The 46391-nt window shown below is 71.4% G+C and carries 44 protein-coding genes; 15 read left to right on the plus strand and 29 right to left on the minus strand.

The window, feature by feature from the left end:
• The coding region (locus tag VGR06_RS04300) for an Lrp/AsnC family transcriptional regulator (protein ID WP_327557625.1) at positions 1 to 294 on the minus strand (294 nt) is incomplete at its 3' end.
• Complete coding sequence (locus VGR06_RS04305; protein ID WP_327557626.1) at positions 291 to 1400, minus strand: Xaa-Pro peptidase family protein; 1110 nt, start codon at positions 1398 to 1400, stop codon at positions 291 to 293. The genes VGR06_RS04300 and VGR06_RS04305, both read right to left, overlap by 4 nt.
• Positions 1401 to 1449: 49 nt before the next feature.
• Here VGR06_RS04305 and VGR06_RS04310 point away from each other — a divergent pair, with 49 nt between their 5' ends.
• Positions 1450 to 2370 carry a 5'-3' exonuclease gene (locus VGR06_RS04310; protein WP_327557627.1) on the plus strand — a complete coding sequence of 307 codons (921 nt, stop codon included), beginning with the start codon at positions 1450 to 1452 and terminating at the stop codon, positions 2368 to 2370.
• 292 nt (positions 2371 to 2662) lie between these two features.
• On the opposite strand, the gene VGR06_RS04315 is transcribed toward VGR06_RS04310, so the two are convergent.
• From VGR06_RS04315 to VGR06_RS04335, 5 genes are all read right to left on the minus strand, one after another.
• Positions 2663 to 3874 carry a GNAT family N-acetyltransferase gene (locus tag VGR06_RS04315; protein ID WP_327557628.1) on the minus strand — a complete coding sequence of 404 codons (1212 nt, stop codon included), beginning with the start codon at positions 3872 to 3874 and terminating at the stop codon, positions 2663 to 2665.
• A 138-nt stretch (positions 3875 to 4012) separates the two neighbouring features.
• Positions 4013 to 4678 (minus strand): DUF4333 domain-containing protein, encoded by a 666-nt coding sequence (locus tag VGR06_RS04320; protein ID WP_327557629.1) that lies wholly within the window; start codon positions 4676 to 4678, stop codon positions 4013 to 4015.
• A gap of 121 nt (positions 4679 to 4799) precedes the next feature.
• Positions 4800 to 7553, minus strand: a complete 2754-nt coding sequence (locus VGR06_RS04325; protein WP_327557630.1) for a DEAD/DEAH box helicase — start codon at positions 7551 to 7553, stop codon at positions 4800 to 4802.
• A gap of 258 nt (positions 7554 to 7811) precedes the next feature.
• Complete coding sequence (locus VGR06_RS04330; protein WP_327557631.1) at positions 7812 to 8720, minus strand: LLM class flavin-dependent oxidoreductase; 909 nt, start codon at positions 8718 to 8720, stop codon at positions 7812 to 7814.
• A gap of 84 nt (positions 8721 to 8804) precedes the next feature.
• A complete protein-coding gene (locus VGR06_RS04335) occupies positions 8805 to 9686 on the minus strand; it encodes a helix-turn-helix domain-containing protein (RefSeq protein WP_327557632.1) in 882 nt (293 codons plus the stop codon).
• Between the two features lie 110 nt (positions 9687 to 9796).
• On the opposite strand from VGR06_RS04335, the gene VGR06_RS04340 reads away from it, so the two are divergent.
• The gene (locus VGR06_RS04340; protein WP_327557633.1) at positions 9797 to 10597 is read left to right on the plus strand and encodes a class I SAM-dependent methyltransferase; all 801 of its coding nucleotides are present in this window, start codon (positions 9797 to 9799) and stop codon (positions 10595 to 10597) included.
• Positions 10598 to 10624: 27 nt separating this feature from the next.
• Here VGR06_RS04340 and VGR06_RS04345 read toward each other — a convergent pair whose 3' ends face one another.
• Genes VGR06_RS04345 through VGR06_RS04365 form a run of 6 tightly spaced genes read right to left on the minus strand, consistent with a single transcriptional unit; the run spans position 10625 to position 15106 of the window.
• Positions 10625 to 11497, minus strand: coding sequence for a diacylglycerol/lipid kinase family protein (locus VGR06_RS04345; protein WP_327557634.1), 873 nt, complete (start codon positions 11495 to 11497; stop codon positions 10625 to 10627).
• Between the two features lie 2 nt (positions 11498 to 11499).
• Positions 11500 to 12498 carry a twin-arginine translocase subunit TatC gene (gene tatC, locus VGR06_RS04350; protein ID WP_414637146.1) on the minus strand — a complete coding sequence of 333 codons (999 nt, stop codon included), beginning with the start codon at positions 12496 to 12498 and terminating at the stop codon, positions 11500 to 11502.
• Between the two features lie 17 nt (positions 12499 to 12515).
• A complete protein-coding gene (gene tatA / locus VGR06_RS04355; RefSeq protein WP_327557635.1) occupies positions 12516 to 12854 on the minus strand; it encodes a Sec-independent protein translocase subunit TatA in 339 nt (112 codons plus the stop codon).
• Positions 12824 to 13117, minus strand: a complete 294-nt coding sequence (locus VGR06_RS43790) for a bacteriophage holin (RefSeq protein WP_414637147.1) — start codon at positions 13115 to 13117, stop codon at positions 12824 to 12826. The genes tatA and VGR06_RS43790 overlap by 31 nt, the downstream gene beginning before the upstream one ends.
• 52 nt (positions 13118 to 13169) lie before the next feature.
• Positions 13170 to 14138 (minus strand): helix-turn-helix transcriptional regulator, encoded by a 969-nt coding sequence (locus tag VGR06_RS04360; protein WP_327557636.1) that lies wholly within the window; start codon positions 14136 to 14138, stop codon positions 13170 to 13172.
• Entirely contained in the window at positions 14135 to 15106 is a 972-nt protein-coding gene (locus tag VGR06_RS04365; protein ID WP_327557637.1) for a helix-turn-helix transcriptional regulator, read from the minus strand. The genes VGR06_RS04360 and VGR06_RS04365 overlap by 4 nt, the downstream gene beginning before the upstream one ends.
• Before the next feature lie 126 nt (positions 15107 to 15232).
• Between VGR06_RS04365 and VGR06_RS04370 the strand changes: the two genes are divergently transcribed.
• Positions 15233 to 15952: a FadR/GntR family transcriptional regulator gene (locus tag VGR06_RS04370; protein WP_327557638.1), complete on the plus strand. Its 720-nt coding sequence runs from the start codon at positions 15233 to 15235 to the stop codon at positions 15950 to 15952.
• A gap of 46 nt (positions 15953 to 15998) precedes the next feature.
• The gene (locus VGR06_RS04375; protein WP_327557639.1) at positions 15999 to 16832 is read left to right on the plus strand and encodes a sterol desaturase family protein; all 834 of its coding nucleotides are present in this window, start codon (positions 15999 to 16001) and stop codon (positions 16830 to 16832) included.
• 363 nt (positions 16833 to 17195) lie between these two features.
• Here VGR06_RS04375 and VGR06_RS04380 read toward each other — a convergent pair whose 3' ends face one another.
• Positions 17196 to 17828 carry a TetR/AcrR family transcriptional regulator C-terminal domain-containing protein gene (locus VGR06_RS04380; RefSeq protein ID WP_327557640.1) on the minus strand — a complete coding sequence of 211 codons (633 nt, stop codon included), beginning with the start codon at positions 17826 to 17828 and terminating at the stop codon, positions 17196 to 17198.
• Positions 17829 to 17894: 66 nt separating this feature from the next.
• Here VGR06_RS04380 and VGR06_RS04385 point away from each other — a divergent pair, with 66 nt between their 5' ends.
• Positions 17895 to 19262 carry an FAD-dependent monooxygenase gene (locus VGR06_RS04385; RefSeq protein ID WP_327557641.1) on the plus strand — a complete coding sequence of 456 codons (1368 nt, stop codon included), beginning with the start codon at positions 17895 to 17897 and terminating at the stop codon, positions 19260 to 19262.
• Here VGR06_RS04385 and VGR06_RS04390 read toward each other — a convergent pair.
• Positions 19259 to 19918, minus strand: coding sequence for a TetR/AcrR family transcriptional regulator (locus tag VGR06_RS04390; RefSeq protein ID WP_327557642.1), 660 nt, complete (start codon positions 19916 to 19918; stop codon positions 19259 to 19261). The two genes, VGR06_RS04385 and VGR06_RS04390, sit on opposite strands and share 4 nt — an antisense overlap.
• Positions 19919 to 20076: 158 nt before the next feature.
• Between VGR06_RS04390 and VGR06_RS04395 the strand changes: the two genes are divergently transcribed.
• A complete protein-coding gene (locus tag VGR06_RS04395; RefSeq protein WP_327557643.1) occupies positions 20077 to 22257 on the plus strand; it encodes an MMPL family transporter in 2181 nt (726 codons plus the stop codon).
• A gap of 65 nt (positions 22258 to 22322) precedes the next feature.
• Here the strand turns inward: VGR06_RS04395 and pafA are convergent, their stop codons facing one another.
• The 6 genes from pafA to arc all read right to left on the minus strand — a co-directional run bounded on the left by pafA (position 22323) and on the right by arc (position 30037).
• Positions 22323 to 23681 carry a Pup--protein ligase gene (pafA, locus tag VGR06_RS04400; protein ID WP_327557644.1) on the minus strand — a complete coding sequence of 453 codons (1359 nt, stop codon included), beginning with the start codon at positions 23679 to 23681 and terminating at the stop codon, positions 22323 to 22325.
• A 668-nt stretch (positions 23682 to 24349) separates the two neighbouring features.
• Positions 24350 to 25144, minus strand: coding sequence for a proteasome subunit alpha (gene prcA / locus VGR06_RS04405; RefSeq protein WP_327557645.1), 795 nt, complete (start codon positions 25142 to 25144; stop codon positions 24350 to 24352).
• A 34-nt stretch (positions 25145 to 25178) separates the two neighbouring features.
• Positions 25179 to 26036 carry a proteasome subunit beta gene (prcB, locus tag VGR06_RS04410; protein WP_327557646.1) on the minus strand — a complete coding sequence of 286 codons (858 nt, stop codon included), beginning with the start codon at positions 26034 to 26036 and terminating at the stop codon, positions 25179 to 25181.
• Positions 26037 to 26187: 151 nt separating this feature from the next.
• A complete protein-coding gene (locus VGR06_RS04415; RefSeq protein ID WP_327557647.1) occupies positions 26188 to 26382 on the minus strand; it encodes a ubiquitin-like protein Pup in 195 nt (64 codons plus the stop codon).
• A gap of 72 nt (positions 26383 to 26454) precedes the next feature.
• Positions 26455 to 27963, minus strand: coding sequence for a depupylase/deamidase Dop (gene dop, locus VGR06_RS04420; RefSeq protein WP_327557648.1), 1509 nt, complete (start codon positions 27961 to 27963; stop codon positions 26455 to 26457).
• A gap of 256 nt (positions 27964 to 28219) precedes the next feature.
• A complete protein-coding gene (gene arc / locus VGR06_RS04425) occupies positions 28220 to 30037 on the minus strand; it encodes a proteasome ATPase (protein WP_327557649.1) in 1818 nt (605 codons plus the stop codon).
• A 247-nt stretch (positions 30038 to 30284) separates the two neighbouring features.
• Between arc and VGR06_RS04430 the strand changes: the two genes are divergently transcribed.
• From VGR06_RS04430 to VGR06_RS04445, 4 genes are all read left to right on the plus strand, one after another.
• Positions 30285 to 30938, plus strand: a complete 654-nt coding sequence (locus VGR06_RS04430) for a hypothetical protein (protein WP_327557650.1) — start codon at positions 30285 to 30287, stop codon at positions 30936 to 30938.
• A 135-nt stretch (positions 30939 to 31073) separates the two neighbouring features.
• Entirely contained in the window at positions 31074 to 31808 is a 735-nt protein-coding gene (locus VGR06_RS04435; RefSeq protein WP_327557651.1) for a hypothetical protein, read from the plus strand.
• Positions 31809 to 31865: 57 nt separating this feature from the next.
• Positions 31866 to 32588 carry a hypothetical protein gene (locus VGR06_RS04440; protein ID WP_327557652.1) on the plus strand — a complete coding sequence of 241 codons (723 nt, stop codon included), beginning with the start codon at positions 31866 to 31868 and terminating at the stop codon, positions 32586 to 32588.
• Positions 32585 to 33115: a hypothetical protein gene (locus VGR06_RS04445; RefSeq protein ID WP_327557653.1), complete on the plus strand. Its 531-nt coding sequence runs from the start codon at positions 32585 to 32587 to the stop codon at positions 33113 to 33115. Before VGR06_RS04440 ends, VGR06_RS04445 begins: the two co-directional genes overlap by 4 nt.
• 151 nt (positions 33116 to 33266) lie before the next feature.
• Here the strand turns inward: VGR06_RS04445 and VGR06_RS04450 are convergent, their stop codons facing one another.
• Complete coding sequence (locus VGR06_RS04450) at positions 33267 to 34109, minus strand: tRNA (adenine-N1)-methyltransferase (protein ID WP_327557654.1); 843 nt, start codon at positions 34107 to 34109, stop codon at positions 33267 to 33269.
• A 63-nt stretch (positions 34110 to 34172) separates the two neighbouring features.
• On the opposite strand from VGR06_RS04450, the gene VGR06_RS04455 reads away from it, so the two are divergent.
• Positions 34173 to 34847: a hypothetical protein gene (locus tag VGR06_RS04455; RefSeq protein WP_327557655.1), complete on the plus strand. Its 675-nt coding sequence runs from the start codon at positions 34173 to 34175 to the stop codon at positions 34845 to 34847.
• Positions 34848 to 34943: 96 nt separating this feature from the next.
• Here VGR06_RS04455 and VGR06_RS04460 read toward each other — a convergent pair whose 3' ends face one another.
• A complete protein-coding gene (locus tag VGR06_RS04460) occupies positions 34944 to 36077 on the minus strand; it encodes a site-2 protease family protein (RefSeq protein ID WP_327557656.1) in 1134 nt (377 codons plus the stop codon).
• Between the two features lie 99 nt (positions 36078 to 36176).
• Between VGR06_RS04460 and VGR06_RS04465 the strand changes: the two genes are divergently transcribed.
• Both VGR06_RS04465 and VGR06_RS04470 read left to right on the plus strand, forming a co-directional pair.
• Positions 36177 to 37073 carry a RecB family exonuclease gene (locus VGR06_RS04465; RefSeq protein WP_327557657.1) on the plus strand — a complete coding sequence of 299 codons (897 nt, stop codon included), beginning with the start codon at positions 36177 to 36179 and terminating at the stop codon, positions 37071 to 37073.
• A 129-nt stretch (positions 37074 to 37202) separates the two neighbouring features.
• Positions 37203 to 37979 carry a thioesterase family protein gene (locus VGR06_RS04470; RefSeq protein WP_327557658.1) on the plus strand — a complete coding sequence of 259 codons (777 nt, stop codon included), beginning with the start codon at positions 37203 to 37205 and terminating at the stop codon, positions 37977 to 37979.
• Position 37980: 1 nt separating this feature from the next.
• On the opposite strand, the gene VGR06_RS04475 is transcribed toward VGR06_RS04470, so the two are convergent.
• Genes VGR06_RS04475 through metH form a run of 6 tightly spaced genes read right to left on the minus strand, consistent with a single transcriptional unit; the run spans position 37981 to position 43827 of the window.
• Entirely contained in the window at positions 37981 to 38103 is a 123-nt protein-coding gene (locus tag VGR06_RS04475) for a hypothetical protein (protein WP_327557659.1), read from the minus strand.
• Positions 38100 to 38402, minus strand: a complete 303-nt coding sequence (locus tag VGR06_RS04480; protein WP_327557660.1) for a hypothetical protein — start codon at positions 38400 to 38402, stop codon at positions 38100 to 38102. The genes VGR06_RS04475 and VGR06_RS04480 overlap by 4 nt, the downstream gene beginning before the upstream one ends.
• A 59-nt stretch (positions 38403 to 38461) precedes the next feature.
• Positions 38462 to 39310, minus strand: a complete 849-nt coding sequence (gene hisG / locus VGR06_RS04485; protein WP_327557667.1) for an ATP phosphoribosyltransferase — start codon at positions 39308 to 39310, stop codon at positions 38462 to 38464.
• A gap of 22 nt (positions 39311 to 39332) precedes the next feature.
• Positions 39333 to 39596, minus strand: a complete 264-nt coding sequence (locus VGR06_RS04490) for a phosphoribosyl-ATP diphosphatase (protein WP_327557661.1) — start codon at positions 39594 to 39596, stop codon at positions 39333 to 39335.
• 17 nt (positions 39597 to 39613) lie between these two features.
• Entirely contained in the window at positions 39614 to 40273 is a 660-nt protein-coding gene (locus VGR06_RS04495; RefSeq protein ID WP_327557662.1) for an HAD family phosphatase, read from the minus strand.
• On the minus strand, positions 40270 to 43827 hold the full coding sequence (metH, locus tag VGR06_RS04500; protein ID WP_327557663.1) for a methionine synthase: 3558 nt from the start codon (positions 43825 to 43827) through the stop codon (positions 40270 to 40272). The genes VGR06_RS04495 and metH overlap by 4 nt, the downstream gene beginning before the upstream one ends.
• A 51-nt stretch (positions 43828 to 43878) precedes the next feature.
• Here metH and VGR06_RS04505 point away from each other — a divergent pair, with 51 nt between their 5' ends.
• Both VGR06_RS04505 and VGR06_RS04510 read left to right on the plus strand, forming a co-directional pair.
• A complete protein-coding gene (locus VGR06_RS04505) occupies positions 43879 to 44796 on the plus strand; it encodes a PAC2 family protein (RefSeq protein ID WP_414637148.1) in 918 nt (305 codons plus the stop codon).
• Positions 44793 to 45962, plus strand: a complete 1170-nt coding sequence (locus VGR06_RS04510) for an MFS transporter (RefSeq protein ID WP_327557665.1) — start codon at positions 44793 to 44795, stop codon at positions 45960 to 45962. The genes VGR06_RS04505 and VGR06_RS04510 overlap by 4 nt, the downstream gene beginning before the upstream one ends.
• The last annotated feature ends 429 nt before the right edge of the window (positions 45963 to 46391 follow it).

Genomic DNA, 46391 nt, shown 5'->3' on the forward strand with positions numbered 1-46391 from the left:
TTCGATTTCGCGGATGGATTCGAGGCGTTGGGGGTAGTCGTCCGGGGCCCCGGGGTCGGTGGGGGTGAGCGAGATGAACGCGGTCAGGGGGAGGCCGACGGCGTCGACATTCAGCCGGGCCGAGTAGCCGCGGATCACGCCACGGTGCTCCAGGCGGCGAACTCGTTGGTGCACGGCGGAAACGCTCAGGCCGACGCGCTCGGCGAGGTCGGTGAAGCTGCACCGCCCGTCGGCCGAGAGCTCGCGCGCGATGGCCCGGTCGATCGGCTCCAGATCGCTCGCAAGCTCGCTCACCCCGGCAGCTCCACGAGTTCGTGCGGGCGGTTGTTCAGCGGTTCGACGCCGCCGGCGGTCACCACCACGATGTCCTCGATCCGCGCGCCCCAGCGGCCGGGTTGGTAGATGCCCGGCTCGATGCTGAACGCCATGCCGGGCTCGAGCGGGCGGGCGTTGCCGCTGACGATGTAGGGGTCCTCGTGCACGTCGAGGCCGATGCCGTGGCCGGTGCGGTGGATGAAGTAGTCCCCGAAGCCGGCGTCCGAGATGATCTTCCGGGCGGTCGCGTCCACGTCCTCGGCCCGGACCCCGGGGCGCACCGCCGACACCGCGGCGGCCTGCGCCGCCTGCAGCACCGCGTAGGTGGCGGCCACGTCGGCGTCGCGCGGTGTGCCCACGGAGTAGGTGCGGGTGGAGTCGGAGTTGTAGCCGTCCGCCTCGGGGCCGCCGATGTCGATCACCACCACGTCGCCGGGCTTGATCACCCGATCGGACACGCGGTGGTGCGGCGACGCCCCGTTCGGGCCGGAACCGACGATGACGAACTCCGCACGGACGTGCCCCTCCTCGACGATGGCCGCAGCGATGTCGGCACCCACCGCCGCCTCGGTGCGCCCGGCCCGCAGCCATTCACCCATCCGCGCGTGCACCCGGTCGATCGCCGCCCCGGCCCGGCGCAGCGCCTCGATCTCGGCCGCGTCCTTGCGCATCCGCAGCTCGCCCAGCAGCGGCCCGGCCAGCGCCTGCTCCGCGCCCGGCATCGCCGACCGCAACCCCAGCACGTGCAGCGCCGGCATCATGTCGCCGACCGCGACCCGCCCGGGCCGCCCCAGCCGCCGCGCCACCACCGCGTACGGATCCTCACCATCCACCCAGGTGGCGACGTCCACCCCCAGCGCGTCGAACGCCACCGCGGCGTACCCGGGCGCCTCCAGCTTCGGCACCACCAGCACCGGCGAGCCGCCGGCCGGAAGCACGAGGCAGGTCAACCGCTCGAACGAGGTGCCCGAACCGCCCAGCAGGTACCGCAGCTCCGAGCCGGGCGGGACGAGCAGGGCGTCCACCCCGGCGTCCGAGGCGGCCGAACGGGCCCGGCCAAGCCGTGCGCGCAACATGGAGGACATGTTTGAGAGCTTAGAGCGCACCGGAAATTCCGGTCGCTAGGCTCGTCGGGTGCTTGCTCTCCTGGATTCGGCCAGCCTGTACTTTCGGGCGTTCTACGCCCTGCCCGACTCGATGACGGCGCCGGACGGCCAACAGGTCAACGCCGTGCGCGGGTTCGCCGACGCGATCGCCCGGGTGCTCACCGAGCGGCGCCCGACCCGCCTGGTGGCCTGCCTGGACGCGGACTGGCGGCCGGCGTTCCGGGTGCGCGCGCTGCCCACGTACAAGACCCACCGGGTGGCCGACATGGCGCACAACATCGAGGAGGTGCCGGACACCCTCACCCCGCAGATCCCGATCATCCTCGACCTGCTGGACGCCTTCGGTCTGGCCACCGCCGAGGCCGACGGCTACGAGGCGGACGACGTGATCGGCGCGCTCGCCGCCCGGGAGACGGCCGACCCGGTCGAGGTGGTGACCGGCGACCGCGACCTGTTCCAGCTGGTGCGCGCGGAGCCCACCCCGGTCAGCGTGGTCTACGTCGGCGCCGGCTGGGCGAAGGTGGCCACGATGGGCCCGGCCGAGATCGCCGCGAAATACGGCCTGCCGGTCGCCAACGCCGGCCCGGCGTACGCGGACATGGCCGCACTGCGCGGAGATCCGTCCGACGGCCTGCCCGGGGTGGCCGGCATCGGGGAGAAGACCGCGGCCAAGCTGATCACCCGGTTCGGCTCGCTGGAGGGCCTGGTCGCGGCCGCGGCGCAGGACAACTCCCCGGTCCCGCAGCGCTGGCGCGAGGCGCTGGCCGCCGAGGCGAAGTACGTCGCCGCCGCCCCGCTGGTGGTGCGGGTCGCCACGGACGCCGAGGTGACCGTCGACCGCGACGACCGGGTGCCGGCCAAGCCCCGCGACCTCGACCGGGTGCGCGACCTGCAGGAACGATGGAACCTCAGTGTCTCGGTGGACCGCCTGCTCGACGCGCTCGGCTAAACCGAAGTTCCGAATGATCAACTGTTTGCACATCGGGCCTGATCTGGGCAGGCGATCTCCTGCGGCGGTCGGGATTCTGGCTGCCTGACCACGAGTCGCCGGCCGAGAGGCTGCGACGAAAGCGTCCTTGGTCACCCTAGGCGTGAGGAAGGACGCGTTCGCCACGCTCGGCCCACAGCCGACGAACAGGCGCGTCCTGTAGCAGAGTCACTTCGGGCTAAAACCGCACCCTGGGAAGCAATGTGACCTTGCTTTTCTTCTATCGCGGCAATGTCACATTGCTTCCCCCGGATCAGAACATCGTGCCGCAGCAAGCGGCGACATCGGTGGCGAACAGCCGGTCGGCCCGGGCCAGGGCGGCCGGCTCGGTGACGTCGACCCGCCCGACCTCGGCCAGTGCCGAGAGCCGCGTGCCGCCGAGGTACGCCATGGCCAGCACGTCCACGTCCATGGCCAGGTCCGCCGGCTCCCCGGTCCGCTCCGTCCCTTGTGGACTGATCAGATACCGGCCGGAGTTGGCCGGCAGCAACGGATCCCGCACCTCCAGCACCACCGGCTCGGCATCTCCGTAGCTGCGGGCGGCGAGCGCGGCGGGCACGTCGACCAGCCGCAGCCAGATCTCGTCCTCGACCTCGGCCTTCAGGACGCGCTGGTCGATCAGCATCGCCTCGACCGGCTCGTCCATCGGACGCAGGAACGCGGCCACCTCCCGGACCAGGTCGACGCCCAGCACGAAGCGCCACAAGTCGTTGCGCGCCAGAGGGTTCGCCGCGTGCAGGTCGAGCACGGCGAGCGTGGCGTCGAGGTCCCAGCCGCTCTGGTCGTCCACGGTGGGCGTGTACAGCATGAACCCGTCCGCACCGTCCGGACCGGTGTGCACGGCGACCAGCATCTGGTCCTCGCACCGCAGCCGCCGCTCGTAGGCTATCGACCACCAGCCGGGCGGCCGGCCCATCATCCCGGGCCGGCCGCCGAGCATCCGCTCGTACAGCCCGGGCAGCAGGGACAGCGCCTCGTCGGCGTCGACCAGCCGGACCTCGCCGCCGCGCGGCACCTCCGGGCGCACCTCGGCCCGCCGCGTCTGGATCCTCAGCTGGCGCGAGGTGGTGGCGGCGCCGTAGCCGTACCGCCCGTAGATGACGCCCTCGCTGGCGTGCAGCCCGGCGAACACGTCCCCCGCCGCCGCGGCCGACGCGAGCTGCGCCCGCATCAGCTCGGTCAGCACCCCGCGCCGCGTGTGATCCGCCCGCACCCCGACGCTGGTGACCGCCGCGAACGGCTCGACCCGCCCGCCGGGCAGCGCCAGGCTGGACGCGAACGTCACCACGACACCGACCGGCCGACCGTCCACGTACGCCCCGAACACCCGCCCCGGCTCGTGGATCCGCTGGGAGTACTGCCATTTCTCGTCCGACGCCGGCTTGCGGTGCAGCGACGCGGCGAACACGTCGTAAGCCGGCCGGAACTCGCCGTCCTCCACCAGGCGGATGACAAAATCGCTCATATCCATCACCTCGCAAGCTCGGTGATGGCGACCCCGTCGCCTCGCACGCTCGGCGACAGGGCAGTGCTCAATGGTTCGCTCGCAAGCTCGCTCACCCGCAGATGATGCCGACCCGACCCGTTCGAACGCGACCGGGTTTCACTTGTCCCGCGGGGCGCCCACCTCGTACTCGCCGCCGTCGTTGCGCACGGTGATGTCGACGACCAGGTCCTTGGGGTTGTCGCCGCCGAGCTTCACGGTGCACTGGAACTTGTTGCCCTGCTTGACTTCCTGGTCGGCCGGGCAGCTGACGCTCTGGATGGTGTCCTTCTGCACGCCGTAGCTTCCGATGAGGACCTTCTTGACGCCGTTGTCCCCCTCGAGGGCGCCCTGGTCGAACACCTTCTTGGTGAAGAACCCGGGCTGCACGAAGCCGAGGATGGCCACCGCGCCGGCGGCGAGCACGATCACCGCGACCACGATCCAGATCCAGGCGCCGCCCTTCTTCTTCGGCTGAGACACGCCGGGGTAGCCGCCGGGTTGCTGGCCGTAGGGCGAGTACTGCTGGGTGGGTTGCTGACCGTAGCCGCCGTAGGGCTGCTGCTGCTGGCCGTACCCGCCGTAGGGCGCCTGGTCGGGCTGGCCGTACGACTGCTGCTGACCGTAGCCCGGCTGCGCGGGGAAGCCGCCGGACGGCGGGCCCTGGGCGGGAAAACCACCGGACGGGGTGCCAGGATGAGGAGGACCACCGTAGGGCTGCTGAGGCTGCTGCCCCCACCCTTGTTGCGGGTCCTGCCCGCCGCCTGGCCCGTAGGGGCTGGTCATCGTCTGCCTCCGCACTCACGTCACGTGACGGAACCGCATCTCCCGCTGCTGCGCGATCAAACCACAGCCGCGGGGCGTTTCCCTACCCGACCCGACAAGCGTTTCCAAACTATTGGAAACCCTAGACCGTGCCGAGGGCCACGACGCCGCGCCGGATCGCCTTGACCGCCTTGACCGCCGTCGCGCCCACCGGGTCTTCGGAACCGACCACGTCCCGGATCTGATCAAGCAGGTCGATCACCTGCCGGCACCAGCGCACGAAGTCCCCGGCGGAGAACTCGCTGCCGGCCGACTCGGCCGCGGCGATCACCTTCTCCAGCGACTCGCCGCGGGCCCAGCGGTACACCGTCCAGGCGAAACCGGCGTCCGGCTCCCGCGTCCGCTCCACCCGGTGCCGCCGCTCGTCCTCCTCCAGCTCGGCCCACAGCCGCGCGGTCATGGCCAGCGCGTCGGCGACCGCACCGCCCGGCACCCGCGCCTCCCCCGGGCCGTCCCGCCGCGACTCGTACACCAGCTCGGACACCACCGCGGCCAGCTCAGCCGGGCCGAGCCCGGACCACCCGCCGTGCCGCAGGCACTCCGCGGTCAGCAGGTCCGACTCGCTGTACAGCCGGGCCAGCATCCGCCCGTGCCCGGTGACCTCGGACTCCTTACCTCCGGCCAGGTAGCCCCGTTCGGTCAGCAGCGCGCGAATCCGGTCGAACGCCCGGGCCAGCGAGTGGGTCGTGGCCGCGACCCGCTGCTCGAGCTGCTCGGTTTCGGCCAGCAGCCGGTAGTACCGCTCCGCCCAGCGGGCGTGTGCCTCCCGGTCGTCACAGCCGTGGCACGGGTGCGACCGCAGCGCCCGGCGCAGCGCCGCCAGCTCCGCGTCGTCCCCGGCCCCGGACCGGTGCCGGGACCGGTCCGGCGCGACGATGCCGGTGTTGCGCAGCGTGGAGGCCAGGTCCCGGCGGGACTTCGGCGAGCGCAGGTCCACCTGCTTGGGTAGCTTGACCCGGCCCAGCGGCTCCACCGGCGCCGGGAAGTCGGCCACGGACAAGCGTCCCGACCACCGGTCCTCGGTGACGACGAGCGGCCGTGGCTCGCCGATCGGGTCCAGCCCCGGATCCACCACGATCGCCAGACCCGAACGCCGGCCGGCCGGGATCGCGATCACGTCACCCTTGCGCAGCCGCTCCAGCGAGCGCGCCGCCTCGGCCCGCCGGGCCACGCTGTTCTGCCGGGACAGCGCCTTCTCCCGGTCGGCGATCTGCTTGCGCAGCGCGGCGTACTCGGCGAAGTCGCCCAGGTGGCAGGTCATCGGCTCGCGGTAGCCCTCGAGCGCCTCGTGGTTGCGCTCGATCCGCCGGGAGAGCCCCACCACCGAGCGGTCCGCCTGGAACTGCGCGAAGGACTGCTCCAGCAGCTCCCGGGCGGCCTCCGCGCCGACCCGCTCGACCAGGTTGACCGCCATGTTGTAGCCGGGCCGGAACGACGAGCGCAGCGGGTAGGTCCGGGTCGAGGCGAGCCCGGCGACCTGCTTGGGGTCCACGCCGGGCTGCCAGATCACCACCGCGTGGCCCTCGACGTCGATGCCGCGCCGCCCGGCCCGCCCGGTGAGCTGGGTGTACTCGCCGGGGGTCAGCTCGACGTGCGCCTCGCCGTTGTACTTGACCAGCCGCTCCAGCACCACCGTCCGGGCCGGCATGTTGATCCCCAGGGCCAGCGTCTCGGTGGCGAACACGACCTTGACCAGGCCGCGCACGAACAGCTCCTCGACGGTCTCCTTGAACGCCGGCAGCAGGCCCGCGTGGTGGCTGGCGAACCCGCGCTCCAGCGCCTCGCGCCACTCCCAGTACCCCAGGACACCGAGGTCGGCGTCGGGCAGCTCCCGGGTCCGGGCGTCCACGATCCGCCGGATCTCCTCGACCTCGGCCTCGGTGTTGAGCCGCAGCCCGGACCGCGTGCACTGGCCGACCGCGGCGTCGCAGCCGACCCGGCTGAACACGAACACGATCGCCGGCAGCAGCCCGGCCGAGTCCAGCCGCTGCACCACGTCCACCCGGGACGGCGGGCGGAACCGGGAGCCGCGCGGCGGCGGCCGGCGACCGCGCTGCCGGGGCCCGCCCCAGGTCAGCTGCTGGCGGCCGACGTCGTCGGTGCGCCGCAGCAGGTCGGGGTTGATCTTGACGCTGCCCTCGGCGTCCTCCCCGGCGAACAGGTCCAGCATCCGGCCGCCCACCAGCATGTGCTGCCAGAGCGGCACCGGGCGGTGCTCGTCCACCACGACGGTGGTGTCGCCGCGCACCTCGACCAGCCACTCGCCGAACTCCTCGGCGTTGCTGACCGTGGCGGAGAGGCTGACCAGCCGCACCCACTCCGGCAGGTGCAGGATCACCTCCTCCCACACCGCGCCACGGAACCGGTCGGCCAGGTAGTGCACCTCGTCCATCACCACGTAGCCCAGACCGTCCAAAGTGGACGAACCGGCGTAGAGCATGTTGCGCAGCACCTCGGTGGTCATCACCACGATCGGCGCGCTGCCGTTGACGCTCGTGTCGCCGGTGAGCAGGCCGACCGTCCCGGCGCCGTAGCGGGCCACCAGGTCGGCGTACTTCTGGTTGGACAGCGCCTTGATCGGCGTGGTGTAGAAGCACTTGCGGCCCTCGGCCAGGGCCAGGTGCACGGCGAACTCGCCGACCACGGTCTTGCCGGCACCGGTCGGGGCGCAGACGAGCACGCCGTGCCCGTCCTCCAGCGCGCCACACGCCTGCTCCTGGAACGGGTCGAGCTCGAAGGAGAGTTCCCCGGCGAACTCGGTGAGCCTCGGCTTGGCCGCGCGGCGGCGCGCCGCCGTGTAGGCCTCGGCCGGGGATGGTGAAGGGCTTGCGGCCACCTCAACAGGCTTTCACATCCGGCCGCGGCCCGTCTGCCTAGGCTGTGTTCATAGCTCGGGCAAGGCCGCCGATCGCCTTCGGCGACGGCCTCGGGTCGGGTTGGCGGGGTGGTTGCGGGCCGGGGTGGGTGGTCGGGTGTCGTAGGTGGTCGGCCAACGATGCCTGCGGGCAGGGCTCGTTCCTCACCCTGCCCTGGTCATCGTGAGGCGGCCGCCCTCGCCGAAGATTCGCCGACCTCAGCGCACTTTCGAAACGCGCTAGGCCACCAGAGCCCCTCTGGCCTCGGCCACGAGGTCGTACTGCCCGCGCACGTCCCCGCCGATGGTCGCCACCACGATCCGGCTCACGCCGGCTTCCCCGTACTCGTCGAGCCGCCCGGCCAGCCGGGCCGGCGTCCCGGCCACGACGATCCGCGCCGCCTGCTCCGGCGGCAGCCCGTAGGTCTTCGTGAGGTACGCGGCAAAACCGTCGGCGCTCGCCGTGTCCTGCTTCGAGAGCGCGGCGAACACGATCATTCCGAGCTCGGGCCCGGCGACCCCGGCCGCCGCCGCCAACTCGGCCAACTTCCCGGCAGGGCCCGCCAGCTGGTCCGGGGCGAGCATCGAGCCCAGCCAGCCCTGCCCGAACCGCACCGCCCGGCGCAGCGCCGCCTCCGACATCCCGCCGGCCCACACCGGCGGCATGGGCACGCCCGGCGCCAGCGTGACCTCCGGCTCGCCGGGCTCGGTGGTCAACCGCGCCGGCTCACCGGCCAGCAGCCCGGGTAACGCCGCCAGGATCGCGTCGGTGCGCCGCCCGCGCCCGGCCAGCTCGACGCCCCCGGCCGCCCACTCCCCCGGCCACTGCCCGCCGACGCCCACACCCAGCACCAACCGGTTCCCCGAGACCAGCTGCAGCGAGGCGATCTGCTTGGCCGCCCACGCCGGCTGCCGCAGCGCCAGCAGCATGACCGCGAACCCGAGCCGCACCCGCTCGGTCACCGCCGCCGCCACGCTCAGCGCCACCGTGCTCTCGATCAGCGGCGCGTCCGTGGCCAGGTGATCACCGCACCACACCGCGTCCAGCCCGACCTGCTCCGCGTGCCGCGCCACCGCGGCCAGATCCGGCACGGCCCCACCCGTCCGAGCCAGAAACACCGGCAGCGACACCCCAACCTCAACAGTCATCGCGCCAGCCTAGAACCGCGAGTCCGACGCTCGGGCACACCGGCGAACGGCACGAGCCCAGCGCGATCCTCCCGCTGGGCCGTGTTACTTCCGGGTGGGGCGCGTCTCGGTCCCGGCGCGCAGCACGGGCGCGAACGACGCCGAGTGATCGTGCCCGCACGCGCAGTTCTGTTGCGTCTCGGCGACGAACACCCGCGACGGGACGCCGGTGAGCCGGACGCATTCGCGCGTGAGGTGGGACTGGTCCGCGTAGCCGGCGCGCAGGGCGAGCAGCGCGAGCCCGTCGTCGGTCGGCGCACGGCCCTGGGCGATCGCCCGCTGGACGAGCGCGAGGAAGCCCTGGAAGCGCAGCATCCGGTGCAGCGCCTTGGGCGCGAGCCCGACGGCCGTCCGGCAGCGGCGCCGCAGCTGCGTCTCGGAGATGTAGAGAGACGCGCTCAGCGACGTCACGTCGGCCGTGCGCCACGGCATGAGACCGCGCACCGTCTGGGACACGAGCGGGTCCGCGGGCACGCCGGCGCCGGCGCGCTCGTGCACGTGGAGCTGCACGGCGGCGAGCGCCTCCTGGGGCGGGGCCGCGGTGCCGACCGCCTCGCCGAGCGCGGCGGCCGAGCGGCCCCACAGTTGCTCGGCGTCGAGCGCGAGTCCGACCACCTCCGACGCGGGCCGCCCCGCGATCGCCGGGAAAGCGCCCGGCACGAAGCGCATACCGACCACGGTGGTGCCCGGCTCGAGCACCTCGACCACCGGCTCGGTGCGCGGCCCGATCACCTGCGGCGCCGAGCCGACCCGGCAGACGAGCTCGACGGCACCGTTGGGGATGCGCCGGTGGACGTACGGCACGGCGTCGCGGCCGACCTGCTGGACCCGGACCAAGGAGGCGAGCTCGCGCCGCGCCGGGACGGGCGAGCGCTCGACGTAGCTCTGTCCGCCGGCGGCGGGCGCGGAGAACGCTTGGCCGGACACGTGACCCAGTGTGCCGGGCCCCGGTGGTCCGCCGCGAGAAGGACGCCCGGTTTGTTCAAGAGCGCGCGGCGGGTCCGGCCATACGGTTCTGCCATGTTCGGAAGTTCCCGATGAGTGCGACCGTCCAGGGCGAGCTCTGGAGCAGCGATCCGCGGGGCTGGGCGGAGGCCGCGGAGGGCCGCATCCGGCCGCTGTACGAGCGGGTGCTCGAGCGCCTTCACCTTCTCCCCGGGACGCGGCTCCTCGACGCCGGCTGCGGATCGGGCCTGTTCGCCGAGCTGGCCGCCCAGGGCGGCGCGGACGTCATCGGGCTGGACGCGGCCCCGGGACTCGTCGAGTACGCGCGCCGCCGGCGCCCGGCGGCGCGCTACGTCGTCGAGGACGTCGAGCGCATGCCGTTCGGCGACGGCGCCTTCGACGTCGTCACCGCGTTCAACTCCGTGCTCTACGCCGCCGACCCGCGGCGCGCGCTCGCCGAGATCGCGCGCGTGACCACCCCCTCGGGCCGGGCGGTCGTGACCGTGGGCGCCGGTCCCGAGCAGGCCGAGAGCGCGGCGCTGATCAATCCGCTCGCCCGCCACGACGAGGTGCCCGACCGCAGCACGCTCGACCTCGCCGGCGCGGACGCGGCGCGCGGCGCGCTGCTCGATGCCGGGTTCGCATCCGTGGCGATGGCCGACATCGCGTTCGACGTCGCCTTCGACAGCGAGGACGACGCGGTCGCCGCCCAGCTGCCGGCCGGCCCGGTCGCCGCGGCGGTCCGGCACTCCGGCCGCGCGGTCGTCGAAGCGGCGCTGCGGTCCTTCTTCGCGCCGCGAACACGGGCCGACGGGACCGTGCGCATGGGCGTCGTCTTCCGCTGCTATTTCGCGGAGCGAGCGCGATTGACGTCGCGGCTGAACGCAACGTGACGTTGCTTTCCTCCGACCCAGCCGGGGTCAGGCCACGACCGTGAGCGCGCCCGGCACGCACCGCACCTCGACCGGCAGCGGGCCGAGCCGCTCCCCGTCCGCGTAGGCGAGCCAGCCGTTGTCCCCGCCCAACCGCACCGTGTCCGCCCGCAGCGTGGTCACCATCGGGTGCTCGGTGTGCCCGCCGTCCCGCATGCCGGGCACCATCTTCAGCAGCTCCAGCCGGCTCAGCCGGCCGACCACCGTCACGTCCAGCATCCCGTCGGACGGGTCGGCGTCCGGGCAGGCCGGGATGCCGCCACCGTAAAAGGCCGTGTTGCCGACCTGCACCATGAGCGCCTCGAGCTCGAGCCGCTCCTCCCCCGCCTCCACCACCAGCGGCCCGGGGCGCAGCCGGCTCAGCTCGATCATGGTGGCCAGGTCGTACCGGCGCGGGCCGCGCGGCCAGCGCATCCGGTTGGCCCGCTCGTTCACCGCGGAGTCGAAGCCGGCGGAGAGCACCGCGGCGTACCACTCGCCGCCGTCCACCCGGCCGAGGTCGATCTTCCGCCGAGTACCGGCGGCCAGCGCCGCGGCCATGGCGTCGGCCGCCGCCAGCGTCTCCATCGGCTGGCCGAGCGCCCGCACCAGGTCGTTGCCGGTGCCGGCGGGGACCACGCCCAGCGCGACGTCGGTCCCGGCGCAGAACTGCACGCCGTGGTGCGCCGAGCCGTCCCCGCCGAGCACCACCAGCACGTCCAACCCGCCGGTCCGGGCCCGTTCCATCAACGCCCGGGCTCCCTCGACGGTGTCCGCCTCGACCAGGGTCAGATGATCGACCGCGGTCCGCAGCCGGTCCGCGACCGCCGTGGCATGCCGGGCGGCCGGACCGTGGAAGGCAAGCGCCGCACGGATGCCCACGGTCAGGTCACGTCGTCCCAGCCCGGCCGGGACTCGGAGCCGGGTCGGGACTCCGGGCCCGGGCCCGGCGACACGGGCTCGGGCTCCACCTGCTCCGGCTCGTACACCGGGCTCGCCTCGTTGTCGTCCAACCCGCCGAGCTCGCTGAGCGCCTCTCGCTTCGCCTTGCGCCGGTCATGTATCCGGGCGATCTGCACGGCCAGCTCGAACAGCACGGCCATGGCGAAGCCCAGCGCCACCATGGAGACCGGGTCGGTGCCGGGCGTGGCGAACGCGGCGAACACGAACAGCGCGAACAGGATCCCACGCCGCCACTTCTTGAGGTTGGCGTACGGCAGCATGCCGATCTTGTTCAGCATGACGATCAGCAGCGGCAGCTCGAAGCTCACCCCGAAGATCAGCAGCAGCACGAGCACGAACGAGATGTACTTGTCCGCGGCGAGCGCCGTGATGAACGCGTCACCGCCGAAACTGACCAGCACCCGCAGCCCTTGCGGGACGACGAAGTAGGCCAGCACCGCACCGGCCGCGAACAGCAGCGACGCGAAGAGCACGAAGTTCAGCGCGAACTTCTTCTCCCGCGCGTACAGGCCGGGCGTGATGAACGCCCAGACCTGGTAGAGCCACAGCGGCGCGGTGAGCACCATGCCGGCCGCGACACCCACCTTGAACTGGGTCAGGAACGCCTCGAACGGCTGGGTCTGCAGCAGCTTGCAGCCGTTCCCGTCGAACTCGATCCGTACTCCGCCCTTGCCCGCGGGCAGCGCGCAGTAGGGATCCATGAGCAGCTGGCTCAGCGACGGCACCGGGCCGAACCTGGTCTGGAACCAGAAGAAACCGAACGCGCCGCCGATCAGGATGAAGAGCAGCGCCAGCCCGAGCCGGTGCCGCAGTTCGTAGATGTGGTCCCGCAGGGTCATGGTGCCGTCGGGGTTGTGCCGACGGCTGCGCAGCCGCCTCCGCTCGCGGCGGCCGGCTCGGTCTTCCTGGTCGCGTGCCACCGCCTCGACCGATCCTCTCAGCGGGCGTTCTTGTTCGCCTGGGTCTGCTCGATCGGCGGCGCGACCTTGGGCACCTGCGTCTGCAGCTCGGCGGCCGTCGCCCGGTCCTCGGCGTCGGCCAGCTGCGCCCGCAGCTTCGCCACCTCGTCGTCCTTGCCGGACACGGTCGGCGCCGCCGCGGCGTCAATGGCCGGCGATTCCTTGGACTCGTCCTCGCGCATGCCCTTGGTCTCGGCCTTGAGGATCCGCGCCGAACGGCCCAGAGACCGGGCCATCTCCGGCATCTTCCGGGCACCGAAGAGCAAGATGATCACTCCGGCAATGATCAGAATTTCCCACGGTCCGAGATTGCCCACGGCCGTCCTCCCGTCTGTGCTGGCTCCCCCGATGGTACGCGGGCGAGGTCGCTCTCTATTCGTACGCGGCGCCGCTGTCGGATGGCTATTCCCAACGCGGCGGACCTTGCCCGGAGCAGACCGGACGCATCGGACACTCGGTATTGAGATGCTCGCGCGGCGCCGGTGAGCCCTCGGACCGCCCGCCGCACCCGCAGGAGCACGGCGACGAGCACCACCAGCCCGAGGACCGGCAGCGCGATGCTCACCACGGACAACACCACGGCTCATACCGTACTGGGCCAGGGTGAGCGGAACGTACAGCCACGTCCATGGTCAGGTGGCCATCAGGTGACTGGCCCGGCGCAGCGCCAGCCGCGCCCGCTCGCGCAGGTCCTCGGCCAGCACGGCCGGGCGCTCGACCGTCACGTCCCCGCCCAGGCTGAGCAGCAGCCGCAGCATCCAGGCGGCGTCGGCGTAGCGCATCCGGATCCGGAGTCGTCCCACGTCGAGCTCCTCGAGGAACTCCACCGGGTAGTACTCCGACACCCAGCGCGCGTCCGGCTCCAGGACCAGCTGCGCCACCTCCTGGTCGGGCTGCGGCCGGAACAGCCCCGCCGACACGTCCACCTGGGACGCGTCCGGCGGCGGCGCCGCGGCCTCGTCGAGCACGGTCACGTCGTCCACCCGGTCCAGCCGGAACAGCCGCACCGCCTCGGCCCGCCGGCACCACGCCTCCAGGTACCCGCGGCCGTCCACGATCAGCAGCCGCATCGGGTCCACCGTGCGCTCGGTGATCTCGTCCTTGGACGCGGTGTAGTACGTCATTCGCAGCGCCCGCCCGTCCCGCAGGGCCTCCTGCACGACCTTGCGGACGGTGGCCGTGTTCCCGCCCTCACGCACCCCGAGCCCGACCGCGACGCCCGCCGGCTGCGCCTGCCCGGCCGCGGACTCGATCTTGGCCACGGCCCGCCGCACCGCGTCCGCGTCGACCATCCCCGGCGTGTCCAGCAACGCCCGCAGCGCCACCAGGAGCGCCGTCGCCTCGGCACCGGTGAGCCGCAGCGGGCGGCGCATCCCGGCGTCGTAGGTGACCGTGACGGTGTCCTCGTCCATCGACAGGTCGATCAGGTCGCCCGGCCCGTACCCGGGCAGGCCGCACATCCACAGCAGCTCGAGGTCCTTGCGCAGTTGCCGGGCCGTCACACCGAGATCCGCGGCCGCCTCCTCGATCGCGATACCCGGCCGGGCGATCAGGTACGGCACCAGCGCGAGCAGCCTCGGCAGTCGTTCCTGCGAGGTCACCTGGCCACCGCCAGATGGTGCTCCAGCACGGACTTGCGCAGCACCTCCGGCTCGAGCACGACGACGTCCGGGCCGAAGCCGGCGATCCAGCTGGCGGCCGAGTCCGGGTGGAAGAGCTCCAGCTCCACCACGTCACCGGGCTCGCCGCCGAGGGTCTGCTCGCCGACCACGGTGGCCCGCCGGCGCAGGCCCGCCGCCCGGTCGCGGGCCAGCCACAGCCGGACGGTCGTGGTGTGCGGCGTCGACGGGTCGCCTCCCCGGTTGGCCACGAACCGCATCAGGTCAACGTTCTCCGGCCGGCGGAACGCCCCCGGCTTCCCGATCGTGTGGACCTCGCCGGCGATCCGGGACATCCGGAAGCAGCGCGGCGCGTCCCGGTCCCGGTCGTGACCGACGACGTACCAGCGGCCGCGCCAGGACACCACGCCCCAGGGCTCGACGGTCCGGGTGCGCAGCTCGGTCGGCATCAGCCGGCGGTAGTCGAACCGCACCACCTGGGCCGCCTGCACCGCGGCCAGCAGCGACCCGAACGCCGGCTCGGTGGTCCGCACCTTCGGCTCCACCACGGCCGGCGTCGCCTCGTCCACGTCCACCCCGGCGGCCCGCAGCTTGAGCAGCGCGCCGTGCGCCGCGCCGGTCAGCTCCGGGGAGTCCCACAGCCGCACGGCCAGCGCCACCGCGGCCGCCTCGTCCGGCTCCAGGTCGATGTCCCCCAGCTCGTAGTCCCGCCGCGCGATGCGGTACCCGTCGACGGTGTCGAACACCGAGTTCCGGCCGACCTCCAGCGGAATCCCCAGCTCGCGCAGCTCCGTCTTGTCCCGCTCGAACATCCGGAAGAACGCGTCGTCGCTGGGCGCGTCGGCATAGCCGGGGACGATGCCCCGGATCCGCTCCGCGGTGAGGTGCTGGCGGGTGGACAGCAGGCACAGCACCAGGTTGACCAGACGTTCGGCGCGTGCGACGGACACACCCGCACCCTAACGCTCCTAATGGGCCATTCGTCAGCCAACACGTCGATCAGATGTACGAAGAACCCGGAAGTGATCTGGTCTGACCACTTGACCTCTGACCACCTGCCAGCCATGCTCGGCGGCATGCCGCTGCAACCCGTGGCCCGCCGGTCGGTGCCGGACGAGGTGTTCGAACAGATCGTCGCCGACGTGGTGCGCGGCGAGCTGGCCCCCGGCGCGACGCTGCCCAGCGAGCGGCGGCTGGCCGAGGTGCTGCGGGTGTCCCGCCCGGCGATACGCGAGGCCCTGCAGCGGATGGCCCAGGCCGGGCTGGTCGAGGTGCGCCAGGGCGACGCCACCACGGTGCGCGACTTCCGCCGGCACGCCGGGCTGGACCTGCTGCCCCGCCTCCTGCTCCCCCGCGGCGAGCTGGACCTCTCCGTGGCCCGCAGCGTCCTGGAGGCCCGCCTGCACGTCGGCCCCAAGGTGGCGGCGCTGGCGGCGGAACGGGCGGGTGCCGGGCTCGCCGGCGATCTGGACACCGCGATCTCCGCACTGGAGGCCGACGACGACCCGGTCACCCGCCAGCGGCACGCCCTCACCTTCTGGGACCACGTGGTGGACGGCGCCGACTCGATCGCGTTCCGCCTCATGTTCAACAGCCTGCGCGCCGCCTACGAACCCGCCCTCGAGGCCCTGGCCACCGTGATGGCCGCCGAGGTCAACCGCGTCCCCGCCTACCGCGCCCTGGCCACCGCCATCACCGCCGGCACCCCCGACGCCGCCCACACCGCTGCCGAGCACCTCCTCAAACCAGCGACTGACGCTTTCCTCACCGCGATCCACCAACTGGAGCAGGCATGACTACCCGACTTGTCACGGGTTCTTCCCACGACAAGACCGACGTGTCGTGGGCACTTCCCGCGACAAGTCGGCCGGAGAGCTGGAGGTGATCATGGGTACGTTGCGGGAACGGTTCGCGGCTCGGCGGGCAGCCGAGGCGGAGGTGGAGGGGCGGGCCCGGGCACGGGTGAAGGCGGACGAGGCGGCGATCACCGGCGCGGGTGGGCGGCGCCGGAGCCTGTCGCTGGGGGCGGCGTGGCTGGCGTTCTGGCGGCACCCGTCACCGTGGCTGATCGGCACGATGCTCCTCGCCGCGGTGACTGCGCGGATCATCGCCGGCGACTGGCGGTGGAGCGACGCCTGGCTGCCGGCCGTGATGATCGCGGCGTTCCCGTTCTTCGAGTGGGTCGTGCACGTCTGCATCCTGCACTGGCGGCCCCGCCGGCTCGGCCGGATGCGGCTGGATCCGTTGCTGGCGCGCAAACATCGCGCGCACCACGCCGACCCGCGGGACGTGCCGCTGGTGTTCATCCCGTGGCAGGCACTGATCTGGCTGATCGCCGGCTACACCTCGATCGGCCTGCTCGCCTTCCCCCGGCTCGGGCTCGGTCTGACCTTCCTCACCATGATCGGCCTGCTCGGCCTGGGCTACGAGTGGACGCACTACCTGATCCACAGCGACTACCGGCCGGTCTCCCGGATCTACCGCGCGGTGTGGCGCAACCACCGGCTGCACCACTACAAGAACGAGCACTACTGGTTCACCGTCACCACCGCGGGCACGGCCGACCGGGTGCTCGGCACCCACCCCGGCCCGGACGCCGTGGCGACCTCGCCCACGGTCAGGGATCTGCACGCCCGCGAAGCGGCGGCCGTGTCGAATTCGGCGCTCGGGCACTAGGCCGAAGTCACGAATGATCAACTGCTTGCACATCTGGTTTGAGCTGGGCAGACGATCTCGAGCGGCGGTGTCCTGATGCGACGAAAGCGTCCTTGGTCACCCTGGGCGTGACAAAGGACGCCTTCGCCACACTCGGTGTTCGACACGCCTTCGCAGGTGAACCACCGAGGTTCTACGCAGAGTCACAGCAACTTCGGATGAGGCGGGGTTCGCTCTCGCACAACGGTGGCCATGATCATCGTTTGGGGACGAAAGTGCTTGAAAACCAAGCACTTTCGTCCCCAACAGTGATCATGAACCCACTGCCACCCACACCCCGCCCCCGCCGACGCCACCCGATCCACCGGCCAGGCGTGTGTCCGCTCAGTCGTCGGTAGCCCTCGCCAGACCTCTGATGATCACCTGGAGTCCGTGCTCGAACCGCTCGTCGAAGTTCCCGACGACCTCGTCGCTGGTGTCCCGCACCAGCGGTAGGTCGGCGGCCCGCTCGGCCCGGTCCGACGCGTCGTACCGCTCGTCGCGCTCGTCCGGGCGCGGGTGGACGGCCTGCTCCTCGATGGTGAAGCCGATCGTGTAGCAGTAGATCGTGTTCAGCCCGCGGACGGCGTCCTGCGGCGAGAAGCCGGCGCCGGTGAGCACCCCGATGGCCCGCTCCATGGAGGCATAGACGGAGTCGTCGGTGAGGAACGTGCCGGCGAACATCTTGGCGCCGTCCCGGTGGCCGCGCAGCATGTCCCGCAGCCCGCGCCCGTAGCTCTCGGCGAGCTCCGTCCAGCTCGTGGATTCCGTTGGCACGCCGAACTTCGCCAGCGAGTCGACGAGGAGCGTGGTGGCCATGTCGTCGAGCAGGTCCCGCTTGTTCTTGAAATGCCAGTAGAGCGCTGGCGCCTGCACGTTCAGCTCGGCGGCGATCTTGCGCAGGGTCAGGCCGTCCAGCCCGACCTCGTCGAGCACCCGCAGCGCGGTGCGGATCACGGTCTCCCGGTCCAACGCCATGGTTGACACCTTAACACTGTTCAGCTACCTTAACGACGTTCAATTTAACGATGTTAAGGAGGAGGCATGGATACCCAGGTGCTGATCGTGGGGGCCGGACCGACCGGGCTGGTGCTGGCCTGCGACCTGGCCCGGCGCGGCGTCCCGTTCCGGATCATCGAGAAGGCGCCGGCCTTCTTCACCGGTTCGCGGGGCAAGGGCCTGCAGCCGCGCACCCTCGAGGTGCTCGACGACCTCGGGGTGATCGACACCGTGCTGGCCGAGGCGGCCGAGTACCCGCCGATTCGCCGCTACGCCGACGGTTCCGTCATCTGGGAGGGCCGCATGCACGAGCCCGAGGAGCCGACCCCGGAGGTGCCCTACCCCGACATCCTGATGCTCCCTCAGGCCCGCACCGAGCAGCTGCTCCGCGACCGGCTCGCCGAGCTGGGCGGCACGGTCGAGCTCGGCGTGGAGCTGACCGGCTTCGAGCAGGACGAGACCGGCGTGACGGCGATCCTCTCCACCGGGCCGGTCCGGGCCGCCTACCTGGTCGGCGCCGACGGCGGCCGCAGCACCGTGCGCAAGCGGCTCGGCGTCGGCTTCGAAGGCGAGACCTACGAGACCGAGCGGATGCTCGTCGGCGACGTCCGGGTGGACGGCCTCGATCGCGACCACTGGCACGCCTGGGCCAAGCCCGACGAGAGCTGGGTGGCCCTCTGCCCGCTGCCCGGCACCGACGCCTTCCAGTTCGTCGCGCCCGTCGACGCGGACACCGAGCCCGCGCTGACCCTCGCGACTGTCGAGTCCCTTGTGGACAAACCCGAGCTGCGGCTGCACGACCTCACCTGGTTGTCCCTGTACCGGCCCAACATCCGCATGGTCGACCGGTTCCGGGTCGGCCGGGTGTTCCTGGCCGGCGACGCCGCGCACGTGCACTCCCCGGCCGGCGGGCAGGGCCTCAACACCGGCATCCAGGACGCCTACAACCTCGGCTGGAAGCTCGCCCTCGGCGGGGATCCACTGCTCGACACCTACGAGGAGGAGCGTCTGCCAGTGGCCGCGGACGTGCTCGGCCTGAGCACCCGCCTGCACAACTCCCGGTCGCAGCGCCGCGGTTCGGAAACCCAGCAGCTCGGCATCACCTACCGCGGCGCGAGCCTCGCCGCCGAGCCCTGGGACGGCCCGCTCCAGCCCGGCGACCGTGCCCCGGACGGCCCGCTTCCCGGCGGCACCCGGCTGTTCGACGCCTTCCGCGGCCCGCACTCCACCCTGCTCGCCACCACCGATATCTCCTTGCCACACAACGACATGGTGCACGTCCACCGGGTCGGCGACGCCTACGGAGCGACGTTCGCCCTGGTCCGCCCGGACGGTTACCTGGCCGTGCTCAGCGAGGACTCCGAACGCATCACCCGATACCTCACCACTGTCCTCAGTGGACAGATGGCCTAGTTGCAGAGGCCCGCCCGCAGCTCCGGGGTCAGGTCGCCAAGCCCACTGAGCGAGATCAGCATGGTCCGCCGGATGGCCTCCTGCTTGATCTCGTCCGACACATCCCGCAGCGGCCCGTCCAGCATCAGCAGCGCCAAGCCGTGCACCGCCGACCAGGCTGCGACCTCGGCCATGGGCCGGCGGTCCGGCTTGAGGAAACCGGCCGCGACCAGCTCGTCGAGCAGGCCCACGAGCATGCCGAAGACCGCGTTCTCCCCGGGATCCTTGTCCAGGACCGCGCCGCCCTGGAAGAAGCAGGTGCGGAACTGGCCCGGCTCGGCCAGCGCGAACTTGACATAGGCGCGGCCGGCCGCGGCGAGGTTGCGCAATGCCGCCTGCACCCGGCTCCCGGTCGGGGGCAGAGCGACGAGCTCCTCCGCGATGGCCGCGCCGAGTTTGGCCAGACACTGGTCCTTGGCCTCCGCAACCAACTCTTCGTGACCGGTGTAGTGGCGGTAGGCGGCCGTCGGTGTGACGCCCACCAGCCGGGCGGCCGCGCGCACGGTGACCGAGTCCGGCCCACCCTCGCTGGCGAGCTGGACGGCGGCCTCACCCAGCGCGTTGCGGAGGTCGCCGTGGTGGTAGCCGCGTTTCACCATCCTCAGCCCCGCCCCCACCCGCTCATCGTGGCGCTCCGCGCCGCAGTACTTGTCAAAGCTGAGAGGTTCATGAGACCGATGTTGACGCCGACCAACATGCATGACAAGTTAACATCCGCCAAGTTTACTGCTGTGCACATTCAGTAGTGACATACGCACCGGAGGGGGAGTCCCACATGTTCGGTCGCATCGGACACTTCGTCACCCATCACGCGCGGGCGGTCCTGGTGATCACCGTGCTCGTCTTGATCGGCGCCGGCGCCTACGGGTTCACCGCGTTCGGCAAGCTGAAAACCCAGGGCTTCGCCGATCCCAACTCCGACTCCGCCCAGGCTCAGGCCCTGATCGAAGATCACTTCGGCGGCCGGACCAACCTGGTGTTCCTCGTCGAGGCGGCGGGCGGCAACGTCGACGAACCCGCAGCGAAGCAGGCCGGCACGGACCTCACCGGGCGGTTGTCCCGGGACAACCGGCTCTCCGAGGTAGCGTCGTACTTCACGACGAACGCGCCGACCATGCGCTCCGCCGACGGCCGCTACGCCATCGCGGTCGCGCACGTCGAGGACGACTCGTCGGAGAGCGTCGAGGAGCTCCGGTCGCGCTACGCCGGAGACGCCGGGCCGGTGTCCGTCACGCTCGGCGGTGCGGCCGCGTTCGGCCGGGACGCCAGCGCGCAGATCGGCCAGGACCTGGCGCTGGCCGAGTCGATCGCGGTGCCGCTGATCCTGATCCTGCTGGTGTTCGCGTTCGGCAGCGTGGTCGCCGCGCTGCTCCCGCTCGCCCTCGGCCTGATCGCCATCCTCGGCACGTTCGCCGAGCTGGCGCTGTTCGGCTCCGTCACCGACGTCTCGGTGTATGCGATCAACCTGACCACCGCGCTCGGGCTGGGCCTGGCGATCGACTACGCGCTGCTGATGGTCAGCCGGTTCCGCGAGGAGCTGGCCGCGGGCGTGCCCACCGCCGAGGCCGTGGTCCGCACCGTGCAGACGGCGGGGCGCACCATCGTCTTCGGCGCCACCACGGTCGCCGCCGCGCTCGCCGTGCTCCTGCTGTTCCCGCTGTACTTCCTGCAGTCGTTCGCCATCGCCGGCATCGGCGTGATCGTCATCGCGGCGCTGTCCGCCCTGTTCGTGCTGCCCGCGCTGCTGACGGTGCTCGGCCCCCGGGTGAACGCCGGCCGGCTGCCGTGGGCCCGCAACCGCACCCCCAGCTCGGTCTCCGCGTTCTGGGGCCGGCTGGCGTCCACCGCGATGCGCCGCCCGGTGCTGGCCGCCGCTCCGGTGCTGGTGCTGCTGGTCCTCGCCGCGCTTCCGTTGCTGCGCGCCCAGTTCGGCGTGCCGGACGACCGGGTGCTCACCCCGTCCTCGGCGACCCGGACGGTGGGCGACACACTGCGCGGCCAGTTCCACGGCGACGAGAGCCGAGCCATCCAGATCGTGACCACCGAACCCGTCGACTCCGCCGCCCTCACCGGCTACGCGCGCTCGCTGTCCGCGCTGCCCGGCGTCGCGCAGGTGGCCTCCAGCGCCGGCCGGTTCGCCGACGGGCGGCCGGCCGGCGCCAACCCCGCCGACGCCGCGCTCGCCAGCACCGCCGGTCAGCGGCTGACCGTGATCACCTCGGCCGAAGCGGTGTCCGGTGAGGCTCAGGACCTGGTCCGGACCGTGCGCGGGATCGCCGGCCCGGACGGTGCCCCGGTCAAGGTAGGTGGCGCCGCGGCGTCCCTGGTGGACAGCAAGGAGGCCATCGGCAGCCGGCTCCCGCTCGCCGCCGCGCTGATCGCGATCAGCACCTTCCTGCTGCTCTTCCTGTTCAGCGGCAGCGTCCTGCAACCCTTGCGCGCCATCGTGTTCAACATGATCGGCCTGGGCGCCACGCTCGGCGTGACGACCCTGATCTTCCAGGACGGGTGGCTGTCCGGAGTCCTCGGCTTCACCCCGCTCCCGCTCAACATCAACATGCTGGTGCTGCTGTTCTGCATCGCCTTCGGCCTGTCCATCGACTACGAGGTCTTCGTCCTCAGCCGGATCAAGGAAACCCACGACACCGGCGCGGATCTGACGGAGTCGGTCTCCTCCGGCCTCTCCCGCACCGGCCGCATCGTCTCCACTGCGGCGGCGCTGATCGCGGTCAGCATGTTCGCCTTCGGCACCAGCGGCGTCAGCTTCATCCAGCTCTTCGGCCTCGGCACTGGCCTCGCCATCCTGATCGACGCCACCCTCATCCGCGGCATCCTGGTGCCCGTGGGCATGCGCCTCCTCGGCCGCCGCGCCTGGTGGGCCCCGGAACCGCTGCGCCGCGTGCACGACCGGGTCGGGCTCACGGAGGCACCTGGACCTGAGCGGGTTCCAGTGTGAGCCGTTGAAGTGCCATGAAGGACTCCTTCGGGACGCGGGGCGCCCCGAAGGAGTCCTTCATGGCATCACAGCGAGGCGATCAGGCGTTCGACGCGTTCGTCCACGGCCCGGAACGGGTCCTTGCAGAGAACGGTGCGCTGCGCCTGGTCGTTGAGCTTGAGGTGGACCCAGTCGACGGTGAAGTCGCGGCCGGCCTGCTGGGCGGCGGCGATGAAGTCGCCGCGGAGCTTGGCGCGGGTGGTCTGCGGCGGGGTGTCCTTGGCGGCCTCGATCTCGCCGTCGTCGGTGACCCGGGCGACGAGATCCTTGCGCTGCAACAGGTCGAAGATGCCGCGGCCGCGCCGGATGTCGTGGTAGGCGAGGTCGAGCTGGGCGACCCGCGGGCTGGACAGCTCCATGCCGTGCTTGGCGCGGTAGCGCTCGACGAGCCGGTGCTTGATCGCCCAGTCGATCTCGCGGTCGATCTTGCCGAGGTCCTGCGCCTCGACCGCGTCCAGGGTCCGGCCCCAGAGCTCGATCACCCGGTCGGCGATCGGGTCCGGCGAGCGCTTGGCGACGTGCTCGACGGCGCGGGAGAAGTACTCGCGCTGGATGTCCAGGGCGGAGGCCTCGCGACCGCCGGCGAGGCGGACGAGGCGGCGGCCGGTGAGGTCGTGGCTGATCTCCCGGATCGCCCGGATCGGGTTGTCCAGGCTGAAGTCCCGGAACTGCACGCCCTCCTCGATCATCTCCAGCACCAGGTTGGCGCTGCCGACCTTGAGCAGCGTGGTGGGCTCGGCCATGTTCGAGTCGCCGACGATCACGTGCAGCCGGCGGTAGCGCTCGGCGTCGGCGTGCGGCTCGTCCCGGGTGTTGATGATCGGCCGGGACCGGGTGGTCGCCGAGGACACGCCCTCCCAGATGTGCTCGGCCCGCTGCGACAGGCAGTAGACCGCGCCGCGCGGCGTCTGCAGCACCTTGCCGGCGCCGCAGATGACCTGCCGGGTGACCAGGAACGGCAGCAGCACGTCGGCGATCCGGGAGAACTCACCGGCCCGGGTCACCAGGTAGTTCTCGTGGCAGCCGTAGGAGTTGCCGGCCGAGTCGGTGTTGTTCTTGAACAGGAAGATGTCGCCGCCGATGCCCTCGTCGGCCAGCCGCCGCTCGGCGTCGACCAGCAGGTCCTCCAGGATCCGCTCGCCGGCCTTGTCGTGGGTGACCAGCTGCACCAGGTCGTCACACTCCGCGGTGGCGTACTCCGGGTGCGAGCCGACGTCGAGGTACAGGCGTGAGCCGTTGCGCAGGAAGACGTTCGAGGAACGCCCCCAGGACACCACACGCCGAAACAGGTACCGCGCGACCTCGTCCGGGGACAACCTGCGCTGCCCGTGGAACGTACAGGTCACGCCGAACTCGGTCTCGATGCCGAAGATCCGCCGCTGCATCCCTCTACCCTAAGCGGGAAATCCCCTGACGGGTCGCTGGGATCGCCCGTTGTTCGCAACATAACGGCCACTTCACCCGGGTGGTCGAGCATCCGGCAGGACCACTTTCGTGCAGGTAGCGTCGGCACCCGTGTTGGCATGGTTGCGCATGGTGGCCCATCGGGTCAACGAGGCCGACGTGGCAATCGAACGGCACATCGCGCGAATCCCGCGTTCCCCCGCCGACACCGGCCTCAAGGTGCTCACCACCTCGGCCAACCACAGCCTGTTGTGGTCCGCCATCGCGGCGGCGCTCGCCTCACCCTGGGGCGTCACCCGCCGCGCCGCGACGCACGGGGTGCTGGCCATCGGCGGGGCGAGCTGCCTCACCACGCGGTGGCCAAGCCGCTGCTCCCGCGCCGCCCGGCCGCCGACGCGCTGCCGAACTGGCGCACGCTGCCCGACCCGCCGACGAGGTTCGGTAAGCGGCAACCAAATTCGAGTTCGCCGTGGACGAGGCCCGGTTACCGGTCTGCCGCCCCGGCTGACTGATCCGCCTTCCGGAACCAGGGCTTGCAGATCAATAGCACGCTGAGTTGATCTTGCGGACACAAGGAACGCAACGTGACGTTGCTTGCCCTCTGGGGCATCCACGTGACGTTGCTTCCCTCCGACCCCTCAGACCGCCCCTAGTCCGCCGGCTGCTCGGGCTCCGGCGGGACGTCCGGCGAGGCGCCCTCCGCGCTCGCCTCCTCCTCAGCCGGGGGCGAACCGGCCGGCAGCAGGGCGGTGAGCGCGGCGCCCTCCAGGCGGCGGAACGCGCGGGTCGGGCGGGTGCGCTCGAGGACGGCCACCTCGAGCTTGCCGACGCTCTGGCTGCCGTCGCCGTTGCCGGCGTTGGCGGCGGTGTTGGCCGCGGACGCGGACAATGCCCGGACGGCGAGCTGGACCGCGTCGGAGAGCGGCATGTCCTGCCGGAAGTCGTTCTTGAGCACCGTGGAGATCGGGTCGGTCTGCCCGCCCATCACCAGGTGCTCGGGCTCGTCCACGATCGAGCCGTCGTAGGTGAGCCGGTAGAGCTGGTCGTCGGCGGACGTGGCGCCGACCTCGCCGACGCAGAGCTCCACCTCGTAGGGCTTGAGTTGCTCGGTGAAGATCGCAGCCAGGGTCTGGGCGTAGACGTTGGCCAGCTGGCGGGCGGACACGTCGCGCCGGTCGTTGGTGTAGCCCCACAGGTCGACATGCCGGATGCCGGCCCGCCGCAGGGCCTCGTACTCGCTGTAGCGCCCGGCCGCGGCGAACCCGATCCGGTCGTAGATCTCGGAGACCTTGTGCAGGGTGGCCGACGGGTTCTCGGCCACGAACAGCACGCCGCCGCTGTACTTGAGCGCGACCACGCTCCGCCCCCGGGCTATGCCCTTGCGGGCCAGCTCCGAGCGCTCGCGCATCAGCTGCTCGGGGGAGGCGTAGATCGGCAGGGTCACGGCGTGGCTCCTCGGTTCCTCATTTTGGGGCGCGTCAGCCGCGCGGTTGGGCGGTACGGGCGGCCACCACCGCCTCGGCGACCTCGGCCGCCTCGGTGTCGGGCACGCGGACCGCGCCGTCCACGCCCGTCACGGTGACCAGCGAAGGGTAGATCTTGCGCACGACGTCCGGCCCGCCGGTGGCGGTGTCGTCGTCGGCCGCGTCGTAGAGCGCCTCGACCGCGTGCCGGATGGCGGTGTCCCGGCCGCCCTCGGGGTCGTAGAGCTTCTTCAGCGCCGACCGGGCGAACAGCGACCCGGAGCCGATCGCGTGGAAGCCGGACCGCTCCTCGAACCGCCCGCCGGTCACGTCGTAGGTGACGATCCGCCCGGCCCGGGCCGGGTCCTCGGCGTGCAGGTCGTAGCCGACGAACAGCGGCAGCACGGCGAGGCCCGCCATCGCGGCGTCGAGGTGGCCGCGGACCATGGCGGCGAGCTGGTTGGTCTTGCCGTCCAGGGACAGCGACACGCCCTCGATCTTCTCGTAGTGCTGGAGGTTGACCGCGAACAGCCGGACCATCTCGACCGCCAGCCCGGCGGTGCCGGCGATGCCCACCGCCGAGTAGCTGTCGGTGATGAACACCTTCTCGATGTCCCGCTGGGCGATGAGGTTGCCCGCGGTGGCCCGCCGGTCACCGGCGATCAGCACGCCGCCGGCGTAGGCCACCGCGACGATCGTGGTGCCGTGCGGGATGTCCGTCCGCTCCACCGGCACCACCGGCGCGGATCGCCCGCTGGGCAACAGATCCGGCGCCTGAGCCTTGAGGAAGTCGGTGAACGACGACGTCCCCATGGTCAGGTACGCAGCGGGAAGCAGTCCGCCGGACATCGGGCGGTACGGGTTGAGGTCCATGCCTTCTTTCGTTCCTAGCGGCGGGCAAATCTTGGGGGGTCCGGGGGGCGGAGCCCCTCCGGCCGGGGGCCTGGGGGCTTGGCCCCCAGAAGACACGTGACCGAGGCCTAGGCGAGCGCTCTCCGCGAGCACACCTCACCCATCCCCTCGGTCACTCGCCGCCCTTTTGCACGTAGGCGCGGACAAAGTCCTCGGCGTTTTCCTCCAGGACGTCGTCGATCTCGTCCAGGATCGTGTCCACGTCCTCGCCGAGCTTCTCCCTGCGCTCCTGACCGGCTGGCGCGGCGCCCTCGACATCCTCGTCGCCGTCACCGCCGCCTTGCCGCTGCACATGTTCCTGGGACATCTCGCCCCTCCCTTAGTGGCTGGCCTACCTGAACATTACCGACCTGGGCCGACATCCGTCTCGGGTCTTCGGTCAGCGTCGTGGGCCCCCGGTCAGGGCATCCACCAGTTCCTCAGCGGTCGCCGAGTTGTCGAGGAGATCACCCACGTGCGCCTTCGTGCCCCGCAGTGGCTCCAGCGTCGGGATCCGCACCAGCGACTCCCGGCCCAGGTCGAAGATCACCGAGTCCCAGGACGCCGCCGCGATGGAGTTCGGGTACCGCTCCAGGCACCGCCCGCGGAAGTACGCCCGGGTGTCCAGCGGCGGGTGGATCATCGCGGCGGTGACCTCCTCCTCGGTCACCAGCCGCTTCATCGAACCCCGTGCCACCAGCCGGTTGTACAGCCCCTTGTCCAACCGGACGTCGGAGTACTGCAGGTCGACCAGGTGCAGCCGGGGCGAGGACCAGGACAGCCCGTCGCGCGCCCGGAACCCCTCCAGCAGGCGGAGCTTGGCCGGCCAGTCCAGCCGGTCCGCGCACTCCTGCGGATCCCTGGCCAGCGCGTCCAGGATGTCCCCCCAGCTCTGCAGCACGTCCTCGGAGACCCGGTCGATGTCCGACCGCTCCAGGTGCCTGGCCGCCAGCTCGTGGTAGGCGAACTGCAGGTCCAGCCCGGTGAACTTGCGCCCGTTGGCCAGCTCCACGGTGGCCTTCAGCGTCGGGTCGTGGCTGATCGTGTGCACCGCCCGCACCGGGTCGGCGAGCTTGAGCTGGTCGAACCGGACGCCCGACTCGATCAGGTCGAGCACCAGCCCGGTCGTCCCCACCTTCAGGTAGGTCGACAGCTCCGCCAGGTTCGCGTCCCCGATGATCACGTGCAGCCGCCGGTACTTGTCGGCGTCGGCGTGCGGCTCGTCCCGGGTGTTGATGATCCCGCGCTTGAGCGTGGTCTCCAGGCCGACCTCGACCTCGATGTAGTCCGCGCGCTGGGAGAGCTGGAACCCGGCCTCCTCACCGCTCACCCCGATGCCGACCCGGCCCGACCCGCAGACCACCTGTCTGGAGGCGAAGAACGGCGTGAGCCCGCCGATCACCGCGGTGAACGGCGTGCTGCGGGCCATCAGGTAGTTCTCGTGCGTGCCGTAGCTGGCGCCCTTGCCGTCCACGTTGTTCTTGTACAGCTGGAGCCGGGGCTGCCCGGGCACGGTGGCCGCGCGCATCGCGGCCTCCTCCATCACCCGCTCCCCCGCCTTGTCCCAGATCACCGCGTCGCGCGCGTTGGTGACCTCCGGCGCGGAGTACTCGGGGTGCGCGTGGTCCACGTAGAGTCGGGCGCCGTTGGTGAGGATCACGTTGGCCGCGCCGAGATCCTCGACCTCGGGGTCGGACGGCGGCATCCCCGGCGCGCCGAGGTCGAACCCCCGGGCGTCGCGCAGCGGCGACTCCACCTCGTAGTCCCACCGCGCCCGCCGCGCGCGCGGAATATCGGCGGCGGCGGCATAAGCCAGCACGACCTGGGTCGAGGTCAGCACCGGGTTCGCGGTCGCATCTCCGGGCACGGCGATGCCGTACTCGACCTCGGTCCCCATGATCCTGCGCATATGTTCAGCCTACGGTCCGGGCTCGAGCCACACTCGAGCCGCCCGATGCAGAGAAGGACGCCTCCGGGACGGTGAGTGACCCGAAGGCGTCCTCGTCGCGCTGTCTACAGGTACTGCCCGGTGTGGAGCGGTTGACCCGAACTGGGGGTCCGGGGGCTCGCCCCCGGCAGGGGGTCTGGGGGCTTGGCCCCCAGAAGGCACTGATCGAGGACCCACGGCGAGCGCTCTCCGCGAGCACACCTCGCCCATTCCTCGATCACAGGTACTGCCCGGTGTTGGTGGCCGTGTCGATGGCCCGGCCGGATTCCTGGTTCTTGCCGGTGACCAGGGTGCGGATGTACACGATCCGCTCGCCCTTCTTGCCGGAGATCCGCGCCCAGTCGTCCGGGTTGGTGGTGTTAGGCAGGTCCTCGTTCTCAGCGAACTCGTCGACGATCGCGTCGATCAGGTGCTGCACCCGCAAGCCCCGCTGGTTCGTCTCGAGCACCGACTTGATCGCCGCCTTCTTCGCCCGGTCCACGATGTTCTGGATCATGGCGCCGGAGTTGAAGTCGCGGAAGTACAGGACCTCCTTGTCGCCGTTGGCGTAGGTGACCTCCAGGAAGCGGTTCTCGTCGGTCTCGGCGTACATCCGCTCCACGGTGTGCTGGATCATCGCCTCGATGCAGGCGTTCGGGTCGCCGCCGAACTCGGCCAGGTCGTCGGCGTGGATCGGCAGCGTCCGGGTGAGGTACTTGGAGAAGATGTCCTTCGCCGCCTCCGCGTCCGGGCGCTCGATCTTGATCTTGACGTCCAGCCGGCCGGGCCGCAGGATCGCCGGATCGATCATGTCCTCCCGGTTGGAGGCACCGATCACGATCACGTTCTCCAGGCCCTCGACGCCGTCGATCTCGCTGAGCAGCTGGGGCACGATCGTGGTCTCGACGTCCGAGGAGACGCCGCTGCCGCGGGTGCGGAAGATCGAGTCCATCTCGTCGAAGAACACGATCACCGGGGTGCCCTCGGAGGCCTTCTCCCGGGCCCGCTGGAAGATCAGCCGGATGTGCCGCTCGGTCTCGCCGACGAACTTGTTCAGCAGCTCCGGGCCCTTGATGTTGAGGAAGTACGACTTCGCCTCTGAGGCCGAGCCGCCCTCGCCCCTGGTCGCCGCGACCTGCTTGGCCAGCGAGTTGGCCACGGCCTTGGCGATCAGCGTCTTGCCGCAGCCGGGCGGGCCGTAGAGCAGCACGCCCTTGGGCGCCCGCAACTCGTACTCCTTGAACAGCTCGGCGTGCAGGAACGGCAGCTCCACCGCGTCGCGGATCTGCTCGATCTGCCGGAACAGGCCGCCGATGTCGGCGTAGTCGACGTCCGGCACCTCCTCCAGCACGAGGTCCTCCACCTCGGCCTTGGGCACCCGCTCGTAGGCGTACCCGGACTTGGTGTCGACCAGCAGCGAGTCACCCGGCTTGAGCGGCGAGTCGGCCAGCGGGTCGGCCAGCCACACCACGCGCTCCTCGTCGGCGTGCCCGACGACCAGCGCCCGCAGCGCGCGCGAGCCATCCGACTCGGCCAGCAGCTCGCGCAGCGTCGAGACCTCGCCGGTGCGCTCGAACCCGCCCGACTCGACCACCGTCAGCGCCTCGTTCAGCCGCACGGACTGACCCCGGCGCAGGTCCTCCAGTTCGACCGCGGGCGAGACCGCGACCCGCATCTTCCGGCCGGCGGTGAACACGTCCACCGTGCCGTCCTCATGCCGGTCGAGGAACACGCCGTAGCCGCTGGGCGGCTGGGCGAGCCGGTCGACCTCCTCGCGCAGGGCCAGCAGCTGGCTGCGGGCCTCACGCAGCGTGTCGACCAACTTGGCGTTGCGCTCCGTCAGCTGGCTCACCCGCTCAGAAGCCTCCGCCAACCGTTGCTCAAGGAGCCGCGCATGCCTGGGCGACTCGGTCAGCTTCCGGCGTAGCAGAGCGACTTCCTCTTCGAGGAACCGGATCTGGGCGGATTCGGACGGCATACGGCCACCCGCCCGCTCCACTCCAGAGCCGTGCTCGTCAGCCTCCTCCGGCCGACCGCCGGGACGATCGTGCTGCATTGTCGGCACCTCCTCCCGAACTACTACCTCCCACGGTACCGGGGGACTCCGACAAGAAAAGACCATCCGCATGTCGGAACCGCCGGGTCACACAACCGAAACCTGCTCGGGCCGGGTCCGATTGCTCCATCCCGGTATCTGAGGGAACCGGCTACCCGCTACGGTGCGTCAGGAATTTAGCCAAGGCGTCAAGACGCGAGGAAACGCGCGACACCGGCGGCGCGACCGCCGCCACAGAGGAGATCCGATGTCGCAACCGCCGCAGCAGCCCGGGCCCTACGGGGGTCAGCAGCCCGGCTACGGCTACCAGCCCGGCCCAGGTCAGCAGCCTGGCGGCTATCCCCAGCAGGGCGGCTACCCGCCCGGCGGTGGCTATCCACAGCAGGGCGGATACCCCCAGACCGGGCCGCAACCGCAGCAGGCCCCGGGCGGCTACAACCCGTACGGCCAGCCCGGCCAGTACGGACAGCAACCGCCATACGGGTACGGTCCGCAGGGCGGCGCGCCCACGAAGAGCAAGTTGCCGTGGATTCTCGGCGGCGGCGGCGTGCTCGTGATCGCCGCCGTCGTCGTGCTCATCCTCGTGCTGACCGGCGGGTCGGACTCCAGCAGCCCTCAAGGGGTGGCCGAGGCGACGGTGAAGGCCATCAACGACCGCGACGTCAACGCCGGCCGCGAGCTCGACTGCGACAAGTCCGGCGACGCGGGTGATTTCGACATCAACACGATCCCCAAGGACCTGCACGCCGAGCTCACCGGCGACGCCAAGGAGAGCGGCGACACGGCGCAGGCCACGATCAAGATGACCATCACGGGCCGGGCGATCACGGCCAACCTGAAGATGAGCAAGAAGGACGGCAAGTGGTGCGTCAGCGCGCTCGACCCGGTCACCGGGGGATGACCTCCGGCGGCGGGTGAGTGCCCTCCTGGTCTGACCGCTGCCGCCGGCCCTGTCCCGGCGGCAGCGGGCGTCGGCGCTCGCCATAGCATGTCTGGTGACCGCGCTGAGCACGACATGAACGAGGAGTCGGGGCCGATGACGTATCCACCGCAGCCACCGGGCAGCGGCCCGTACGGAGGACCGCCCCCGCAGCCCGGGCCCTACGGCCAGCAACCCGGCCCCTATGGTCAGCAGCCCGGTCCCTACGGCGGTCAGCAGCAGCCCCAGCCCGGGCCCTACGGCCCGCCGCCACCCACCGACCCGTACCAGCAGCAGCCCCCTTACCAGGGGTTCGGCGGGGGCTACCCCGGAGACCCGGGCCCGCCGCCGAAGAAGAGCAACCGGAACGTCATCGTCGCCGTGGTGGTGATCGCGGTGCTCGTGCTCGGCGGTGCCGGCACCGCCATCTACTTCTTCCTCAACAAGAAGAAAGACGACCCCAGCCCGTCCTCGGGCGGCGGGGGCACGAGCCAGACCACCACCAGCAACGGGAAGCCGTCCGAGGCCCCGGCCAGCAAGGACGGCCCGGAGAAGGTGCAGCAGGACTACGTCGACGCCTACGAGAGCAAGCAGTTCAGCTCCGTGGTGGCCAACGCCTGCAAGGCCTACAAGGACAAGTTCGGCACCGACACCTCGCAACTGGAGCAGCAGCTCGCGCCGTTCGACATCACGGCCAAGGCGGACGGGGATCCCGAGGTGTCCGGTAACACCGCGACCGCGTTGATCGATCTCGAGCTGACCAAGGACGGGCAGACCAAGCCCGCGAAGATCAAGATCAAGATCGTCAAGGAGAGCGGCAGCTGGAAGTTCTGCGGTGAGGGCGAGGCCTGACCCGGCGTCTCGTATGCGCGTGCGTCCCTGCCACAACTGAACGAAGGAGTCGGGGGCATGACCTACCCACCGCAACAGCCCGGTCCGTACGGGCAGGAGCCGTACGGCCAGCAGCCGGGCCAGTTCGGGCAGCAACCCCCGCAGTACGGCCAGCCCGAGTACGGCCAGCCCGCCGGCCAGTACGGGCAGTACGGCCAGCCGACCCAGCAGTTCCCGCCCGGCTACCCCGGCGGGCCGCCTCCTCCCCCGCCCAAGAAGGGCAACCTCTGGGTGATCGTCGCCGTGGTCGTGGGCGCGCTGCTGGCACTCGGTGGCGCCGGTACCGGGATCTACTTCCTGACCAAGAGCGACGACAACCCGAACAACTCCTCGTCCTCCGGCGGTGGTGGCGGCAGCTCGGCGACCACGACCACCAGGCCGAGGCCGACGTCGGCCGGCAGCCAGCCGCGGACCACGTCGACCACCCGCGGGACCACCACCGCTGCCCGGCCCACCACCGGGGGCGGCGGCACCCTGGACGAGGGGGCGATCGTCGATCTGGCACAGAAGTACGCCAAGGCGGTCAACGACAAGGATGAGGCCGGGGCGAAGGCGCTCACCTGCGACAACAACGCCGGGATCCTGTTCGACGCGGGCAGCAAGATCGAGGTGACCGGGAAGCCGGTGCGCTTCGGCGAGGAGAGCGTGAGCGTCGGGGTGCGGGTGACCATCGGCACCGAGAAGGTGGACGACTATCCGCTGTTCATGGACCGCAAGGGCAGCAACTGGTGCGTGACATGACAGAGACCGTGGAGCCCGGCTCCGAGCCGGCCGGACGCAAGCTCACCCCGCGGATCATCGTGATCGTGGCCGTGGTCGCCGTCCTGGTCCTCGCCGGCGCCGGCACCGGCATCTACTTCCTGACCAAGGGCGGCGACGACCCGGCCGCGTCCAGCTCGCCCGGTCCGGCCAGCACCGGCTCGACCTCAGGCCCGGCCAGCGGCCCGGCTACCCAACCCTCGACCGGAGCGCAGCCCGGCGGTTCGGGTGGCACACCGGCCGACACCGGTCAGGCGAAGTCCGTCGCCGAGCAGGCCGTCAAGGCGTTCAACTCGCACGACGCGGCGGCCATGATGAAGGTCAGCTGCGACCAGACCAACAACGACCCCATCGAGAACATCCCGCAGGGCACCAGCATCGAGCTGGTGTCGCCCCCGGAGCTCACCGGCGACACCGCCACCGTCGAGCTCAAGCTCACCATCGGCGACACCTCCAGCACCATCCCCTTGCCACTGCGCAAAAAGGACGGCACCTGGTGCGTTGACTAGGGGTTTTGAGGCCCCGCGTGCCAACCGCGCCTCAGGGGACCGTGACGTCACTCAGCCACAATCCCCCCGACAACCGCACCGTTCGCTGGAACGCAACAACAGCAGTTAAATCCGGAGAGGCGGGACTGCTAAATCCGGAGAGGCGGGACTGCTAGATCCGGGGAGGCGGGCCAGCGCGGCGTTGGGGGCGGGGTGGGGTGACGCCTTCGGCCAGGCGGCGGGTGGTGACCAGGAACGCGGTGTGGGCGATCATGCGGTGCTCCGGGCGGACGGCGAGGCCGACCACGTGCCAGGGGCGCATCAGGGTTTCCCAGGCCTGCGGCTCGGTCCAGCACTGCTGCTCGCGGAGCGCCTCGGTGACTTTGGACAGCTGGGTCACGGTGGCCACATAGGACACCAGGACGCCACCGGGGATCAGGTTCACCGCCACGGTGGGCAGGACGTCCCACGGCGAGACCATGTCCAGCACCGCCCGGTCGACCTCGCCGGTGTGCCCGGCGAGGTCCGTCACGTGCAGGTCCCAGTTGGACGGTCGGGTGCCGAAGAACTCGGTGACGTTGCGCTCGGCGTGCTCGGCGTGGTCGGCGCGCACCTCGTAGGAGATCACCGCGCCCTCCGGACCCACCGCCCGCAGCAGCGAGCAGGTCAGCGCGCCGGAGCCGGCGCCGGCCTCGAGCACCCGTGCGCCCGGGAACACGTCGCCCCACATGAGGATCTGCGCGGCGTCCTTCGGGTAGATCACCTGCGCCCCGCGGGGCATGGACAGCACGTAGTCCGCCAGCAGCGGCCGCAACACCAGGTACGCCGTCCCGGCCGCCGAGTTGATCACCGAGCCCTCGTCCCGGCCGATCACGTCGTCGTGCCGGATGCCACCGCGGTGCGTGTGGTACTGGCCGCCCTCGGCGAGCACCAGCGTGTACCGGCGGCCCTTGGGATCGGTGAGCTGCACCCGGTCACCAACCTGGAACGGGCCGCTCGCCCTGCGTGCCGTCACGCCTGTCCTTTCTGACGCCCAGTAGTCTTTCCACCGACACTGGACGATCATGCCGGGGAGATCATGTCGTATCAGCAGCCGCCGTACGGCCAGCAACCGGGACCGTACGGCCAGCCGAACTGGGGACCGCCAGGCTGGGGAGCGCCACCGCCCCCGAAGAAGCCACGCACCGGCCTGATCGTGAGCCTGATCATCGTGGTCGTCCTGGTGCTGGGCGGCGGGGGCGTCGGCATCTACTTTCTCGCCAAGGGCAGCGACAACCCGCCCGAACCCGGCGCCAGCACGGGCACGCCGGCCGCCGGCGGCGACCCGGAGAGGGTGGCCAACCGGTACGCCGAGCTGTACGCGGAGGCGGTCAACTCCGATCTTGAGGGGTTCGACGTCCGGGACTTCAAGCCGCTCATGTGCGCCAAGGACTACGACAACGTCCGCCGGGAGACCGACCGGACCCTCCGCGCCCGGGAGACCAGCCATCGCAAGCCGAGCCCCCGGCCCGAGGCCCAGCGCGTCACCATCGGCGTCAAGGACGTCAAGGTCAACGGCGACCATGGCACGTTCAAGCTGACCCGCAAGGAGCCCGGCAGCACCAGCTCGCCCCGGGACCTACCGCTCGACCTGCAGCGCGACGGCGACAACTGGCGGGTCTGCGGACTGTACAAGGACTCCCCGAGCACGAGCCGGCCGCCGACTCCGAGCACCTCCCGTCGCCTGCCGCCGCTGACGCCGCCGTCGTCCTGAACGGCAGTTGGCTGGGTGCGGTGAATGCGTCTTTCCTCACGCCCAGCGCGATGAAGGACGCATTCACCGCACCAACCCCACGCGCGTAGATCCCCCTCACGACGGGTAGGACTGCAGCGCCGCGCGCAGATCCTCGCGGCGCAGCACGCCGGCCGGGCGGCCCTCCTGGTCGACGACGAGGAACTGCCAGGCCGCGGTTTCCTGCACCCGCTCCAGGATGTCCTCTCCCGGCTCGGAGTCCAGCAGCACCGACTCCGGCCGGATCGGCTCGGCGGCGAACTCGGCGGGCGCCATCGGGGAGCGCATCGCAAGCTGCTCGGCGGCGTTGCGGTCGAGCAGCCCGGCGGCCACCCCGTCCGCCCGCACCAGCACCACCCCACGGCCGGCAGCGGCGGTGAGCGCGCTGGACACCGGGCTCTCCGCAGGCAGTTGCAGAATCGGACTGACCAGGTCGGCGAGCCGCAAACCCTGCGGCCAGGTGCGGCGCTGCTCGTGGGCGAGCTCGCCGCCGGCCCCGTCGATCACGAACCACGCGGTCAGCACGCACACCCCGAGGCGCAGCCAGCGGTCCGGGGTCTCGGTGGCCAGCCCCCACAGCGCCCAGACCACCAGCAGCCCGGCGACCAGCCAGCCGCCCACCACGGCGGCCCGGGTGCCGGCGCCGCGCCGGCCGGACAGCGCCCACACCCCGGCACGCAGCATCCGGCCGCCGTCCAGCGGCAGCCCGGGCAGCAGGTTGAACACCGCGACCGCGGTGTTGGCGAACGCGCACTCCAGCACCAGCAGCCAGATCGGCCCGTCCGCCGGGACGACCAGCAGGACCAGCCCGCACAACCCGGCGAGCAGCACCGACACCGCCGGGCCGGCCGCCGCGACCACGCCCTCGTGCGCCGGCCGGCGGGGCGTCCGGGCGATCTCCGAGAGCCCACCGAGCAGGAACAGCCGAACCCGCCGCACCGGCAGCCCCAGGCGCAGCGCCGCGACACAGTGCCCGAGCTCGTGGGCCAGCACCGAGGCCCCGAGCAGCACCGCGAAGGCCATCGCCAGGCTGACCGACACCACCGGCGCGGCGTCCGGCAGGAACCGGCTCACCAGCGGGGTGTAGAAGATCACCACGGCGACCGAGCCGAGCCACCACGACGGCGAGAGCAGCACGGGCACACCGCTGAACCGGAACAGCAGCACGCCGCCGTCCCGGCCGGCGGAGTCCCCCCAGCTCGTGGTGCTCACGCGTGCAGCCTAGGTGCACCGTTGTCAACACCGCATGCGGTGCGGACACGCCTGACCCGGATGGGCCGGGATGTCGGTGCCCTGGCTTAGGGTCGACGCATGACGGAGACCGCAGCGCCGCTCGTCGCCCCGGCGGACGCCGAGGTTCCCCGGCCCAGACGGCCTGCGCTGTCGCCGTCCCGGGCCAGCGACTTCAAGCACTGCCCGCTGCTCTACCGGTTCCGCGCGATCGACCGGCTGCCCGAGACGCCGACGCCGGTCCAGGTGCGCGGGATCGTGGTGCACGCCGTGCTGGAGGAGCTGTTCGGGCTGCCCGCCGAGGAGCGGCTGCCGGACCGGGCGCACGACCTGGTGGCACCGGCGTGGCGGCGGGTCCGCGAGGAACGGCCGGAGCTGGCCGAGCTGTTCGGCGCCGAGGACGACGGTCAGGCCGTGGCCTCCTGGCTGGCGTCCACGGGCGAGCTGCTGGACGGCTACTTCCGGCTGGAGGATCCGCGCCTGGTCCAGCCGGAGGCGCGCGAGCTGCTGGTGGAGACCGAGCTGGGCTCCGGCGTGCTGCTGCGCGGCTACATCGACCGGCTCGACGCCGCGCCCACCGGCGAGCTGCGCGTCGTCGACTACAAGAGCGGCACCGCGCCCCGGGAGTTCAACGAGGCCAAGGCGCTGTTCCAGATGAAGTTCTACGCGGTGGTGCTGTGGCGGCTGCGCGGCGTCGTGCCCCGGCAGCTGCGGCTGATGTACCTGGCCGACCGCCAGTCGCTGACCTACACGCCGGACGAGGCGGAGCTGGCCCGGTTCGAGCGCACCCTGGACGCGATCTGGCAGGCCATCCTCAAGGCCGGCAAGACCGGGGATTTCCGCCCGAACCCGGGAAGGCTGTGCGACTGGTGCTCGCACAAGGAGCGCTGCCCGGCCTTCGGCGGTACCCCGCCGGAGTATCCGGGCTGGCCGGAGCCCGACGCCGGCGAGGAGTCCGCTGTGGACCGGGCGGACTAGGAGCGGACGCGCGGCCGCGGCGCCGGCTGGACGGAGGAGCAGCGCAGGTGCGAGGACCGAGCACCGAGCAGCGCACGGAGGAAGCCGGCACCTTCTGCGGCCGGGCGGAAGCACCAGGAGGTACTGACCATGGGTGGCGCGTTCTACGAGCCGCTCGACGACGGCCGGTTCCGGTCAACGGGGCACACCGCGGGACCCTGGAACGCGGAGAGTCAGCATCTCGGCCCGCCGAGCGGTTTGCTGACCCGTGCGCTGGAAGGCGTGCCGGCCAACGGATCCTTCGCCATCGCCCGGGTGACGGTGGAGATCCTCGGGCCGGTGCCGGTCGCCGAGCTGGAAGTTCACGCTGAGATCGAGCGGCCGGGGCGCTCGGTCGAGCTCCTGTCCGCTGAGCTGCGTGCCGGCGAACGAACGGTGGCTCGTGCGCGGGCCTGGCGGATGCTGCGTTCGGACAGCGCCGCGGTCTCGGCCGGGTTCGGCGATCCGCTGCCGCCGCCGGAGACGGCGCAACCGTCGGGCCGTCCCGAGGGGTGGGGCTCCGGCTACCTGGACGCGATGGAGTGGCGGCCGCTGCGGGGCGACTTCGACGTGCCCGGCGCCGCCACCGTCTGGGCCCGTCAGCAGGTCGACCTGGTGGCCGGCGAGGCGCCCAGCGCGCTGCAGCGCCTGCTCACCGTGGCCGACACCGGCAACGGCATCTCCGCCCGGCTCGACCCGCGCCGGTGGTGGTTCATCAACACCGACCTGACCGTGCACCTCTACCGCGAACCCGAGGACGAGTGGATCGGGCTCGAAGCCAACACCGTGATCGGCCCGCACGGCGCCGGCACCGCACTGTCCACTTTGTACGACCGCACCGGCCCGGTCGCGGCCGGCGCCCAGGCCCTCCTGGTTCGCTCGCGGTGACCTACCGCCTGGATCCCCACAGCTCGGCGATCGTGCCTGCGAGAGGGGTGGTGAACCGCAGCTCGATGCCGCCCGACCAGTTGGCCCCGGCGATGCACAACCGGTTGGGCTTGTCCACCGTCATCCCGACCGAGCCCGCAGCGGATGGTCGTACGGGACGTCGACCCGCTTGGCACCGCCCGCCCACACCACGAGGCGGCGGCCGGTCAGCGCGACCGTCCCGGTCATCCATTCCCTGGCCCAGTTGGAGCTCTCGCCGGGCGCACGGTAGTTGCGGTAGGTGATCGAGCCACGGACGGCCTGGGCCAGCTCGAGCACGCCTTCGGCCGTGAGCGCGGCGCGCAACTCCTCGGGCGGACCCGCCGCGGGGCGCTCGAGCCGGCCCTTGGCGAGATGCTCGCCGAGGATCGTCATGGCGGCCACGCGCGTTCCGCCGTGCCGATCCGCAGGCCGTCCGCACCAGCCGGGTCCACGACCCAACACTAGAGCCGGCAGGAGCGGATGTCCGAAGCCAGCACCGCCTTGGCGCCGAGCGCGGCGAGCCGGTCCATGATCAGGTTGGCCTCGTGCCGCGGCACCAGCGCACGGACGGCCACCCAGTCCGGGGACGCCATCGGCGCCACGGTCGGCGACTCGATGCCCGGGGTGATCGTGATCGCCTCGTCCAGCAGCGACTTCGGGCAGTCGTAGTCCAGCATCAGGTACTGCTGCGCGAAGACCACGCCCTGCAACCGCGCGGCCAGCTGGTCCTTGGCCGCCGCGTCCGCGGAACCCTTGCGCTGCAACAGAACCGCCTCGGAGTGGCAGATCGGCTCACCGAACGGAATAAGGTTGTGCTGGCGCAGCGTGCGTCCCGAGCCGACCACGTCCGCGATCGCGTCCGCCACCCCGAGCTGGATCGAGATCTCGACCGCGCCGTCGAGCCTGATGACTTCGGCGGACACCCCGTTCACGGCCAGGTTGTCCCGCACCAGCCGCGGGTACGCGGTAGCCAGCCGCTTCCCGTTCAGGTCCGCGATCGTCCACTCCGGACCCCCCGCCGGCGCCGCGTACCGGAACGTCGACGACCCGAACCCCAACGCCAGCCGCTCGTCCACCGGCGCCCCCGAGTCCAGCGCCAGATCCCGCCCGGTGACCCCGAGGTCGAGGTCCCCCGACCCCACATAGATCGCAATATCCTTGGGCCGCAAGAAAAAGAACTCAACATTGTTCGTCGGGTCCAACACGGTCAGGTCCCGCGCCTCGTGCCGCTGCCGGTATCCCGCCTCCGTCAACATTTCCGACGCCGCCACCGCCAGCGAACCCTTGTTCGGCACCGCCACCCGCAACATCATGGACACAGTAGACACTCCCTCACAGGTACCGGTACACATCGTCCAGGGTGATCCCCCGCCCCAACATCAACACCTGCACCCGGTACAACAGCTGGGAAACCTCCTCCGCCAACCGCTCACCCGACTCATGCTCCGCGGCGATCCACACCTCGCCGGCCTCCTCCAACACCTTCTTCCCCTGCTCATGCACGCCCGCGTCGAGGGCCGCCACCGTCCCCGACCCACCCGGCCTCGCCCGCGCCCGCTCACCCAACTCGGCGAACAACTCGTCGAACGTCTTCACGAGCGTGATCCTCCCATTCAGGGCACAAGGGTCAGGTCGGGGATGGAGAGTCCGGTAAGGGACTCGCGGAAGATGCGGCGGGGGCCTGGAGGGACGGGGACCTCGCTGGGGATCGCGATGACGGTGCAGCCGGCGGATTCGGCGGATTGGGCGCCGGTTGGGGAGTCTTCGATGGCGAGGGTGTGGGTGGGGTTGACGCCGAGCAGGCGGGCGGCTGTGAGATAGGGGTCGGGGAGGGGTTTGTTGCGGCCATCCACCTCGTCGCCGCAGACGATCACGTCGAAATGGTGGCGGCCCAGGGTGTCGAGGGCCAGCTCGGTGAGGAAGCGTTCGGTGGAGGTGACCAACGCGGTGGGGAGGGCGGTGGCGCGGACCATCGCGAGGGCTTCGGGCGCGCCGGGTTGCCAGAGGAGGGGGCCGGCCATCAGTTCGGTCATGCGTTTGTCGATGAAGGCGGCGGTCTCGGCGCGTTCGGTGTCGTCGGGGGTGAGGCCGAGATCGTTGAACAGGATGTCGAGGGTGGTGGGGACGTTGCTGCCGACCATGGCCGCGCGGGCGGGCGCGGACAGCTGGCCGCCCAGCCGCTCGGCGGCCTCGAAGAGGGGGATGTCCCAGAGTTTCTCGGAGTCGAGGAGGGTGCCGTCCATGTCCCAGAGAACGGCGGCGGGCAACCTCATGTGTTGAAGTATTTGGCTTCGGGGTGGTGCAGGACGATCGCGTCGGTGGACTGCTCGGGGTGGAGTTGGAACTCCTCGGACAGTTTGACGCCGATGCGGTCGGGTTTGAGCAGGTCGACGATCTTGGTGCGGTCCTCGAGGTTCGGACAGGCGCCGTAGCCGAGGGAGAACCGGGCGCCGCGGTAGCCGAGCTTGAAGAACTCCTCGACGTCGGCCGGGTCCTCGGCGGCGACGGACGCGCCCGAGGGGAACCTGAGCTCCTCGCGGATGCGCAGGTGCCAGTACTCGGCGAGGGCCTCGGTGAGCTGGACGCCGAGGCCGTGTACCTCGAGGTAGTCGCGGTAGGCGTTGGCGTTGAACAGCTCCTGGGCGAAGTCGGCGATCGGCTGGCCCATGGTGACCAGGGTGAAGGCGACCACATCAACGTCACCGGTCCGAGCGCAGATTTCCCGCGGGCGGAAGAAGTCGGCCAGGCACAGCCGGCGTTCGCGGCGCTGGCGGGGGAAGGTGAACCGGAGCCGCTCGGGGGCGTCGACCTCCGGCGACGACAGAACCACCAGGTCGTCGCCCTCGGCCACACACGGGAAGTAGCCGTAGACGACGGCCGCGTGGTGCAGGACGCCGTCGGTGGTCAGCCGGTCCAGCCAGTAGCGCAGCCGCGGCCGGCCCTCGGTCTCCACCAGCTCCTCGTAGGACGGGCCGCTGCCGCTGCGCGCGCCGCGCAGCCCCCACTGGCCCATGAACGTCGCCCGCTCGTCCAGCAGCGCCGCGTAGTCGGCCACCGCGATGCCCTTGGCCACCTGGTCACCCCAGAACGGCGGCGCGGGGATCGGCAGGTCCACCGCGACGTCGGACCGCGCGGGCGGCGCCTTCTCCGCTTCGGAAACGGCGGCCTTGCGCGCCTCGGCGATCCGCAGCGAGCGCTGCCGGCGGGCCCGGCGCTCCTCCGCCTTGGCCTTCAGCTCCTCGTCGATCAGCGGCGACTCGCCCCGCTTGGCGGCCATGATCGCGTCCATCAGCCGCAGGCCCTCGAACGCGTCCCGGGCGTAGCGGACCTCACCGAGGTAGACCTCGGTGAGGTCGTTCTCCACGTAGGCGCGGGTCAACGCGGCGCCGCCGAGGAGAACCGGCCAGCGGGCGGCCACCCCGCGGGAGTTCATCTCCTCGAGGTTCTCCTTCATGATCACCGTGGACTTGACCAGCAGCCCGGACAGGCCGATCACGTCGGCGCGGTGGTCCTCCGCGGCCTCCAGGATCGTCGAGATCGGCTGCTTGATGCCGATGTTGACGACCTCGTAGCCGTTGTTGGACAGGATGATGTCCACCAGGTTCTTGCCGATGTCGTGCACGTCGCCCTTGACCGTGGCGAGCACGATGCGGCCCTTGCCGCCGTCGTCGGACTTCTCCATGTGCGGCTCGAGGTAGGCCACCGCGGCCTTCATCACCTCGGCGGACTGCAGCACGAACGGCAGCTGCATCTGCCCGGACCCGAACAGCTCACCCACGGTCCTCATGCCGGCCAGCAGCGTGTCGTTGATGATCTCCAGCGCCGGCCGCTGCTCGAGGGCGGCGTCGAGGTCGGCCTCCAGGCCGTTGCGCTCGCCGTCGACGATGCGCCGCGGCAGCCGCTCGAACAGCGGCAGCGCGGCCAGCTCCTCGGCCCGGGACGCCTTCGACGAGGACACCGTGGCGCCCTCGAACAGCTCCATCAGCCTCTGCAGCGGGTCGTAGCCCTCCCGCCGCCGGTCGTACACCAGGTCCAGCGCGACCGCGCGGTGCTCGTCGGGGATCCGCGCCATGGGCAGGATCTTGGACGCGTGCACGATCGCGGTGTCCAGTCCGGCCTGCACGCACTCGTGCAGGAACACCGAGTTGAGCACCTGCCGGGCGGCCGCGTTCAGTCCGAAGGAGATGTTCGAGAGGCCCAGCGTGGTCTGGACCTCCGGATAGCGCCGCTTGAGCTCCCGGATCGCCCCGATGGTCTCGATGGCGTCCTTGCGGACCTCCTCCTGGCCGGTGGAGATCGGGAACGTCAGGCAGTCCACGATGATGTCGCTGACCTGCATGCCCCAGTTCGTGGTCAGGTCCTCGATCAGCCGGGCGGCGACCCGCACCTTCCAGTCCGCGGTGCGTGCCTGCCCCTCCTCGTCGATGCACAGCGCCACCACCGCGGCCCCGTGCTCGCGGACGATCTCCATGGTGCGCTGGAACCGCGAGCCCGGCCCGGCGCCGTCCTCGTAGTTCACCGAGTTGACCGCGCACCGGCCACCGAGCCGCTCCAGGCCGGCCCGGAGCACCTCCGGCTCGGTGGAGTCGAGCATGATCGGCAGCGTGGAGGCGGTGGCGAACCGGCCGGCCAGCTCCGCCATGTCCGCGGCCCCGTCGCGGCCGACGTAGTCGACGCAGAGGTCGAGCATGTGCGCGCCGTCGCGGGTCTGCGCGCGGGCGATCTCCACGCAGTCCTCGAACCGGCCCTCGAGCATGGCCTCGCGGAACGCCTTGGAGCCGTTGGCGTTGGTGCGCTCCCCGATCATCAGCACGGACGCGTCCTGCTCGAACGGAACCGCCTGGTACAGCGAGGAGACCCCGGGCTCGGGGCGCGGCCGGCGGTCCAGTGGCGCCAGGTCGCGCATCGCGTCCACGATCGCCCGCACGTGCTCGGCGTTCGAGCCGCAGCAGCCGCCGACCAGCCGGACCCCGAACTCCCGCACGAACGTCGCCAGCGCCTCGGCCAGCTCGTCCGGGCCCAGCGGGTACACCGCACCGGACGGCCCGAGGATCGGCAGGCCGGCGTTGGGCATGACGGACAGCGGAATGCGCGCGTGCTTGGACAGCGTGCGCAGGTGCTCGCTCATCTCCGCCGGCCCGGTGGAGCAGTTCAACCCGATCAGGTCGATGCCGAGCGGCTCCAGGGCGGCCAGCGCCGCGCCGATCTCGGTGCCGAGCAGCATGGTGCCGGTGGTCTCCACGGCGACCTGCATGATGATCGGAACCGGGCGGCCCTCGGCGGCCATCGCCCGCTTCGCGCCGGTGATCGCCGACTTGGCCTGCAGCAGGTCCTGCGAGGTCTCCACGATCACCGCGTCCACGCCGCCGGCGAGCAGCCCGCGGACCTCCTCGACGTAGGCGTCCCGCAGCGCCGTGAACGGGGCGTGCCCCAGGGTGGGCAGCTTCGTGCCGGGTCCGACCGAACCGAGCACGAACCGCGGCCGGTCCGGCGTGGCGAACTCGTCGGCGACCTCGCGGGCCAGCCGGGCGCCCGCCTCGGACAGCTCCCGGATGCGCTCGGGGATGTCGTACTCCGCCAGGTTCGGCAGGTTCGCCCCGAAGGTGTTGGTCTCCACCGCGTCCGCGCCGGCCTCGAAGTAACCCCGGTGCACCGAGCGGACCACGTCCGGCCGGGTCACGTTGAGGATCTCGTTGCACCCCTCCAGCCCGGCGAAGTCGTCCAGCGTCAGGGACGCCTCCTGCAGCGCGGTACCCATCGCGCCGTCGGCCACCAACACGCCGTCGCGCAACGCCGTGAGCAGGGCCGAACTGGGGTTTTCTGGCATGGTCACAGCCTACGATCTCCGGCTTGGCGGTTCGGGTCGTAGGCTTACCGGGTGACCGATCCGGACCAGCACCCCGCGGCCGAACCCGAGCCCACGGATGCCCACGAACCCCTCGTTGAGCCTGTCATGGTAGCCGCATTCGAGGGCTGGAACGACGCCGGGGACGCGGCGAGCACGGCCATCGAGCACCTGCAGCTGACCTGGGACGCGACGCCGCTGGTGGACATCGATCCGGATGACTACTACGACTTCCAGGTGACCAGGCCCACAGTCCGCATGGTGGACGGGGTGACCCGCCGGGTCGAGTGGCCGACCACCCGGCTGTCGGTCTGCCGCCCGCCGGGCGCGAACCGGCACGTGGTTCTCATGCACGGCATCGAGCCCAACATGCGCTGGCGGAAGTTCTGTGGAGAGCTGCTGTACCACGTGGACCGGCTGGGCGTGACCACGGTGGTGACGCTGGGCGCGCTGCTCGCCGACACCCCGCACACCCGGCCGGTGCCGGTCACCGGGACGGCCTACGACGCGACGTCGGCGGCGCAGTTCGGGCTGGAGCGGTCCCGCTACGAGGGGCCGACCGGCATCGTCGGGGTGCTGCAGGACGCCTGCGTGCAGGCCGGCGTGCCGGCGATCTCGATCTGGGCCGCGGTGCCGCATTACGTGTCCCAGCCGCCCTCCCCGAAGGCCACTTTGGCTCTGCTGCACCGGGTTGAGGAGGTGCTCGACGTCGAGGTGCCGCTCGGCGGGCTGCCGGAGCAGGCCGAGGAGTGGCAGCGCACGGTCAGCGAGATGGCCGACGAGGACGAGGACGTGCGCAACTACGTGCGGGCGCTGGAGGAGCGGGGCGACGCGGAGACCCCGCTGAACGAGACCAGCGGCGAGGCGATCGCCGCGGACTTCGAGCGCTACCTGCGCCGGCGGCGGCCGGGCGGGCCGACGATCGGCGGTTCCGGGCAGTCCGGGGTGTGACCCGGGGCTCGGTTCGGCGCCGGCTGGCCGTAGCGGGGCTCTATGCCGGCGGCTTTCTCGGGCCGTTCGGCGGTGGGGTCACCGTCTCGATGCTGCCCGAACTCGGGCACGACTTCGGCGTGTCCACCGCGGCCGCGACCGCCTCGCTGACCGCGTACCTGATCCCGTTCGCGGCGTTGATGCTGGTCAGCGGCACGTTGGGGGCGCGCTGGGGGCAGCGGCGCAGCATCGTCACCGCGTACCTGGTGTACGTGGTGAGCTCGCTGGCGTGCGCGGTCTCGTCGTGGTGGCCGCTGTTCCTGACCGGGCGGGTGGTGCAGGGCGCGGCGAACGCGTTCACCACGCCGCTGCTGCTGGCCGCGGTGGCCGCGGCGACCCCGCGGGATCGGCTGGGGCGGGCGCTGGGGTTGTTCGCGTCGTTGCAGGCGGCCGGGCAGACCAGCGCGCCGCTGCTCGGCGGGCTGGCCGCGGAATGGACCTGGCGGGCGGCGTTCTTCGGGGTGGCGCTGGTGGCCGCGACGCTGGCGGTGGCCGGGTTGCCGGCGGAGATGCCCGAGCGCGACGGCGGCGAGCCGGTGCGGCTGCGCACGGCGTGGCGGCCGGCGGTGCTGCTGGTGGGCGTGGTGGCGCTGGTCGGCTGGGGGTGTCTGGGCGGGGTGTCGTTCCTGGTGGCGTTCCGGATGCAGGACGTCTTCGGGCTCGGGGCCGGGGCGCGTGGCCTGCTGCTGACCGGATTCGGGGTGCTCGGGCTGGTCAGCGCCCGGCTGGTGGGGCGGCTGATCGACCGGATCGGCGGGCGGCGCTCGGCGGTGATCGGAGCGCTGTGCGGGGCGGTGCCGGTGGCCCTGGTCGGGGTGCTGCCGTGGCTCGCGGTGGTGGCCGTGCTGTGGGCGCTGGCCGGGGTCGCCGCGCAGTTCCTGCTGGTCGGCGTGAACGCGCTGATCCTGTCCGGGGAGGGCGGCAACCGGGCCGGGGCGGTGTCGGTGGTGCAGGCGTTCCGGTTCACCGGCGCGGCCCTGTCACCGGTCGCGTTCACCCCGGTCTACCACGCATGGGCGGCCGGAGCCTTCCTGCTTCCGGCTCTGCTGCTGGCAATCGTCGCACCGGCCGGGCTGGCGGCCAGGCGACGCGTTGATCTTCCGGCCAGCCCGTCCCCCCGGAATTGAATGCGGTGGTTACGTCCCAGCGAACGGTGCGGAAATCCGGTGGGATCGTGGCTGGGTGGGGCTGGTGGGGCCACGAGTGAGTGGCGGCAGGGTTCATGATCACTGCTTGGGGGACGGAAGTGCTTGAATTTCGGGCACTTCCGTCCCCAAACGGTGGTCTTGCCGGCAAGACCGGTGTTTCGGGCTCAACCGGTGACGATGGCCCACCCCCCAGCCCACACCCGAAAAGATCAACCGAACCCGATTGCACCCCAGCCAACCCGCCAACGCGATGGGAAAGACCAGCTCCGGCCCACCCGGGCCGCGAACCGGCCCCGCAGCCTTGGTCCTCGCCCCCGCCGCCCGGGCACCGCAGCCCCACCACCCCCGCCCCGTCCCCCCGTCCTTGCCTTCCCTAAACCCAGCCACAGCCGAAACCGCCACCCGCCA

It is taken from the genome of Actinophytocola sp., assembly GCF_036002505.1.
Lineage (GTDB): Bacteria > Actinomycetota > Actinomycetes > Mycobacteriales > Pseudonocardiaceae > DASYTH01.

What these genes read in the sequence shown, in the direction of transcription:
- VGR06_RS04330 (WP_327557631.1), bottom strand. Translation starts at nt 8,720, where the DNA reads ATGACTGTTGAGGTTGGGGTGTCGCTGCCGGTGTTTCTGGCTCGGACG.
- VGR06_RS04340 (WP_327557633.1), top strand. Translation starts at nt 9,797, where the DNA reads ATGAGTGCGACCGTCCAGGGCGAGCTCTGGAGCAGCGATCCGCGGGGC.
- VGR06_RS04430 (WP_327557650.1), top strand. Translation starts at nt 30,285, where the DNA reads ATGTCGCAACCGCCGCAGCAGCCCGGGCCCTACGGGGGTCAGCAGCCC.
- VGR06_RS04380 (WP_327557640.1), bottom strand. Translation starts at nt 17,828, where the DNA reads ATGGCGTTGGACCGGGAGACCGTGATCCGCACCGCGCTGCGGGTGCTC.
- VGR06_RS04495 (WP_327557662.1), bottom strand. Translation starts at nt 40,273, where the DNA reads ATGAGGTTGCCCGCCGCCGTTCTCTGGGACATGGACGGCACCCTCCTC.
- VGR06_RS04470 (WP_327557658.1), top strand. Translation starts at nt 37,203, where the DNA reads ATGGGTGGCGCGTTCTACGAGCCGCTCGACGACGGCCGGTTCCGGTCA.
- VGR06_RS04315 (WP_327557628.1), bottom strand. Translation starts at nt 3,874, where the DNA reads ATGAGCGATTTTGTCATCCGCCTGGTGGAGGACGGCGAGTTCCGGCCG.
- pafA (WP_327557644.1), bottom strand. Translation starts at nt 23,681, where the DNA reads ATGCAGCGGCGGATCTTCGGCATCGAGACCGAGTTCGGCGTGACCTGT.
- hisG (WP_327557667.1), bottom strand. Translation starts at nt 39,310, where the DNA reads ATGTTGCGGGTGGCGGTGCCGAACAAGGGTTCGCTGGCGGTGGCGGCG.
- metH (WP_327557663.1), bottom strand. Translation starts at nt 43,827, where the DNA reads ATGCCAGAAAACCCCAGTTCGGCCCTGCTCACGGCGTTGCGCGACGGC.
- VGR06_RS04320 (WP_327557629.1), bottom strand. Translation starts at nt 4,678, where the DNA reads ATGACCAGCCCCTACGGGCCAGGCGGCGGGCAGGACCCGCAACAAGGG.
- VGR06_RS04455 (WP_327557655.1), top strand. Translation starts at nt 34,173, where the DNA reads ATGTCGTATCAGCAGCCGCCGTACGGCCAGCAACCGGGACCGTACGGC.
- VGR06_RS04445 (WP_327557653.1), top strand. Translation starts at nt 32,585, where the DNA reads ATGACAGAGACCGTGGAGCCCGGCTCCGAGCCGGCCGGACGCAAGCTC.
- VGR06_RS04440 (WP_327557652.1), top strand. Translation starts at nt 31,866, where the DNA reads ATGACCTACCCACCGCAACAGCCCGGTCCGTACGGGCAGGAGCCGTAC.
- VGR06_RS04475 (WP_327557659.1), bottom strand. Translation starts at nt 38,103, where the DNA reads ATGACGGTGGACAAGCCCAACCGGTTGTGCATCGCCGGGGCCAACTGG.
- VGR06_RS04465 (WP_327557657.1), top strand. Translation starts at nt 36,177, where the DNA reads ATGACGGAGACCGCAGCGCCGCTCGTCGCCCCGGCGGACGCCGAGGTT.
- VGR06_RS04415 (WP_327557647.1), bottom strand. Translation starts at nt 26,382, where the DNA reads ATGTCCCAGGAACATGTGCAGCGGCAAGGCGGCGGTGACGGCGACGAG.
- arc (WP_327557649.1), bottom strand. Translation starts at nt 30,037, where the DNA reads ATGCAGCACGATCGTCCCGGCGGTCGGCCGGAGGAGGCTGACGAGCAC.
- dop (WP_327557648.1), bottom strand. Translation starts at nt 27,963, where the DNA reads ATGCGCAGGATCATGGGGACCGAGGTCGAGTACGGCATCGCCGTGCCC.
- VGR06_RS04435 (WP_327557651.1), top strand. Translation starts at nt 31,074, where the DNA reads ATGACGTATCCACCGCAGCCACCGGGCAGCGGCCCGTACGGAGGACCG.
- VGR06_RS04395 (WP_327557643.1), top strand. Translation starts at nt 20,077, where the DNA reads ATGTTCGGTCGCATCGGACACTTCGTCACCCATCACGCGCGGGCGGTC.
- prcB (WP_327557646.1), bottom strand. Translation starts at nt 26,036, where the DNA reads ATGGACCTCAACCCGTACCGCCCGATGTCCGGCGGACTGCTTCCCGCT.
- VGR06_RS04385 (WP_327557641.1), top strand. Translation starts at nt 17,895, where the DNA reads ATGGATACCCAGGTGCTGATCGTGGGGGCCGGACCGACCGGGCTGGTG.
- VGR06_RS04370 (WP_327557638.1), top strand. Translation starts at nt 15,233, where the DNA reads ATGCCGCTGCAACCCGTGGCCCGCCGGTCGGTGCCGGACGAGGTGTTC.
- VGR06_RS04305 (WP_327557626.1), bottom strand. Translation starts at nt 1,400, where the DNA reads ATGTCCTCCATGTTGCGCGCACGGCTTGGCCGGGCCCGTTCGGCCGCC.